Below are 43,877 nucleotides of genomic sequence, written 5' to 3' on the forward strand. Positions count from 1 at the left end.
GGGGAGGGGTTCCCACGGGCCTTTCGCTGACGGCTGATGGCTGACAGCTGACCGCTAACCGCCCATCTAAACGCTTAAGCCAGCGCGGTGAACGAGGCCCGGAGCAATTCCGGGCCTCGGCCGGTCTCGAGCCTCTGCTCAGCGCGTCTCGATGCGGACGGTGGTGGTCCGGTTGGGCCGCACCTGCACGGCCTGGCGGTAGACGACCCGGCCACCGGAGCGCACCTCGAGGGTGTAGCGGCCGGGCCTTAGCTGCAGGTTGATGGGGGTGCGGCCCGCCAGGCGCCCGTCGATGTACACGTCGGCGCCGGGGACGTCGGTCACGACGCTGAGCACCCCGGTGCTCCCGGTGGGCGGGGCGGGCAGGGCGAGGGTGGCGTTGACGGTGGTGGTGCGGCCCGCCTGGACCGTGACGGTGGTGCGGTAGTCCTGGTAGCCCGCGCGCCGGACCTCCACGGTGTAGGTGCCGCTGTTGAGGCGGGCGCTGTAGGGCGTGCGGCCTACCAGCCGGCCGTTGACGTAGACGTCGGCGTTGGAGGGGTTGGAGGTGACGGTGAGCACGCCCTGGCTGACGGCCGGGCTCAGGTTGACGTTGACGCGGCTGTTGGCGCCGGGGGCGATGGCGACGGTGGTGCGGTAGGTCTGGTAGCCCTGGCGGCGCAGCTCGAGGGTGTAGCTGCCCGGGTTGAGGCTGAGGTTGACCGGGGTGTTGCCCACCAACTGGCCGTTGACGAAGACCTGCGCCCCGGGCGGGTTGGAAGTGACGGCGAGGGTGCCGCTGAGGTTGATGCGCCGCAGGTTGGCGCTGATGCGGGTCGAGGTCCCGCCCTCCACCGAGAGGGTGGTGCGGTAGGGCTCGTAGCCGGGGTAGGTGAGCTGCACGCTGTACTGGCCGCTGTCGAGGGTGAGGGTGGCGGGGGTGGTGCCCGCGCGCTGGCCGTTGATGTAGACGGTGGCCCCGGCGGGGTTGGAGTCGATCACCAGGGTGCCGGTGGGAGGGGGCGGCGGGGTGTACTGGCCGACGTAGTAGAAGGCCACGTCGCTGACCCAGTCCTGGTCGGGCAGCGGCTCGACCACGATGGCCATGGCCTGGCCGAGCTCCTGGCGCCCGTTGACCAGGGCGCGGTTGTTGGCGATGTCGTAGACGCGGGAAAGGTCGAGCGGGGTGCGGCTGGCGACGGCCAGGACCACGCTCTCCCCGAAGGGCGGGGTGACGTCGAAGGTGTAGCGGGCCCCCACGGGCGGGAAGGTGGCGACCTCGTTGGCCCGGATGAAGTTGTCCTGGTCGTAGGGGTTGGGCAGGATGAGGTCGATGTCGCCGCTGGGCAACACCCCGAAGAGGTAGACGTAGGCGTCCTGGTTGGTCTGCACCGAGACGCGGATGTTCTCGCCCACCTGGTAGACCGGCGCACCGCTCTTGCTGGGGTCCTTGTCCACCCACACCCGCACCTGGAGGTCGGTGGGGACGGGGTTGACGATGATGCGCTGCGGGTCGATGCGCTGGCCCAGGGCCAGGCTGCCGAGGGCAATGAGGAGAAGGCAATGGAGCCAATGGATGCTTCGTATCATAGGGAACCCCTCGAGCAGTATAGGCTCAGCAGGTAAACAGGACTTTAGAGCACAATCCACAAGAGAAAGGGGGTTCATGGCTATGGACTCACTCGAGCAACTCAACCAGCGCCTGCGGGAGGGCGTGCGGTGCGACGGCGACTACCCGCCCGTGCCGGGGGAGGGCAACCCGAACAGCCCGGTGGTGCTCATCGGGCACAGCCCCTCCGGCACCGACGCCCAGACCGGCCGGCCCTACAGCGGCCCCGCCGGGGAACTGCTCGACGAACTGCTGGCCGAGGCCGGGGTCAAGCGCGAGGAGCTCTACATCACCAACCTGGTCAAGTGCTGGACCTGGCGGGAGGAGAACGGCCTGCGGGTCAACCGCACCCCCAGCGCCAAGGAGATCAAGGAGTGGGTGCCGGCCTGGCTCAAGCCCGAGCTCGAGCTCATCAGGCCCAAGGCCATCGTCTGCATGGGGGGCCCCACCGCCCAGCACTTCCTGGGCAAGGACTTCAAGATCACGCTGCAGGGGGGGCAGTGGCTCGAGCTGCCCGAGGACTCCCCCTACCTCAAGCTCACCGGCCACCGCCTCGACCCCAAGCCCTTCGTGATGGGGGTGGTGCAGCCGAACTACCTCACCCACCTGCAGGAGCACGCCCCCGAGACCTACCCGGCCGCCCGCGCCAACCTCGTCGCCGACCTGCTCAAGATCAAGCGGGTGCTCGAGGGCAAGCTGCCCAAGCCCAAAGCCCCCAAGCAGGAAGAGCTGGACATCCCCTTCTGATACCCGATTCGGTCGGTCCGGCGCCGGACGGCGGCGGGCTGCCAGGGCCGGAGTTATCCGCGTGGCGGAGGGAGCGCTCTGCGGTCCGAAAAGATAGCCTCTGGGGGTCTTTGGTTCGGTTTTGAACCCGGTATGAAGGGGCCGGGGTACGGCGACGGGCCGCCCGCCGGCGGTATTTTATTGCTCGTGCGTCCTGACCCTCTCCAAATCCTGCGCCGGGCCGGGCTGAGTGCTCAGGGCCTCGAGCGCCTCGCCGGGGGCGACGTGAGCGAGGTGTGGCGGGCCGGGCCCTACGTGCTCAAACTGCGCCGCGACCCGCCGCCCGGCATGTTCGAGGCCGAGGCCCGCGGCCTCTACGCCCTGATGCAGGCCGGGGCGCGGGTGCCCGGGATCGTGTGGGCGGGGGAGGAGGGGCTGGTGCTGGAGTACCTGCCCCCCACCGCGCCCGACTGGGAGACCTTCGCCCGCACCCTCGCCGCGCTGCACAGGCTGCGCCCGCCGGCCTACGGCTGGGACACCCCGGTGTTTTTGGGCAGCTTCCGGCTGCCGGAGGGCACCCTCGAGGACTGGAGCCTGTTCTGGACCGAGTACCGCGTGCGGCCGCTGCTCGAGGCCGCCTGGGGCCGGCTGGGGGAGCTCGGGCCCAAGGTCGAGCGCTCGTTGCAAGACCCCCTGCCCGCCGAAGGCCCCGCCCTGCTGCACGGGGACCTGTGGCACGGCAACGTGCACTTCTCGAGCGGCCCCGTGCTGCTCGACCCCTCGGCGTGGTGGGGCGAGCGGGCGGTGGACCTGGCGATGATGCGGCTGTTCGGCGGCTTCCCGCCCGAATTCTGGCGCTACTACCGCGCCCTCTACCCCGTCCCCGCCGAGGTCGAGGGGGCCATCCCCCGTTACCAGCTTTACTACCTGCTCGCGCACGTGCATTTCTTCGGCCAGGCCTACCTCCCGGCGCTCGAGCGCACCCTCCTTGAGCTTGGCTTTAGGTAACTGGCGTAACCGTTCGGATTCCAGGCCTTCCCCGCCCGGCCTGGGCTACCCTAAAGCCTCGGGTATGGACGGAGACTTCAGCCTCTTAGGGCCCATCGACTTGCTGCAAATGCTCGCCCAGGCCCGGCAGACCGGGGTCTTCCAGGTGCCGGGGGGCAAGGTCTTCATCGACGAGGGCAACCCCATCCATGCCGAGTACCGCGGGCGCAGCGGCCCCGACGGGCTCTACCAGATCCTCGCGCTCAGGGAAGGGCAATTCCGCTTCTTCAAGGGGGAGGTCGCCACCAAGGAGACCCTGGCGGGCACCCTCGACAACTACCTCCTGCAGGCCCTGCGCTACCTCGACAGCCGCGTCGAGATCGGCCCCTTCGACCAGCTGGTGGTCGCCGACAGCCAGCGCACCCACAGCCTCACGCTCTCGCCCGACGAGCACAGGCTGATCATGCTGCTGGGCAAGCCCGTCTCGGTCATTGACCTCATGGGCCAGACCGGCATGACCTTCGAGGCCATCGTCTCGCTGGTGGGCCACCTCGCCCGGCTGGGCCTGGTGCGGGTGATCCACCGCACCCCCCACACCGTGCGGATGCGGGTGGAGATGCTGCTGCAAGAGGGCATCAGCCGCATCGACGCCATGCTCCACAAGGCCTGGAAGCGCCAGTTCGGCGCCTTCGACGCCGTCGAGGTCAGCGTCGAGGGCCGCACCCTCCGCGTCCCCGTCGAGCCCGCCAGCGGCCTGGGCGCCCAGCTCCTCGTCTCCCCCGAGGGCCTGATGTTCTACAACCTGCGCGTGGGGATGGAAGTGCTGGTGTGGCCGGCGATTTGAGGGGCGGGAAGCGGTCAGCCGTCAGCGGGAGGCTAGCAGCTCATGGCGTGTGGGGTATCCCCCCAGCCCCCCTTGCTAAGGGGGGAACATAGCGTCTTGCGTTTGGCTTTTTGCGTACGACGTAGGACGTACGACCCGCGCTCAGCGTCCGGCGTTTAGCGTTTGGCTATCGGCTATCGGCTATCGACCATCGACTAATTCCTCAACAACAAATACACCACCGCCACCACCACGACCAACACCAGCCACCGGCTGTCGAGGTTGCCCGGCAGGGTGCGGCCGGGGCGCGGGAGGCCCGCGTCGCCGAGGCGGCGGGCGGGGCTGCGGTAGAGCAGCCGCTGTTCGCGCTTGAGGTGGTGCACCGATTTGCCGATCTGGCCCAGCTTGCGGTAGGCGGCGGCCAGGTTGTGGTGGGCGTGGGGGTAGTCGGGGTTCGACTGCAGCGCCTTCTCGTACATCACCACCGCCTCGGCGGTGCGGCCGGCCTCGAGCTCGAGGTTGCCCAGGTTGGTGATGGCGCGGTAGTGGCCGGGGTCGAGCCGCAAGGAGCGGTCGAAGGCCAGGCGGGCCCCCTCGCGGTCGCCCTCGCGCACCCGGATCACGCCCAGCACGCAGTTGGCCTCGGCTCCCAGGTGGGGGTCGTCGAGGAAGGGCTCGAGGGCGGCCGGGTCCTCGGCCTCGAAGGCCTTGATCGCCTCGCGGGCGGCGCCCAGGTTGAGGTAGGGGGTGAGGAACTTGGCGTCTTTCTCGAGGCCGGCGCGGGCCATCTCGTAGCGCTTGTCCCGCAGCCAGGCCCGCAGCTCCAGCAGCGCGGCCAACCCGGCCTGGTCGCCCGCGGGCGTCAGGAGGCTCTGCTGCTTGGCTTCGTCGTAGCGGCCCTGCCGCAACAGCTCTTCCATCATCGCGCCCAGCCTATCAGGTCGGCGGGGCCGGGGCACCCGCCGAGGTGCCAATTGCCCCCTCAGCGGCCGTAGGGGTCGAAGAGCTTGGCGTACTCGTCGAGGGCGTAGCGGTCGGTCATGCCGGCGAGGTAGTCGCACACCGCGCGGTAGAGGCCCTGGCTCTCGATGGCCCGCTGGACCCCCGGCGGCAGCATGTCGGGCTGGCGGGTGTAGGTCTCGAAGAGCCGCTCGAGCACCAGCTTCGACTTGCTCACCTGCCGCACGACGTAGTAGTGGCGGTAGAGGTTGGCGAAGAGGAAACGGCGCAGCTCGACGAGGCGGGGCTTGAGGTGGTCGGAGTAGCACGCCAGCAGCGAGGGGTGGGCCCGCACGGCCTCGAGGCTGGCGACGCCGTGCTTCTCCAGCGCCTCGTGGGTGGCCTTCACGCAGTCGGTGATGATCAGGCCCAGCAGCTCGCGGATGAAGGTGCGGCGCTGGAACTCGCTCAGGGCGTCGAGGGCGAAGTCCAGCTCTGCGGCGAGCTCGGCCAGCAGGCGGACCTCCCCGAGCTGCCCCGGGCGCAGCAGCCCCGAGCGCAGCCCGTCGTCGAGGTCGTGGGCGTTGTAGGCGATCTCGTCGGCCAGGTTGACGATCTGGGCCTCCAGGCTCGGCCGCCGCTCGACCTCGAGGCCGTCGTCGGGGGTGTCGTAGAGGGTCTCGTGCTTCATGATCCCCTCGCGGGTCTCCCAGGTGAGGTTGAGCCCGCGGAAGCCGGGGTAGCGCTCCTCGAGGTGGGTCACGATGCGCAACGACTGCCGGTTGTGGTCGAAGCCGCCGTGGCCGGCCATGAGCTCGTTGAGCACCCGCTCGCCCGCGTGGCCGAAGGGCGGGTGCCCGAGGTCGTGGGCGAGGGCGATGGTCTCGGCGAGGTCCTCGTTGAGCCCCAGGGCCCGGGCGATGGAGCGCGCGACCTGGGCGACCTCGAGGGTGTGGGTGAGGCGGGTGCGGTAGTAGTCGCCCTCGTAGTTGACGAAGACCTGGGTCTTGTACTCCAGCCTGCGGAAGGCGGTGGTGTGGATCACCCGGTCGCGGTCCTTCTGGAAGGGGGTGCGGAAGGCCGACTCCCCCTCGGCGAACTCGCGCCCCCGGCTGTTCGCCGCGGTGCAGGCGTAGGGGGCGAGGGCGGCAGCCTCGAGCTGCTGGAGCTTCTCACGGCCGTAGAGCATGCCTGTAGTGTACGGGCCCGGGGCGCGCTCACGGGGTAAATCCCCGTGACCCACGTGCGGGCCGGGGCCGGCCGTGGCCGCGCTTCCCCCGTGACCAATGTGAACCGGCCGGGCCGGGGAGCGCTTGTATAGTGCAAGGGAAGGGTGACGGTGGGTACGGCAAGCGGGCGGCATCACTACGCAAATCACCTCTGGCTGAACTTGCCGTTGAGCGGGAAGGCCGCCCTGGTGGTCATCCTGCCGGTGGTGATGCTGTGCCTGAGCGTGCTGGCCTCCTTCGCCACCCAGCAGGCCGAGGAGCGCACCCTGCACCTGGTGAACCAGGCCTACGAGGTCAACCGCGCCCTCGACGGCTTCCAGCTGGGCCTCGAGCAGACCGCCGCCATGCTGCGCGGCTACTGGCTCAGCCAGGACCCTTCCTTCCTCGAGCGCTACGCCGAGGCGTGGGATCAGGCCCAGCGGCACCTGCGGCGCTTGGCCGCGCTGCAGGGTGAGCCGGCCGGCCGGGCGAACATCGCCCGCCTGGAGGCGCAGAGCGCCCGGCTGCACGAGCTCGTGGGCCCCTACACCCGCGAGCTGCGCCCCGACGCGCCGGGGGTGCGGCAGCGGCTCGCCGCCCTCACCCGGCGCCAGCGGGACTTGCTCGAGGCCCTGCGCGGCGAGATCGCCGCTTACCGCCAGCTCAAGGAGCAGGAGATCGCGCGCAGCCGGGACCGGGCCGAGCGCGAGCACCAGACCAGCCGCATGGTGCTGGTGGCCTCGCTGCTGCTGGGGCTGCTCTCGGGGGTATGGGCGGCGCAGCTCCTGAGCCGGGGCATCGTGCAGCGGGTGCGGGTGCTGCGGCAGAACGCCCTGCGCATCGCCCGCGACCAGGAACTCCTGCCCCACCAGCCCAGCCGCGACGAGCTGGGCCAGCTCGCCGAAGCCCTGCGCCAGGCCAAGGAGCTCATCCGCTCCGAGCAGGAGCGGCTCGCAGTGGCCCTGCGCGCCGGGAAGCTCTCGCTGTTCGAGGTCGAGGTCCCCGATCAGCAGGACAGGCTCGAGGCCCACGCCGACCTGCTCTTCCGCCGGGGCACCATCGCCGACGAGCGCCCCTCGAGCCTCATGGACATCCTCGAGCGCGCCCACCCCGACGACCGCGACAAGGTGATGGCCGCCTGGAACCGCGCGCTCGCCACCAAGGAACCCACCGACCTCGAGTACCGCGTGCTCGACTTCGCCGGGCAGCCGGGCTGGCGCTCGGTGCGCGCCCAGGTCATCCGCAACCGGCTGGTGGGGGTGAGCATCGACATCGACGACCGCAAGAGGGCCGAGGAGGCCCTGCGGCGCGAGCGGGCCCTGCTGCAGGACATCCTCGAGTACGCCCCGGCCATGATCTTCATCAAGGACGCCCAGGGGCGCTACCTGATGGTCAACCGCGCCTACGAGCTCATCGACGGGCGCCCGCGCCACGAGATCGTGGGCAAGACCGACTTCGAGCTCTTCCCGCGCGAGATGGCCCGCGCCTTCCGGGCCCACGACCACGAGGTCATGCACCTCGGCCAGCCCGTCGAGTTCGAAGAGGCCGACCCCCACCGCATCTTCGCCTCCATCAAGTTCCCTCTGCGCACCGCCTCCGGCGAGATCTACGGGCTGTGCGGCATCTCCACCGACGTCACCCACCGCAAGCACATCGAGGCCGCGCTGCGCGACAGCGAGACCCGCTTCCGCCTGCTGGCCGAGGCCAACGTGGCGGGGGTGGTGATGAGCGACGCCGAGGGCGGGCTGAGCTACGCCAACCAGGCCTACCTCGACATGCTCGGCTACACCCGCGAGGAGTTCGAGCAAGGCCGCATCCGCTGGACCGAGATCACCCCCCCCGAGTGGCTCCCCGCCGACGAGCGCGGCATCGCCGAGGCGCGCAGGGGCAAGGCCTCGGTCATCTACGAGAAGGAGTACCTCCACAAGGACGGCCGCCGGGTGCCGGTGCTGCTGGCGCTCGCGCGCGCGGAGATCGCGGGGCAGGAGCGCTTCATCGTGACCGTGCTCGACCTCTCCGAGCGCAAGGAGGCCGAGCGGGCCCGCGAGGAGGCCATGGCCCTGCTGCGCACGACCCTGGAGTCGGTGGAGGAGGGCCTGATCGTCACCGACCTCGACGGCCGCGCCAAGGTCTACAACCGGCGCTTCCTGGAGATGTGGGGCATCGGAGAGGAGGCGCTGGAGAGCGGCCTGCTCCGGCGCCACGAGTTCTTCAGCTCCCGCCTCGCGCAACCGGCCGGCTTCCGCCTCGAGCCCACCGGCCTGCTCGCCGACCCCCTCGTCGAGCTGCGCGACACGCTGCGCCTGAAGGACGGGCGGGTGCTCGAGCTGCTCAGCCGCTCGCAGCAGGCGGGGGGCGAGGTGCTGGGGCGGCTGTGGGCGCTGCGCGACATCACCGCGCAGGTGCAGGCCGCCGCCAGCCTGCAGGCCGCCAAGGAGGAGGCCGAGCGGGCCAACCGGGCCAAGAGCGAGTTCCTCTCGCGCATGAGCCACGAGCTGCGCACCCCCATGAACGCCATCCTGGGCTTCGGGCAACTGCTGCGCATGGAGGAGCTCACGCGCGAGCAGTCCGAGAGCGTCGAGCAGATCCTGCGCGCCGGCCGCCACCTGCTCGACCTCATCAACGAGGTGCTCGACATCGCCCGCATCGAGGCCGGGCGGATGACGCTGTCCATCGAGGGCGTGGCGATGGACGAGGTGGTGCGCGAGTGCCTCGACCTGTTGCGCCCCCTCGCCCACGCCCGCCGGCTCGCCCTCGACACCTCCGCCCTCGAGGCCGGGGCCGCCTCGCGCTGCGTCCTCGCCGACCGCCAGCGCCTCAAGCAGGTCCTGCTCAACCTCTTCTCCAACGCCATCAAGTACAACCGCGAGGGCGGGCGGGTGAGCCTGTCGTGCCAGCGGCGCCCCGCGGGGCGGCTGCGGCTGAGCGTGCGCGACACGGGGGCGGGCATCCCGCCGGAGAAGCTCGAGCGCCTGTTCCAGCCCTTCGACCGCCTCGACGCCGAGGGCAGCGGGATCGAGGGCACCGGGCTGGGGCTGGCCCTCTCGCAGCGCCTGGTGGAGGCCATGGGCGGCAGCCTGGGGGTCGAGAGCGTGGTCGGGGTGGGCAGCACCTTCTGGCTCGAGCTCCCCCTCGCCCAGGCGGAGCCCGCCGGGCAGGAGCTCCCGTCCGAGGCCACGCCCCGGCCCCCGGCCCCCCTCCCCGGCGAGGGCCGGACCCTGCTGTACATCGAGGACAACCTCTCCAACCTGAGCCTGCTCGAGCGCCTGCTGGCCTACCGGCCGGGGCTGCAACTGATCTCGGCGATGCAGGGGCGGCTGGGCCTCGAGCTCGCCCGCTCCCGCAAGCCCGACCTCATCCTCCTCGACCTCCACCTCCCCGACCTCGCCGGTCAGGAGGTGCTCGCCCGGCTCAAGGCCGACGCGCACACCGCGGAGATCCCCGTGGTGGTGCTCAGCGCCGACGCCTCCCCCCAGCAGATGCACAGCGCCCTGGCCCGGGGCGCGGTAGAATTCCTGCCGAAGCCCCTGGACCTCGAGCGATTCGACCTCGTATTGAGCCAAGTGTTGGGGGGTGTGCGTGAAGCCTGAACCCATGACCATTCTGCTCATCGACGATGAACCGGCCAACGTCGTCTTCCTCGAGCGCCTGCTGCGCAAGGACGAGGGCCTGCACCTCATCAGCACCCAGGACCCCCGCGAGGTGACCGGGCTCTACCTCCGCCACCACCCCGACCTCGTCCTCCTCGACCTGCACATGCCCCACCTCGACGGCTTCGAGGTGCTCGAGCAGCTCCAGCGCCTCGACCGCGGCAACGACCTCGTGCCCAAGGTGGTGCTCACCGCCGACGCCACCCCCGAGGCCCGCCACCGCGCCCTCTCGCTGGGGGCCAAGGACTTCCTCACCAAGCCCCTCGACGCGCTCGAGGTGCTGCTGCGGGTGAAGAACCACCTCGAGACCCGCCGCCTGCACCGGGCGTTGCAGGGCGAGAACTCCCTGCTCTCCGAGATCGTGCGCGACCGCACCCAGGAGCTCGAGGCCGCCCGGCTCGAGGTGCTCGACCGCCTGGCCCGCGCCGCCGAGTACCGCGACGACGAGACCGGCGAGCACGTCAAGCGCGTCGCCGCCAACGCCGCCCGCTTGGCCGAGGCCTTAGGCCTCGACTTCAACACCGTCGATGTCATCCGCCACACCGCCCCGCTGCACGACGTGGGCAAGATCGGCATCTCCGACCTGATCCTCAAGAAGCCGGGCAAGCTCACGCCCGAGGAGTTCGAGGTCGTCAAGACCCACACCGTCATCGGGGCGGGGCTGCTGGCCGGGGGCCGCACCGAGATGCTGCAGGTCGCCGAGCGCATCGCCCGCTCGCACCACGAGCGCTGGGACGGCAGCGGCTACCCCGACGGCCTGGCCGGGGAGGCGATCCCGCTCGAGGCCCGCATCGTCTCGGTCGTTGACGTCTTCGACGCCCTCACCAGCAAGCGCCCCTACAAGCGGGCCTGGACCGTCGAGGAGGCCCTGGCCGAGATCGCCGCCCAGGCCGGGCGGCAGTTCGACCCCCGCATCGTCGAGGCGCTGCTGCGCATCCAAACGACCCTCCAGGTCGAGTGAGGCCTGCTATAGTCTGAACGGCTTATGAAGAGATCCCTGTTGCTCCTAGGTCTGCTCAGCCTGTTGGTCGCCTGCGTGCCGAGGACGGGGGTGCTCGGGCGCTACTACACCCTGGTCGTCCAGAACAAGTGCTTCGGCAACTACTCGACCGTCTACGTCTACATGGACGGCGCCCAGTTGCTCGGGGCGGTGTCCAGCGGCGAAACCCGGACCTTCATCAGCATCCCCGAGGGCAGCCGCGAGTTCAAGGCGGTGCCCTCCACCGGCAAGGGCGACCCCTACTTCGTGGCGTACCGGATGGACGCGGACAAGACGTGGGTGTTGTGCGGGAGGTAGGGGTGAGGGGGTTGGGGGTCGGTAGCCGGGCGCCGGGCGCAAGACGCAATAGGTTATACCGGGTTCAAAAAGATAATCATCCAGCCCAGGACCCTGGAGGCTGTCTTTTTGGACCCTAGAGCCCACCCCTCCCTGACGGTCGGCGAAGCAAGCGTCTCCCTTCCAAGGGGCGGTATCGCCCTCCGCTACGCGGATAACTTCGGCCGGCCGCCCCGCCAAGGCGGGGCCGCGTCACCGTTCGGTGACGAACGGACCGAATCGGGTATTAGACGCAGGTCGTACGTCCTACGCGAAATGCCCAGGCCTCGGCCCTAGACCCTCGACGCCCTACCTCTGCCCTGGGGGTGCATCCCCGAAGCCTGGGGGAGCACCCCCGAGGCTATCTGCCGCACCCCCGAAGCCTGGGGCACCATCCCCCGGGTCTGGGGACGCATCCCCGAAGCGTGGGGCACCATCCCCAAAGCCCGGGGATCCTCCCCCAAGGCCAGGGGATGGACCCCCAAGGCTTGCTGCCGCATCCCCAAAGCCCGGGGATGCACCCCCAAAGGCCGGGGCGGCATCCCCCGGCCCCTCGAGCCCGTACCCCCTCACGGGCGGGCTCGAGGGCCCGGTGAAGCGCCGGGAGGAGCGCCGGGGACATCTGTCTGGCGGGACTTCCCGAACATGGGGGCGTGCGACCCGACTTCAACCGCTACCCCTTGCTGGTGGCCTGGGAGATGACCCACGCCTGCCTGCTGGCCTGCAAGCACTGCCGCGCCTGCGCCGAGCCCGACCCGCTGCCGGGCGAGCTCAGCACCGAGGAGGGCCTGCGCCTGCTGGAAGAGCTCGCCACCTACACCCCCAAGCCCATCCTGCTCCCCACCGGGGGCGACCCCCTGCGCCGCCCCGACCTCTTCGTGCTGCTGGCGAAGGCACGGGAGCTGGGGCTCACCGTGGGGATCACCCCGGCGGTCACCCCGCTGCTGACCCGGGAGGTCGTCGGGCGCTTCAAGGAGCTGGGGGTCCACCAGATGGCCCTCTCGCTCGACGGGGCCAGCCCCGAGGCCCACGACGGCTTCAGGGGCGTGCCCGGGACCTTCCAGCGGGCCATGGAGGCGCTCGAGTGGGCCCGGGAGGTGGGCCTGCCCACCCAGGTCAACACCACCGTCACCCGCCTCACCCTCGCCGAGCTCCCCGGGATCGCCCGGGTCATCGTGGAGAAGGGCGTCGCCACCTGGGAGGTGTTCTTCCTGGTCCCCGTCGGGCGCGGGGCGGTGCTCAGCCAGCTATCGCCCGAGGAGTACGAGCAGGTGATGCACTGGCTCTACGAGACCAGCCGCGACCAGGGCATCAAGATCCGCACCACCGAGGGGCCGCACTTCCGGCGGGTGGTGACGCAGCGGCGCCGGGCCGAGGGCGCGGAGGACCAGGCCCTGGTGGGGCACGGGCGCGGGGTCCACCTCTCCGACGGCAACGGCTTCGTGTTCGTCTCGGCCACCGGCGAGGTCTACCCCTCGGGCTTCCTGGCCGAGCCGGGCGGGAACATCCGGCAGCGCCCCCTGCGCGAGATCTACCAGCACAGCCCGCTGTTCACCGAGTTGCGCGACAAGAGCCTGCTGCGCGGCAAGTGCGGGGTCTGCGAGTACAAGCAGCTTTGCGGGGGGAGCCGCGCGAGGGCCTGGGCCGAGACCGGCGACCACCTGGGCTCCGACCCGCGCTGTGCGTACCGGCCTCGAGCCTGGCAGGGCTGATCCGAAGGACTTCTCGCGGAAGTCGTCGATAGTCGATAGCTACCCCAGGAATTCCACGGCCCGGGCCGCTTTCTCCTGGCCCATCCGCACCACCTCGGGCAGGCCCACCCCGAAGTAGGCGGCCCCGGCGAGGAAGAGCCCGGGCAGGCTCTCGGCCTCCATCGCCGCCGCCACGCGCTGCTGGTGCCCCAGGGTGTAGTGCGGCAGGCCCTCCTGCCAGCGGAAGACCCAGGTGCGCCCGGGCGGGGGCACCCGGCCCCACAGCCGTTGCAGGTCGGCCAGGGCCAGCCGGACCAGCTCGGCCTCGTCGGCCCTCACCCCCGAGAAGTAGGCCCGCACCAGCCCGTAGCCCTCGGGGGCGCGGCCTTTCCACTTCTGGTCGGTCCAGGTGAAGCCCCGCACCGCGAAGCCCCGGCCCGCCGCCATCAGCATCCCGTGGCCTGTCCGCGGGGGCAGGCTTTCGAGGGGGAAGGCCAGCGAGACCGTGGCCGAGTCGCCGTAGGGGATCTGCCGCAGGGCCTCGGCGGCCGAGGGGTGGAGGGGCTCGAGCAGGCGGGCGCTCACGCCCGCCGGGGTCGCCAGGATCACGGCGTCGGCCTCGAGCCAGCCCTCCGGGGTGTGGACGCGCCAGCCCTCGCCCCGGCGCTCGAGCGCGCTCGCGGCGGCGCCCAGCCGCAGCGTCACGCCGCCGAGGCCCTGCTCCAGCGCCCGGACCCACTGCCCCAGGCCGCCCTCCAGCGAGGCGAAGAGCTGGCCCGCCTCCCGGCTGCCCCGCTGGCCGCGCTGCCTGAGCGCCCCGCGCACCAGGCTGCCGTGCTCCTGCTCGAGGGCCTTGAGCTGGGGGAAGGCCGCCAGGGTGGAGAGGGAGTAGGGGTCGCCGCCGTAGATGCCGCCCGAGAGGGGCGCGGCCAGCCGCTCCCAGACCTGCCGCCCCAGGCGCCGCCGGATGAAGGCCCCGAAGGGCTCGTCGCCCGGGGGGCCCTTGGGCAGCAGCAGGTCGAGCACCGCCCGGGCCTTGCCGAAGGGGGAGAGCAGGGGCGTGAGGGCGAGGGCCCGCAGGTCGCCCGGCACCACCATCTGCAGCCCGGCGGGGATGGGCAGCGCCCGCTCCCCGTCGTGGATCAGGGCCGAGGGGCGGGCGGGGAGGGTGCCCACGACCTGCCCCTCCAGCCCCAGCTCCTTCATCAGGGCCAGGGCCCAGGGCTTGTAGCGCACCACCGCGTCGGGGCCGCCCTCGAGCACGAAGCCCTCCTCGGCCACGGTGCTGACCTTGCCCCCCAGCCGCCCGGCGGCCTCGAGCAGGCCGATCTCCAGGCCGGGGGCGGCGCGGCGGGCGTGGTAGGCCGCGGCCAGCCCGGCCATCCCGCCCCCCACGATCACCAGGCGGCTCATCGGAACTCCGCCCACCGCCGGCTCACCACGTCGCGCAGCACCTCGACGTAGTCGGGGTCGGCGTTGAGGCTGCGGGTGCGCAGCAGGCGTAGCCCCAGGCGCTGGGCGGTGGCCTGGGCCTCGTGGTCGAGGTCGTAGTAGACCTCGAGGTGGTCGCTGGGGAAGCCCACCGCCGTCACCACCACCTCCTCGTAGCCCTGCCCGGCGGCCTGCTCGAGCCGCTCGTTGACGTCGGGCCCGATCCAGGGCTCGGGGGTGCGCCCCGCCGACTGCCAGGCGGTGTCCCAGTGCTGCAGGCCCAGCCGCCGGGCCACCAGCTCGGCGGTGGCCCGCACCTGCTGCTGGTAGCGCCCGTCCTGCGCGGCCCGCTCGGGGATGGAGTGCGCGGTGAAGAGGAAGAGGGCCCGCCGGGGGTCCACCAGCCGCCACACCTGCTCGCCCACCCGCGCGGCGACGGCCTGCACGTAGCCGGGGTGGTCGTAGTAGTGCTCGACGTAGCGCACCTCGAAGGGCCGCCCGAGCTCCTCAAGCGCCTGCTCCACCTTCTCCTGGTACTCCGCGATGCTGCGGGCCGAGTAGTGCGGCGCGGCCACCACCCCCACCGCCCGCTCCACCCCGTCCTCGGCCATGGCCTGCACCGCCTCCTTGATGAAGGGGTGCCAGTGCTTGGTGCCGTGGTAGACCCGCGCCGGGCCCCGCACCCGCGCCCCCGGCGAAGCGCCGAGCGGCTCGGGGTAGAGCGGCAGCGTGGCGTTGAGGGCGGCCTCGAGCCGCACCGCCTGGGCGTAGGTGATCTCGTTGAGCGGGCTGCGCCCGATGAGGCGGTAGCGCTCCTCGAGCTCCTCCAGCAATTCCTTCGTCGGGGGGCGCCCCCGGCGGATGTCGGTGTAGTAGGCTTCGATCTCGCCGCGCCGGTAGGGCGTTCCGTAGGCCATCAGGAGTACGTTCATGGTTGGGTCCTTTTAGGGTCGTACGTCATACGCAAAACGCAAAACGCCGGAAACCGCGACCCACCAGCGTCTTGCGTTTTGCCTCCAGCCGCTATCGACTATCGCCACGTGCTCAGGCTAAGTCGTCCAGCGCCTCCCGGATGCCCTTCTTCACACAGGTGAACATCGGCGTGTCGCGCAGGGTGTAGAGGCTGGCCTCGGTGAAGCGCAGGCGCTGCACGAGGTCAACGAACTCCTGGGGGTAGTTGGAGTCGAAGGCCACCACGAACTCCTGGTCGTCGATGCCGTAGGAGTAGCTGGTGTTGAGCGTGACCCCGGTGAAGGGCGCGGAGACGTAGATGTGCTCGTCCATCATGCCCTGACGGGCCTGGGGGGAGAGGTTGTACCAGGCTCGAGTCTTTACGAAGGGGTAGACGAAGAGGTAGCTGCCCTCGCCCGGCCGCAGGTGCACCCCCTCGCCCTCGGGGTTGAAGCGGTCTACGTAGATCGAGCGCTTCTGCATGGAGAGGAAGGAGTAGGGCTGGGTGAGGTAGCCCGCGAGCGCGGTGCGGTTGATCTCGCGCTGCATGGCCTGGAAGTCTTGCACGTCGAAGGAGGCGCGCCAGAGCATGAAGTCCACGTCGGCGCGCAGCCCTACTAAGCTGTAGGTGCGCAGGATGAAGCCTTCCCCGCGCTCGGCCCAGCGCTCGCACACCTGGGCGAACTCGGCCTTGGCGGCCTCGAGCTCCTCCTTGGGCAGGCGGCGGAAGGCGGGGTCGAGCTTATAAAAACTGTAGTTGAGGAACTGGCGCTTGGCCTGGTCGGGGGCCTTGCGGCTGATGAGCCCGGCGGGGTCTAGGTCCACCATGCGCCGGGTGGGCTTCTCCTCGTACTGGCGTTGGGGCTTCGGGTCGGTCTCGTCTGCCATAACCGGGTTAACGTAGCACGTCCGAACTCCCGACATTTGCCCCCCCAATCCCAATTCCGGCGATAGACTCTTGGGAGCTTATGAGCGAAGTGCAGCGTGGACTCTTGGCCGGGGTGCTGGCGTCGGCGATCTGGGGCGGGATGTACGTGGTGTCGAAGGTGGTGCTCGAGGTCGTCCCGCCCGTCACCCTGGTGGCGGTTCGCATGGGGATCGCCTTCGTGGCGATGCTGTTGTACCTGCGCCTGCTGGGCCGGGGCTGGCGCCTGCCGCGCGAGCTATGGGGACGGGTGCTGGCGATGGGGCTGGTGGGCTACGCCCTCTCCATCACCGCGCAGTTCATCGGCACCGACCTGGCGGGCGCGGCGCTCGGCTCGCTGATCACCACGGCCTCGCCCTTGGTCACGGTGGCCCTGGCCTCGCTGCTGGGCCTCGAGCGGGTCACGGCCCGGGCCTGGCTGGGCCTGGGGGTCGCGCTGCTGGGGGTCTGGGTGCTCTCCGGCAGCGGCGAGGCCAACCTGCCCGGCGTCCTCTGGCTGCTCCTGGCCGCCCTCACTTGGGGCGTGCTGGGCCTCATCGGCGGCCAGGCCGTGCGCCGCCACGACCCGGCTTTGGTCTCGGCCTGGGCCAGCGCGGTGGGCGGCGCGGCGCTGCTGCCCCTGGTGCCGGGCGAGCTCGCCCGGCAGCCGGTGGGGGAGATCACCGCGGGGATCGTGGCCGGGGTGCTCTACCTGGGCATCGTCTCCACGGCGGTGGCCTTCACCTTCTGGGTGTACGCGGTGGCTCGAGCGGGCTCAGTGCTCAGCGGCATCGCCTTCTTCGCCCAGCCCGCGGTGGGGGCGCTGCTCGGGTGGGCGCTGCTGGGCGAGTCGCTGGGGCTGGGGTTCGCGCTGGGGGCGGCGCTGCTGGTGGCGGGGGCGCTGGTGGCGCGGCCAAAGTGACCCCGATGGTACTGGTCGGTGGATTATAGCGGATATCTGCGTCGGGGACGATAGTCCAGGGCTATTCGCGGGTGTGCTCGCCGGTTTTCTTGAACCAGGAGGCCCACTTAGCTAAACTGGCTAAGTAGGAGGCCGTCATGCGGACTGTTAACATGCACGAAGCGAAAACCCAGCTCTCCAGGCTCGTCGAGGCAGTAGAGCGGGGGGAGACCGTCGTCATTGCCCGGAAAGGGAAGCCCGCCGCGCAGCTCGTGCCCTACGAGGAAAGAAGGAGACGAAGCTGGCCGCAGGTGATCCTCGAGCTCTCCGGTCCCTATGACCCCGAGGCCTTCGAGCTGAGCCGGGCCGACCTCAAGGCCCCCGAAGCGCAGGAGCTGTTCTGATGCGCTATCTCCTCGACGCGGACACGATCAGCTTCTTCGTCCGCCGCCACCCGACGGTGTTGGACCGGCTCAAGGCCACGCCTCCTGAATTGGTGGCCGTCTCGAGCATCACCGCGATGGAGATCGAGTTCGGGCTTCAGCGCAAGCCCGAACGCAGGGCGAGCGTGGAGCCGATCGTAGCCGCCCTTTTCGAGGCGGTCGAGGTCTTGCCCTACGGCCTCGCGGAGGCACGGGCCACCGCCGCGGTCCGGGCCGCGCTCGAGCGGCAGGGCCAGCCTATCGGGGCTTATGACGTGCTGGTGGCGGGAACTGCGCTGGCGAATGGGCTAATCGTGGTTTCGGGGAACGTGCGGGAGTATCGGCGGGTCGCCGGGCTGGCGGCGGAAGACTGGCGGGAGCCGGAGGTCTGAGACAGCGAGGCCGGGAAGGTACCTGCTATACTCGGGAAGTTGCCGGTTCGCCCTGGCGGACCCAAAGGAGCGTATGGCAGGCAAGGTTGGCTTCGTGAGCTTGGGCTGTCCCAAGGCGCTGGTTGATTCCGAACAGATCCTCTCGCGGCTGCGCGCGGAGGGCTACGAGACCTCCCCCACCTACGACGGGGCCGACGTGGTGGTGGTCAACACCTGCGGCTTCATCACCCCGGCCGTCGAGGAGTCGCTCTCGGCCATCGGGGAGGCCCTGGCCGAGAACGGCAAGGTCATCGTCACGGGCTGCCTGGGGGCCAAGCCCGAGGTCGTCAAGGCGGCGCACCCGCAGGTGCTCGAGGTCACCGGCCCCGGCGAGGTGGACCGGGTGCTCGCCGCCGTGCACCAGGTCGCCCCGCCCGACGCCAACCCCTTCACCGCGCTCGTCCCGCCCGCCGTCAAGCTCACCCCGCGCCACTACGCCTACCTCAAGATCGCCGAGGGCTGCAACCACAAGTGCAGCTTCTGCATCATCCCCAAGCTGCGCGGCCTGCAGGCCTCGCGCGACGCCGCCGACGTGCTCTTCGAGGCCACCCGGCTGGTGGGCACGGGCACCAAGGAGCTCCTCGTCATCGCCCAGGACTCCTCGGCCTACGGCGTGGACCTCCGCCACCGCGAGTCCGACTACGCGGGCAAGAAGGTGCGGGCCCACCTCGTGGACCTCGTGCGCGAGCTCTCGGGGCTGGGGGCCTGGGTGCGCCTGCACTACGTCTACCCCTACCCCCACGTGCGCGACCTGATCCCGCTGATGGCCGAGGGCAAGCTGCTGCCCTACCTCGACGTCCCCCTCCAGCACGCCAGCCCCCGCGTCCTGCGGGCCATGCGCCGCCCCGGCGGCGCCGAGAGCCACCTCAAGACCATCCAGGAGTGGCGCTCCGTCGCCCCCGACCTCGCCATCCGCTCGACCTTCATCGTGGGCTTCCCCGGCGAGAGCGAGGAGGACTTCCAGCTCCTCCTCGACTTCATCGCCGAGGCCAAGCTCGACCGGGTGGGCTGCTTCACCTACTCCGAGGTGGAGGGCGCCGACGCCAACGCCTTAGGGGGCCACGTCCCCGAGGAGGTTAAGGAGGAGCGCAGGGCCCGCTTCATGGAGCTGCAGAGCCGGGTGAGCCTCGAGAAGAACCGCTCACGCGTGGGGCAGGTGCTCGAGGTCATCGTGGACGAGTACGGCGAACTGCCGGGCCAGGTGGTGGGCCGCAGCAAGCACGACGCGCCGGGCATCGACGGGCTGGTCTATGCCGACACCGACGGCACGGTGAAGATCGGCGACATCATCCGGGTGCGCGTCACCCACGCCGAGACCTACGACCTGCACGCCGAGATGGTGGGCGCGGTCGCCTGGAAGCCCAACGTTCCGGTGATGGGCGTGTCGGACGGGCTGATCCGGTTGTAAGCTAAGGTCGTTTTGATGAAGCGTCCGAGGTCTTGCGTCCTACGTCGTACGCCCTTTGTTCTGGCGTTGGGCGTTGGACGTTGGGCCTTCGGCGCTCAGCGGAGCTGAGCTATGCACATCGTCATTGCTGGGGCAGGGGAGATCGGCGGCCAGATCGCCAAGGCCCTCCACACCGTCCACGACGTCGTCGTCATCGACCGCGAGGCCGAGACCCGCGAGAAGCTCGCGCAGCTCGACGTGCAGGTGCTGGTGGGCTCGGCCACCGACGTCGAGATCCTGCGCGAGGCCAAAGTGGACATGGCCGACGTCTTCGTGGCCGCGACCAACTGGGACGAGGTCAACCTGCTGGCCTGCATGCTCGCCAAGGGCTTGGGCGCGAAGGAGACGCTGTGCTTCGTGGGCAAGGCCAGCTACATGGACATCCTCAACGACCCCCGCGCCATCGAGATCCTGGGCACGCGCATCGACAAGGTGCTATGGCCGCAGCGCTCGCTGGCGAAGGAGATCGTCGAGGTGATCCAGGTGCCCGGCGCCGTCGACGCCGAGGTGGTGGCTAATGGCCGCCTGCACTTCGTGGAGTACCGCGTGCAGGAGGGCGGACCCTACGCCAAGAAGGAGATGGCCCTGCTCGACTGGCCGGATGGGGTGTTCATGGCGGGGGTGCTGCGGGGCGACCAGTTCGTGGCCTCCACCGACCCCGGCTTCGGGGCGCTGGTCCTGGAGCCCGAGGACCGGCTGTTCTTCATGACCACCCACTCCGGCTTCGACGCCATCCAGGCCTGCTTCGTCTCCAAGCGCAACCGCGGGGTGCGCCGGGTGATGGTGGTGGGCGGGGGCAACGTGGGCTACATGACCGCCAAGGAGCTGCTGGCGCGCCGCCTCGAGGTCACCATCATCGACCACAACACCGAGCGCTGCGCCTGGCTGGCCGAGAACCTGCCCGGGGCGTGGGTGCTCGAGGGCGACGGCACCAACCTCGAGCTGCTGGAGTCGGAGGGCCTCGACCGCGCCGACGTGCTGGTGGCGGTCACCGAGAACGACGAGAAGAACCTCCTGGTCTCGCTCATCGCCAAGCAGCAGGGCGTGCCCAAGGTGATCACCCGGGTCAACCGCGCCGAGAACCGCCGCCTGTTCGAGCACGTGGGCATCGACATCCCCATGACCCCCCGCCAGGCGGCCGTGCGCGAGGTGCTCGACTGGCTGCTGCCCGAGAACATCGACCACCTGGCCCTCATCGAGGACCGCGTCGAGCTGATGGAGCTCGAGCTCCCCCCCGACTTCCGCTCCAAGCTCGTCACCGAGCTCGACATCCCCGAGGGCTCGGTGGTGGTGGCCGTGGAGCGCGAGCGCAAGGTGTTCCTGCCGGACGGCAACCTCCGGGCCAACCCGGGCGACAAGATCCTCATCCTCTCGGCCCGCGAGGTCACGGATGCGGTCCTGGCGAAGGTCAGTTGAGGCCCCCCTCTCCCCGATCCCGGTGGCGACCTACGTCACGGGGACGGTTTTCCTGGGCCTGGGCGGCATCATGGGCCTGCTGGGCGTGGTGGACGGGCTCTACGGCGAGGACGTGCTGGGCTTTCTGCTGGGCTCGGCGCTGGGGATCGGCCTGGGGCTGCTCTTCCGCCGGCTAGGGAGCGCCCGCAACGAGCCCAGCCGCGCCGAGGCGCTGTTCACGGTGGCCGCGCTGTGGCTGCTGGTGCCGGTGCTGGGCGCGGTGCCGTTCTGGGTGTCGGGGGGGATGCACTACCTCGACGCGCTGTTCGAGGCCATGTCCGGCTTCACCACCACCGGCGCCACCGCCTTGGCCGACTTCGGCTCGTGGGGCTACGGGCTGTTCCTGTGGCGCAGCCTCATCCAGTGGCTGGGCGGCATGGGCATCCTGGTGCTGTTCATCGTGGTCTTGCCGCACCTGGCGGTGGCCGGGCGGCAGATGTTCTTCGCCGAGATCACCGGGGTGCAGAAGGAACAGCTCACCCCCAAGCTCCGCCAGACCGCCGAGGCCATCCTGCGGGTCTACCTCACCCTCACCTTCGTGACCCTCGCGGCCTACCTGCTGTGCGGGATGCCGGTGTTCGAGGCGGTCGCCAACACCCTCTCCACCGTGCCCGCCGGCGGCTTCAGCCCCAACCCCCAGAGTTTCGCCGCCTACAACCCCCTCATCCAGTGGGTGGGGACGGTGGTGATGTTCCTCACCGGGGTCAACCTGCTGCTGCAGTACCGGGTGCTCTTCGGGCGCGAGCCGCGCGCGCCGCTGCGCGACCCCGAGTTCCGCGCCTACGGCCTGATCGTGCTTTCGGCGGGCCTGGCGCTGGCCCTCACGCTTTACCTGCGCCACGACTACCCCCTCGAGCCCGCCTTGCGCCACGCCTACTTCCAGACCGTCTCGCTCGTCACCGGCACCGGCTTCGCCAGCGCCGACTTCGTGCAGTGGGTGGTGCCCGCGCAGGTCATCCTGGTGTCTTTGATGTTCGTGGGGGGCAGTGCCGGGAGCGTGGGCGGGAGCATCAAGGTCATCCGCTGGCTGGTGGTGGGGGCCATCGTGCGGCGCGAGTTCATGCGGGTGCTGCACCCCCAGGCGGTGCTGCCGCTGCGGGTGGGCAAGAAGAGCCTCACCGACGACGCCATGCGCTCGGTGGCGGCCTTCATCACCCTCTACGTGATGCTCTTCGGCTTCGGCACGGTGGTGCTGGGGGTGCTCGAGGAGGACTTCGTGGTGGCCTTCACCGCCTCGGCGGCGGCGGTCGGCAACATCGGGCCGGGGCTGGGGGCGGTGGGGCCGATGGCCCACTACGGCGAGCTGCACCCGCTGTCCAAGCTGGTCATGATCTTCCAGATGTGGGCCGGGCGCATCGAGCTGATCGCGGTTTTCTCGCTGTTTACCCCCGAACTCTGGCGCAGGCTGCGGAGCTGACATGCGAAAGATCACGCCGAGGCGGGAGAACCTCGACTTCGCCTTCTACTTCCTGGGGGTGGTCTACCTGGCGCTGGGGCTGGTGATGCTGGGGCTCGAGGTGTTGTCGCTGCTTCTGGGGGAAACGCCCTGGGGCTTTTTGGTGGGTTCGGTGCTGGGCATCGGGTTGGGGCTGCTTTTTCGCCGCCTGGGCGATGCCCGCAGCGAGCCCAGCCGCGCCGAGGCGTTGTTCTCCCTCGCCTTGATCTGGCTCCTGGTCCCGCTCTTAGGCGCGGTGCCGTTCTGGGTGTCGGGGGGGATGCACTACCTCGACGCGCTGTTCGAGGCCATGTCCGGCTTCACCACCACCGGCGCCACCGCCTTGGCCGACTTCGGCTCGTGGGGCTACGGGCTGTTCCTGTGGCGCAGCCTCATCCAGTGGTTCGGCGGGGTGGGCATCCTGGTGCTGCTGGCGTCGGTGCTCTCGCACCTGGCGATCGCCGGGCGGCAACTGTTCATGGCCGAGAGCACAGGGGTGCAGAAGGAGCCCTTCACGCCCCGCCTGCGGGTGGCCGCGCAGAGCGTGCTCAAGGTCTACGTCGTCCTCACCGTGGCCTGCGCCGTCTGCTACGCCCTGGCCGGGATGCCCCTTTTCGAGGCCGTCTGCAACGCGCTCACCACCCTCCCGGCAGCGGGCTTCAGCCCCAACCCCCAGAGCTTCGCCGCCTACAGCCCGCTGGCGCAGTGGTTCGGCACGCTGTTCATGTTCCTGGCGGGCACCAACTTCGTGCTGCAATACCAGCTATTCCTGCGACGCGAGCCCCTGCCCATCGTGCGCAACATCGAGTTCCGGGTCTACACCCTGGTGGTGCTGGTCTTCAGCCTGGGCCTGGCGGCCTTCTTGATGACCCATCATCAGGAGGACATGAACTATAGCTGGTCGGAGGCGCTGCGCCACGCCTTCTTCAACGTCACCTCGCTGATCACCACCACCGGCTACGCCAGCGCCGACTTCGCGCTGTGGGCCCCGGCGGCCCAGGCCATCCTGGTGCTGGCGATGTTCGTGGGCGGCTGCTCGGGCTCGGGGGCGGGCGGCGTCAAGGTGATCCGCTGGCTGGTGATCGGGGCCTTAGCCCGGCGCGAGCTGCTGCGCGCGCTCCAGCCCCAAGCCGTGCTGACCTTGAGGGTGGGTTCGAAGGTGCTCAGCGAGGACGTGATGCGCTCGGTCGCGGGCTTCATCACCCTCTACGTGGTGCTCTTCGGGGCCTCGACCGTAGCCCTGACGCTGCTCGAGAACGATTACGTGCTGGGCCTCACCGCCTCCGCCCAGGCCATCGGCAACGTGGGCCCGGGCCTGGGCGAGATCGGCCCGATGGGCTCCTTCGCCAACCTCCAGCCCTTCTCCAAGCTCATCCTCATCTTCGAGATGTGGGCCGGCCGCATCGAGCTGATCCCGGTGTTCTTGCTGCTGACGCCGGAGCTGTGGCGCAGGCTGCGGAGCTAGAAGAAGCGGGAAGCCGTCGGCCGTCAGCTATCAGCCATCAGCAGTGAGGAGGAGACCCGTGGGAACCCCCCCGTCCCTCCCTGCCGGCGTCGAGGGTTGAGGGCCAGCGCGTCTTGCGTCTTGCGTTTTGCGTACGGCGTAGGACGTAGGGCGTACGACCCGCGCTCAGCGCTCAGACATCGGCGCCCCACGCACGACGTTACGCGATCTCCACCGTCTCCTGCACGATCACCCCGCGCTCGAGCACCTGCTTCGCCAGTTCGCGGGCGGTGGCAAGGTCGTGGTCGCGCCAGTTGCCGCACTCGAGCTCCGAGACGCCGGGGATCTCCGCGCCGTGGGCCGCCACGTCCTGCAGGGTGCGCTCGAAGGCTTCCTTCACGCGCTCGGGGCCGATCTCGCCCAGGGCCACCATGTAGAAGCCGGTGCGGCAGCCCATCGGGGAGATGTCCACCACGCCCTCGAGGTGGCCGCGCATGTACCCGGCGAGCAGGTGCTCGAGGGTGTGGATGGCCCCCGTGGGCATGGCCCCCTGGTTGGGCTGCACGAAGCGCAGGTCGTACTTCTCGATGCGGTCGCCTTTGGGCGTGAGCTTGACCCCGGCCAGCCGCACGTAGGGCGCGCGCACCTTGGTGTGGTCGAGGCGGAAGGATTCGACGGTCACGTATTCCGACATAGCCAAGAGTGTAGGGCCTCGAGGGGGGGAGGGGGAACCTCGAGGTCACGTTTCTGGGTCGTACGCCCTACGCAAAACGCAAGACGCAAGACGCCGCCCTCGACCTACGGGCCACGGGCTGAGGGCCGATAGCTGACGGCGGGCAGCCTCGAGGACATGGCCTCGAGCGCTCGGCGTTCGGCATTGGGCACTCCTCGCTCGGTGCCCGGCGTCTGCTGACCCGGTACACTGGAGGCACCCCACATCGGGATGCCAAGGAGGAAACCGTGGCCGTCAAGGATTACGACATTCGGGATTTGGATTTGGCCGAAACCGGGCGGGGCCGCATCGACTGGGCCGCCCAGGAGATGCCCGTATTGCGGCAGATCGCCGAGCGCTTCGCGCGGGAGAAGCCGCTGGAGGGCGTGCGCGTTGCGGCCTGCCTGCACGTGACCACCGAGACCGCCAACCTGATGCGGGCGCTGAAGGCGGGCGGCGCCGAGGTGGCCCTGTGCGCCTCCAACCCGCTCTCGACCCAGGACGACGTGGCGGCTTCGCTCGTCGCCCACGACGGGATCCCGGTCTACGCCATCAAGGGCGAGGACACCAAGACCTACTACGCCCACCTCGAGGCCACCCTGGCCCACGAGCCCCACTTCACCATGGACGACGGCTGCGACCTGGTGAGCCTCATCCACAAGGAGCGCCGCGACCTGCTGCCGAACATCTTCGGCGGGACCGAGGAGACCACCACCGGCGTGATCCGGCTGCGGGCCATGGCCGCCGACAAGGTGCTGGCCTACCCGGTGGTCGCCGTCAACGACGCCCACACCAAGCACATGTTCGACAACCGCTACGGCACGGGCCAGAGCACCCTCGACGCCATCATCCGCGCCACCAACATCCTGCTCGCGGGCAAGACCGTGGTGGTGGCGGGCTACGGCTGGTGCGGCCGGGGCGTGGCCTCGAGGGCGCGCGGCATGGGGGCGCACGTCGTGGTGACCGAGGTCAACCCGCTCAAGGCCCTCGAGGCCACCATGGACGGCTACGGGGTCATGCCCATGCTCGAGGCTGCCCGCGTCGGCGACATCTTCATCACCGTCACCGGCAACATCAACGTGCTCGACGCGCAGCACTTCGCGGTGATGAAGGACGGGGCCATCATCTGCAACTCCGGCCACTTCAACGTCGAGATCAACATCCCCGCGCTCGAGACCGCCGCCCGCGAGAAGCGGGTGGGCCGCCCCTTCATCGAGCAGTACACCGTGGAGGGCGGCCGCAGCATCAACCTGCTGGCCGAAGGCCGCCTGGTCAACCTCGCCGCCGCCGAAGGCCACCCCAGCGCCGTGATGGACATGTCCTTCGCCAACCAGGCCCTCTCGCTCGAGCACATGCTCAAGCACAAAGGCCAGATGGAGGCGGGCGTCTACCCCGTCCCTGAGGCCATCGACCAGGAGATCGCACGGCTGAAGCTCGAGGCCATGGGCGTGCACATCGACAAGCTCACCCCAGAGCAGGAGCGCTACCTGGCCTCGTGGCAGGAGGGAACTTGATCGGCGGAAAGGGATAAGCCGTCAGCGGTCAGCTTGTGGCTCGCGGTTCACCCCACCCCTTCCCTCCCCGCCGGCGGGGAGGGTTTATCCCCCCCGGCCCCCCTTGCTAAGGGGGGTAAAGAGCGTTTTGCGTCTTGCGTTTTGCGTCTCGCGTACGACGTAGGACGTACGACGTACGACCCACGCCCGGCGTCCGGCCACCGGCCTCCACCCACGGTGTATCCTGAAACTCTATGCCCTTGCAGCGGGTCGTCGTCTTCGGCACCACCGGCAGCGGCAAGAGCACGCTGGCGCGGCGGCTCGGCGAGCGCCTGGGCCTGCCCCACCTCGAGACCGACGCCCTGCACTGGAACCCGGGGTGGGTGCCCACCCCTGAGCCGGAGTTCCGGGCGAAGGTCGGGAAAGCGACCGGGGGGCCCCGCTGGGTCACGGAGGGCAACTACAGCGCCATCCGCGACGTCCTGCTCTCCCGGGCCGACACGGCCATCTGGCTCGACTACCCCTTCCCGACGTCGCCGGGCGAGCTCGAGGCCTGGCTGCGGGAATCGGGGGCGCGGGCGGCGGCCTCGAGGTGAGTCATGGTCAAGGTGTACGGGCTGACCGGCTGCGGCCCCTGCGAGGTCGCCAAGCTCTTCCTCGCGCAGAAGGGGGTGGAGTTCGAGTTCGTGGACGTCGGCGAAAACGCCGCGGGCCTGCGCAAGGTCAGGGAGCTGGTGGGCGGGCTGAGCGCGGGGGTGGTGCTCGAGGTGGACGGCAAGAGCGAGGCCATCCTGGGGGTCTCGATCCCCCGGCTCGAGCGCTGGTACCGCGAGCACGTGGGGCCCGGGGCAGGCTGAAAGGCGCTTTCCTCACTGTGAGGGTGGCGCACCCGCCCGGTAGACTTGGAGCCGTGCGCCGCGAACACCTGCTGGGGCTGCTCTACCTCAACATCGCCACGCTGCTGTGGGGCACCACCTTCGTGGTGATCAAGCAGTCGCTGGAGTCGCTCAGCGCCTCCCAGATCACGCTGGCCCGCTTCGCGGTGGCGGCGCTGTGCTTCGTGCCCTTCGTGTTGCGGCTGGAGCGCAAGGTGTGGCTGGCGGGGCTGGAGCTGGGCTTTTACCTGTGGCTGGGCTACGCCACGCAGGCGGTGGGGCTGGAGCACACCACGGCGAGCCGCAGCGCCTTCATCACCACGCTCTACGTGGTGCTGTTGCCGGTCTTCCTCGGGCTCATCGGGCACAAGCTGCGCCTGCCGGTGTGGGCGGCGGCGCTGATGGCGATCGTGGGGGTGGGCCTGTTGTCCTACGACGGCTCGCCGCCCAACGTGGGCGACCTCTGGACGCTGGGCACCGCGCTGGCCTACACCTTCTACATCTGGCGCCTCGAGCACTTCGTCGCGGTGCGCAGCTACCCCACGCTGCCCATCACCGGCGTGCAGATGTTCGGCGTGGCCCTGCTCTCGGGGGTGTGGGTGGCCTGGGAGCGCCCGGCCTGGGACTGGGCCACCCTCCCCTACGCCGAGATGCTCTACCTGGGCCTCATCGCCACCGCCATCTGCGTCTGGCTTCAGGCCCTGGGGCAGCGCACCGTCCCGGCGCCCGAAGCCGCCATCGCCTTCACCCTCGAGCCCGTCTACGCCGCCGTCTTCGCCTACTTCCTGCTGGGCGAACGCCTGGGCGTGCAGGGGCTGGCGGGAGGGGCCTTGATCCTGGGCGCCACGCTGGTGAGCCAGCTTCCCCAACTGCTGCGTCCGAGACGGGGGCTGAATAGGAAGAGAGGGGAGCGGGTTTAGGGCTAAGAGCTCGTGCCCTGTGGCGAGACCCTCCCCCCACGAGGGAACGGAGCGGGTAGGGCCGGGTCTGAGACCCGGCCCTACGGCGTTTAGCGTTTAGCTATCGGCTATCGACCACCGAAACCCCCTACTCCACCGCCTCCCCGTTGAGCGTGACCGTGAACTGCCCGCATCCGGTGAACTCCAGCCGCAGCGTGTCCTGCTCGCCGCTGGGGCGGGTGTAGACCCACTCCTTGGCGCCGGCGTCGTAGTTGAGCAGGCGGCTGGGGCTGGCGCAGTCGGCGCGGTTGTAGTGCAGGGTGGGGTCGGTGTACCAGACGAGGTTGCGGGTCTTGCCGCCGCGCACCCAGGTGAGGCTGCCGGGGTTGTCCTGGGCGACGGTGATGGTGCCCTTGGCCCAGGGGGTGTCGGGGAGCTCGGGGGCGTAGGTCTTCTCGACCTCGAACTCGGCGCTGCCGGTGTAGGTGTTGGCGCCCTTGGTGACGCTGACGGCCTGGCTGTAGTCCTTGGCGATGGCGTAGAGGCTGGCGTCGCGCTTGTCGAGGGTGAGGCTGCCGTCGAAGGTGTGGTCGATGACGGTGCCGTCGTCGCGGGTGAGCACGGTGCGGAAGCCGGTGAAGCCGGCGCTGTAGCCGCTCAGGGGCAGGGCGTCGTCGGTGTCGCTGAGGGTCACGCTGCCCTCGGTGGTGTAGCCGGTCCCGTTGGCGCGGGTCCCAGCGCAGTCGAAGGCGACGGTGACGTTGGCGGGCACGCCGTCGTCGTCGGCGTCGGCGTAGTCGGTGGGGCTCACCGTCACGCTGCACTCGCCCGAGCCGGCGGGGGGCAGGTAGGCGCCGGCAGCGTTGAGCAGGTGGACGAGGCGGCGGGGCAGGCGGTAGCCGATGGCGTTGCGCGCCCCCTCACCGAGGGCCGCCGCCTGCAGGCTCGAGCCCCCGCGGGCGTCGGCCAGCAGGCCGCCGTCGAGGGCGAGGTCGCCGGCCGCGGCCTCGGAGAGGGCCTGGGCGTCTTGTCCGCTGAGGCCCGGGCTCGAGCCCGGGTTCTGGGTCCCGCATGCGGCCAGCAGCAGGGTGAGGGCCAAACCGGTGAGATACTTGGCTTTCATCGCTCTTACCTCCGGCTCTAAGCATGCTCACGGAGCCTTAAGCCGGCACCGGGTCCGAGCTGAAGTCAACCTGAAATCCCAATTGCCCTCACCCCGGATGCGGTAGCTTGATGGGGTCTATGGGAAAGAGCGCACGGAAACAGGCCTTGAAGTACTCGTCCAAGCCCAAGCCCAGCCCCTGGCCCTGGGTCATCGGCGGCGCCCTCGTGCTGGCGGTGGCGGCCTGGGGCTTCCTGCGCTGGCAGGGCCAGCAGGGAGTGCCCAGCCTCGAGAGCCTCATCGAGGAGGGCAAGCCGGCCCTCACGCAGGTGCAAAACCACCCGGACTACGGGCGCAGCCACGCCAACATCGGCGCCTCGCTGAGCTACGCCACCGACCCGCCCACCTCGGGGACGCACTGGTACAACTGGAGCGAGCCGGGCTTCTACACCCGCGGCGAGCCCCGGGAAAAGCTGGTGCACGCGCTCGAGCACGGCAACGTCGTGATCTACTACGACCAGCCCTCGGAGGAAGTGCTCAAGACCCTGCGGGCCTGGGCCGGCCGCTACCGGGGCCAGTGGGACGGGCTGGTGGTGGTGCCCAAGGCCGGGCTGGGCCAGACCGTCGAGCTCACCGCCTGGACCAAGCTGCTGCGGCTGGAGCGCTGGGACGCCGCCGCGGCGGCCGCCTTCATCGACGCCTACCGGGGCCGGGGCCCGGAGAACCCGGTGCGCTAGGCCATGACGGCTCCCCGGCCCATCCCCCGCCGCCCCCTCGCCGTGCTGCTGGCCCTGGCGCTGCTGGCCTTGGGCGTCTGGGCCGCGTACGCCGGGCGCAGTGGCCCGGAGGCGGCCTTCGCGCGGCACATGATCCCCCACCACGCCCAGGCCGTCGAGATGGCCCGGCTGCTCGAGGCCCGCACCTCCGACCCCAACCTCCAGACCCTCGCCCGCGACATCTACCTCACCCAGGAGGCCCAGATCGGCCAGATGCGGGCTTGGCTGCCGCCGTGGGAGCGCCCTTTCAGCCGCTCGGCCCGCTTCGACCCGGCCGTGCTGGCGGCGATGGGCATGGCCCGCGAGGCCGAGGTCGCCGACCTGGCCTCGAAGAGGGGCCGGGAAGCCGAGGTGCGCTTCCTCCAGCTCATGATCCGCCACCACCAGGGCGCCGTCCCCATGATCACCCAGGCCCTGCCGGAGGTGCAGCGCGAGCTGCCGCGCAACCTCCTGCTGGCGATGGCTAAGAGCCAGACCCTCGAGATCGCCCTCATGGAACAACTCCTGGCCGAGCGCGGAGGGGTGCCGCTGCCGCCCCCGCCCTCGTCCGGGCATCGGCATTAGGGGACGTCGAACGTCTTACGTCGTACGCCGGACGCAAGGCGCACGTCCTACGTCGTGCGCCTTGGCCCTCGACCCCACGTCGTGCGTAAGCTGGGGGTGAAGATGGCTCGAGTGCTGCTGGTCGATGACGACCCTTCCATCCACGAGGTGCTGGGGGCCTACCTGCGCCAGGAGGGGCACGAGGTGGTGGAGGCGCGCGACGGCGCCGAGGCGTTGGCCCGGCTGGGCGCGGCCGACGTGCTGATCCTCGACCTCATGCTGCCGAAGGTGGGGGGCCTCGAGGTGGCCCGGGAGGTGCGGCGGGACTACCCCGACCTCCCCGTCCTGATGCTCACCGCCAAGGGCGAGGAGGAGGAGCGCATCGAGGGCCTCGATCTCGGCGCCGACGACTACGTGACCAAGCCCTTCAGCCCGCGCGAGGTGGTGGCGCGGGTGCGGGCCCTGCTGCGCCGGCGCGGCCTGCGCGACGAGCTCGCCTTCGGCGCCCTCACCCTCAAGCCCGCTGAGCGCGTGGCGCTGCTGAACGGGGCCCCCCTGCCCCTGTCGCGGCTGGAGTTCGACCTGCTGCTCACCCTGGCGCAGCACCCCGGGCTGGTGTGGAGCCGGGCGCGGCTGCTCGAGCGGGTGTGGGGCGGCGACTTCCCCGGCATCGACCGCGTGGTGGACGTGCACATCGCGGGCCTGCGCAAGAAGCTGGGCGAGGACGGCGACAACCCCCGCTACATCGAGACGGTGCGCGGGGTGGGCTACCGCTTCCGGGAGGAATGATGTTCGCGCGGCTGTTCCTGACCCACCTGCTGGCGGCGCTGGTGGCGGTGGTGGCGCTGCTGGGCTTCGCGGAGTGGCTGGCCCCGCGCTTCTACCAGAGCCACATCGAGCGGATGGTGGCGGCCATCGGCCCGCAGGGCCACGAGCTGCACGCCGACCTCGAGCGCGGCCTGCGCTCGACCCTCACCGCCGCCTGGCTGGCCTCGCTGCCGCTGGCCGGGCTGCTGGCGGCGGGCACGGCCTGGGTGGTCTCGAGGCGGGTGAGCCGGAGCGTGCGGCTGCTGGCCCACGGCAGCCGCAGCATCGCGCAGGGGCACTACCACGACCGCCTGCCGGTGCGCGGCCGCGACGAGCTGGCCTCGCTCGCCCAGGACTTCAACCGCATGGCCGAGGCGCTGGAGAAGGTCGAGCAGAGCCGCGTCGAGCTCATCGGCTCCGTCGCCCACGAGCTGCGCACGCCCCTGGCCGGGCTGCAGGGCTACGCCGAGGCCCTGGCCGACGGGGTGCTGCCGCCCGAGCAGGCCGCCCACCGCATCGCGCACGAGGTGCGGGCCATGCGCCGCCTGGTCGAGGATTTGTCGCTGGTCTCGAGGGTCGAGGCGGGGGCGGTGGAGATCCGCCCGCAGGCGCTCGACCCCGCCGAGGCGCTCGAGCAGGCCCTCGAGCGCTTCGAGCTGGTGTTTGCTGAACAGGGGGTGGCCCTGCGGCTCGAGCCCTCCGGGCCGCTGCCGGCGGTGTGGGCCGACCTCGAGCGCCTGCAGCAAGTACTCTCCAACCTGCTCGCCAACGCCCTGCGCCACACCCCGTCCGGCGGGGAGGTGGCGCTGAAGGCCGAGCCGGCGCGGGGCGGGGTGCGCTTCAGCGTGCGCGACACCGGCCCGGGCATCCCGCTCGAGCACCGGGCGCGGGTCTTCGAGCGCTTCTACCGCGTGGACTCGGCCCGCAGCCGCCAGGACGGCGGGAGCGGGGTGGGCCTGACGGTCGCGCGGGGCCTGGTCGAGGCCATGGGGGGGACGATGGGCCTGGAGAGCGAGGTCGGGCGCGGCAGCACCTTCTGGTTCACGCTGCCGCTGGCCCGGGGCTGAACCTTGCCGCGCTCACAGCCCTACTCTGGGGCTACCTAGAGCGTCACGAAGGGCTCGAGCCGCCCCTTGACGAGGGCCAGCACCCGGTAGGGCTCGGTCTTGGGGCCGGGCATCCCTGGCGTGCCCGAGGGCATGCCCGGCAGGGCGATGCCGTCGATCCTGGGCCGCTCGCGCAGGAGCTTCTGGAGGGCGGCCAGCGGGACGTGCCCCTCCACCGTGTAGCCCCCGACGCGCATGGTGTGGCAGCTCTGGGCCTGGGGCGGGATCCTGTAGCGGCGCTTGAGGGGGCTGAGGTCGTCCTGCAGCACCACTTTTACCTTGACACCCTGCGCCTGGAGGAACTTCACGTACTCCCCGCAGCAGCCGCAGGTGGGCGACTTGTAGAGGGTGGCCTCGAGGCCCTTCAGGGCACTCCCCTGCTGCGCCAGGGCTCCGCCGGCCAGGCCCAGGGCGAGGGCGCCGAGCATCCTCAGCGCTCGTCTTCGGTCGGGTTGATGGGTCATAAGCCTCCTCTGCGGTAGAGGCTACCGCGGGCGTGTTAAGCGTTTGTAAACCCGGTGGCTTCGGCCGGCACTCACGGCACCTCCAGGCATGGGGACTAAAGTTGAACCTCCTCCGACCCGCCGGCTCGAGCTTTAACTCTGCCGCTCATCGCCCGGAATTGCCTGCAGGATTAAGGCCGAAAGACCGAATTTCAGGAGGTCCAGCCATGCGGCACGGCCGCCAGCGCCACGCCCACGGCACCACCGGCATGAGCCCCGCCATGCAGGCTTGCGCCGAGGCCTGCGGGGAGTGTCACGACGTCTGCCTCACCGCCGTTCAACACTGCCTGCAGCACGGCGGCCAGCGCGTCGAGCCCACCCACATGACCGTTATAACGGATTGTGTCCAGATTTGTGAGGCGGCGATGGACTTCATGCTGCGGGGCTCGCGGGGGTTACCCTTTGCACGGGCTTAACACTCCGCGCGCAGGCTAAGGCCAGGAGGCGTTATGAACCGACGCGAACTGCTGAAGTACGGAGCCCTGGGCCTGGTGGGGGGCTACGGGCTCTCGAGGCTTCCCGCCCTTGCCCAGCCATCCTTTCCCCAGCCCCGCGCGCTCGAGGTGCTCCGGGCCGATGGCGTGGTGGAGGCTCAGATCACCGCCCGGCAGAGCAACCTGACCCTGAGCGGCAGGCCCGCCCGGCTGATGACCTACGGCGGCTTCCCCGGCCCCACCCTGCGCTTACGCGAGGGCGAGACGGTGCGGCTGAACTTCACCAACAACCTCCCCGAGGCCACCAACCTGCACCTGCACGGCCTGCACGTGCCCGCCAGCGTGGACGACCCGCTGGCCTTAGTCCAGCCCGGCGAGAGCCGCCTTTACGAGTTCACGGTCCCCAGGGGCTCGGCGGGGACCTACTGGTACCACCCCCACGTCCACGGCCGGGTGGCCCCACAGCTCTACGCGGGGCTGGCGGGCCTGCTGGTGGTGGAGGGGCCGCTCGACGCCCTGCCCGAGTTGAAGGGGGCCGAGGAGCACGTCCTGGTGCTCAAGGATTGGGCTTTCTCCGGCGACCGTATCCCGGCCTGGACACCCATGGACTGGATGAACGGCCGGGAGGGCAACCTGCTCACCGTCAACGCCGCCGTGCGCCCGACCCTGCGTGCTCAGAAAGCCACCCTGCGCCTGCGGCTCTTGAACGCCAGCAACGCCCGCTACTACCGGCTGGCGCTGGAAAACCATCCCTTGTACCTCATCGCCACCGACGGCGGCCTCCTCGAGAAGCCCGTCGAGCTCTCCGAGCTCCTGCTGGCCCCCGGCGAGCGGGCCGAGGTGCTCGTGCGCCTGAGCCGGCCCGGCAACCACCGGCTGCAGGCCCTCCCCTACGACCGCGGCGCGATGATGACGCACGGCGGCACGAACGGCATGATGGGCGACCAAGGCATGGGCCAGGGGATGGGCCAGGGGATGGGCCAAGGGATGGGGATGATGGACCACGGCGGCATGGGGGGCATGGGCGACACGGGGATGATGGGCCCCATGCCCGTCATGGGGCCCACCCGCCTCGAGACCCTGCTCACCGTCGTGGCCCCGGCCAGCCCCAAGCCCCTGCCCCTGCCCGCCTCGCTGGCCCCCGTCGAACGCCTCGAGCCCGCCCGGGCCGCCGCCACCCGCCGCCTGGTGCTGGGCGAGCGCATGGCGCAGGCCGAGTTCTTCATCAACGACCGGATGTTCGACCCCGGCCGGGTGGACATCCGGGCCAAGCTGGGGACGCTCGAGGTCTGGGAGCTCGTCAACAAGACCGACATGGACCACCCCTTCCACCTGCACACCTACCCCTTCCAGGTGCTCTCGCGGGGCGGCAAGCCGGCGCCCTACCGGGCCTGGAAGGACACCGTGAACCTGCGCAAGGACGAGACCGTGCGGATCGCGGTGCCCCTGCGCGACTTCGGCGGGGTCACGGTCTACCACTGCCACCTTGTCGAGCACGAGGACCGGGGGATGATGGGGGTGCTCGAGGTCCGGCCTTAGCCCAAGGTGGGAGCGAAGCGCCGTATGTGGGAGGGTTGCTGGTCTGAAACCAGGGTGTAGTGTAGCTTTATGGGAACCCAATCGCTAACTCTGGGCCAGTACGTCGCCAGCCTCAAGACCGGCAAGGACAAGGTGCGCGACCGCCCGGCCTTCCTCGAGCGCTGCGCGCGCAAGTACCAGACCCCCAGCCTCGCCGGCTTCCCGATGGTGGGGCTGGGCGGCAGTTGCGGCAAGCCCGCCTTCCTCCTGCCCTTCGTCGTCCGCTTCGACCTGGACAAGGTGCTGGCGCTCGAGGCGTGGTTTCGCCGAACGAAGTGAGGGGTGGCCGTGGCCGAGCGCTTCGGCACGTACGTGGAGTACGGGGCCTACCCCCACCTCAAGCTGCCCGACGACACCGAGATCGCCGCCGTGCAGGACTGGACCAACGCCACGCTGGTCTTCCTGCGGCCCTCCTACGAGGGGAAAGAAGCGCTGATCGAGGCCGTCGCCCAAGCCCTTAAGCCCTAGCCCGGGGGCCGCGCGGCCCGGGCCGCGGCCTCGAGCGGGCTCCCCCCGCCGGCCTCCGGTTGACTTTTGGCGTGGGCGGGTCTAAGGTTGGGCATGTCCCACCCCACCTGGGGTGGGATAGGAGGAAGGGTCATGAACGTTCGGACGGGGTCGTTGGCCGCGAAATTCTGGGTCGCCGGGGGCGGGCTAGCCCTCCTCCTGGCCGTGGCCCACCTGTTTAATGACGCCCTCTCGAGCATGCTGATGGGCCTCACGGTGGGCCTGGCGGGCCTGCTCTACGTGGGCGTGGGGCGCCTGCAAGAGGTCGTCGGGATGGCCCCGGCGATGGCCCTGAGCTACCTCGCCCTGCTGCCCGCCGCCTTGCTGGCCCGCGCGGCGGTGGACGGCCGCCGGGCGGGGCCGGGCGGAGCGAAGACCCCGTAGGGGGTACGGGGTACGCCGAAGGCGGCAACCCACCGCGGCGCTCACCCGGACGGACCGGGGTGCGACGGCCTCGAGCGGCAGATCACCCGGCGGGAGGACGTTCAGCAGGTCCGCCTCGCCCGGACCCGGGGCACAGCCCACCTCGGCTACGGGCCCGTAGCGGCGCTTTACACGGGCTTAACACAAGCCCCCCACCATCTTGCACGGAGGTAGGAGAGATGATTCGAAGGATCGTGGCACTCACACTCGCGCTCGGCCTGGCCCTGGCCCAGACCGACCACTCGCAGCACGGCGGCATGCCGATGAAGAGCATGGGGGCGCTCGAGCGCCTCTCCGGCAAGGACTTCGACATCGCCTACATGTCGATGATGATCGACCACCACAAGGGCGCGGTGGAGATGGCCCAGGCCATCCTCAAGGTCTCGAAGGACGCCCGCGTGCGTAAGGCGGCCCAGGACATCGTCGCCGTGCAGAACAAGGAGATCGGCCAGCTCACCGCCTGGCTCAAGGGCTGGTACGGCGTGGCCCCCTCCCGGATGTACATGGACATGATGCGCGGCGACATGAAGGCCATGATGGACGCCGCCATGGCCGGCATGAAGGGCAAGAGCCCCGACCGGGCCTTCCTCGAGGGCATGATCCCCCACCACCAGGACGCCATCGACATGTCCGAGCTCGCCCTGAAGAAGGCCAACAAGCCCGAGCTCAAGAAGTTCGCCCGGGAGGTCATCGCCGTGCAGAGCCGCGAGATCGGGCAGTACCGGGAGTGGCTCAAGACCCTGGCCGCGGCGCCCTCGCCCTACGTCGCCCAGCTCGAGAGCCCGGTGCGCGGGCTCAGCGCCCAGGAGGTCGAGGACCTGCTCGCCGGGCGCGGCGCGGGCTATGCCCGGACGGCCGAGCTCAACGGCCACCCGGGCCCGGCGCACGTGCTGGAGTTCAAGGAGCAACTGGGGCTCAGCCCCCAGCAGGTCGCCGAGATCGGCCGCATCCGCGAGCGCATGGCGCAGGGGGCCAAGGCGCTGGGCGCGCGCATCGTGGCCGAAGAGAAGGCCCTCAGCGAGGCCTTCGCCGGCGGGAAGATCACCCCCGAGGCGTTGCAGGAGCGCCTCCTCGCCCTGGGCGCGCTGTACGCCGAGCTTAGGATGGTCCACCTGAAGGCCCACCTCGAGGTCACCCTGCTCCTCAGCCGGCAGCAGATCCTGCGCTACAACCAGTTGAGGGGCTACGGCGCCAGCTAATCCTAGGCCGTCCCCCAACCTCCCCCACCCCACCTGGGGTGGAACTAGCTTTGCCCGGTACAGGGTCTGGGCTGGTCCCGTGCCCCTCCCCCGGGGGTGGCCGGAGGCAAACGATGGTCACGGGGCTCAAGGTCGAAGGCATGAGCTGCGGCCACCGCAAGATGGGCGTCGAGAAGGCCCTCGAGGGCGTTCTACGTCGTATGTAGAGCGCCCAAGGCCGAACGCCGAACGCGAGACGCGAGACGCCGGTCGTACGTCCTACGTCGTACGCCTTGGCCCTATGCCCTCGACCCTCGGCGAACCACTAGCCGCGAACTTCCCGCCCTTCGCTGACGGCTGAAAGCCCCGCACTCACCGCTACCCATGGGATATATTGCCCCTGTGAAGCTGGCGGGGCGTTACAAGCTCGAGGCCCCCCTGGGGGAGGGGGGGATGGCGGAGGTGTGGAGGGCCACCGACGAGCGGGTGGGGCGGCAGGTGGCGGTGAAGATGCTGCACGCCTACGTGCACCCCGCCGAGCGGCAGCGCTTCTTCCAGGAGGCCAAGGCGCTTTCCAAGCTGGCCCACCCGGGCGTGGTGCAGGTCTACGACCTGGGGCAGGAGGAGGGCCGCACCTTCTTCGTGATGGAGCTGGTGCAGGGGGGCACCTTCGACCTGTTGGGGCCCTTCGAGGACGGGCTCGAGGGGCTGCGGCTGCTCGAGACCGCCGAGCGCGTGCTCGAGGCCCTCGCCCACCTGCACGAGCGGGGGGTGATCCACCGCGACCTCACCCCGCGCAACATCCTGCTCACCGCCGAGGGCCACCCCAAGGTGATGGACTTCGGCCTCGCCTACCTCATCCAGGAGAGCCGCCACCTCACCCGCACCGGCTACACCCTGGGCACCCCGCAGTACATGGCCCCCGAGCAGGCCAAGGGGCTGCCGCTGAGCCCCAAGGCCGACCTCTACAGCTTCGGCGCGGTGCTCTACCGCACCCTCAGCGGCAAGCCGCCCTTCGAGGGCGAGAACGACCAGTCGGTGCTGTACCAGCACGTCTACGAGAACCCCAAGCCGCTGCTCGAGGCCAACCCGGCCGTGCCCCCCGCCGTCTCGGGGCTCACCCAGGGCCTGCTGCACAAGGAGGCGGGCTCCCGCCCCTCGGCGGCGGCGGCGGCGCACACGCTGGGGGAGCTGCTGCGCGACTACCGCGAGCACCTCAGCGCCACGCCCCGGGGCGGCAACAGCCGCAGCGGCTGCTACCCGGGCGGCCCGGCGGAGCCGGCGCGGCTCGAGATCGCCGGGACCTGTGACCTGGGCGGCGAGGTGGCCTGGCCGGGCGAACTGGTGGCCTGGGAGGGGCGGCTGTGGGTGGGCTCCGGGCGCGGGGTCGCCCGCTTCGAACTGGCCGACGAGCGCGTGCAGCGCTTCCCTTTGGGCGACGAGGTGAGCGCCCCCCCGGCCTTCGGCAACGGGCGGCTCTACGCCGGGGCCTGGGACGGCAAGCTGAGCGCCCTCGAGCTCTCCGGCCGCGTGGCCTGGACCTTCCCCACCCGCGCCGAGATCACCGCCGCCCCCCTGCTGCTGGGCGAGCGGATCTACCTGGCCGGCCGCGACGGCTTCTTGCACTGCATCGACGAGAAGGGCAGCCTGGTGTGGGCCTTCCAGGCCGGGGGGCACCTCTCGGCCTCGCCCACCCTCTACCGCGGGCTGCTCTTCGCCGCCGCCGAGGACGGCTGGCTCTACGCCCTCGACCCCCTCAGCGGCCACCTGCGCTACAAGGTCGAGACCGGCCCGGTCCACGCCAGCCTGGCCGCCGGTCACGGGGTGCTGCTGATCCCCACCTGGGCCGGCGAGGTCCACGCCTTCGACCCCTTAGCCCGCGAGGTGCTGTGGAGCTTCGAGCTCGAGGGCGAGATCTGGGGCCCACCCGCCCTCGACGCCCAGCGGGCCTACCTCAGCAGTTGGGGCGGCAGGCTCATCGCCGTGGACCTCAAAAGCGGCGACGAACGCTGGAGCTACCCCGCCGGCAAGATCACCGGCGGCCTCTCGCTGGCCGGGCGCCACGTCTTCGCCGCCACCGAAGAGGGCCGGGTGCTCGCCCTCGAGGCCGCCACCGGCCGCCTCGTCTTCGAGGTCAGCGGCCTGGGCCCCGTACAAGCCCCTCCCCTCCCCTACCGGCGCTCACTGTTCGTGGCGAACCTGGCGGGGAAGCTGTACCGGTTCACAGAGAACTGGTGAGAGCAGAGCAGGCAGCTATCAGCCGTCAGCCCGTGGTTGCCCCGCCCCGTCCCTCACCCGCGGGCGGGGAGGGTTTATCCCCCCGGCCCCCCTTGTTAAGGGGGGTAAACAAAGGGCGTCTGGCGTTTGGCGTCTGGCGTTTGGCGTCTGGCGTACGGCGCAGGACGTACGACGTAGGACCGCGTTCAGCTATCGGCCATCAGCTATTGGCTATCGACCCTCGACCACCGACAATCGGACCATGAACCTCTTCCTGGTGCGCCACGCCATCGCCGCCGACGCGCTGCCCGGCCAGGACGACGACGCCCGGCCCCTCACGCCCGAGGGTGTCGAGCGCTTCGGGCGCATGGTCAGGGCCCTGGAAAAGCTGGGCGTCGGCTTCGACCGTATCTACTTCAGCCCCAAGCTGCGGGCGGTGCAGACCGCCGACCTGCTGATGCCGCTGCTCGAGGGCGAGGCCGAGGGGACGCCCTACCTGGCCGAGCCGCCCTCGAGCGCCCTGCTCGAGCAACTGCGGGGCGAGTCGGTGGCGCTGGTGGGGCACGAGCCGTGGATGGGTGAGCTGTGCGCGTGGCTGCTGACGGGCGGGCGGCGGGGGGAGCGCTTCCCCTTCAAGAAGGGCGGCGTGGCCCACCTCGAGGGCCGCCCCGAGCCCGGCGGGATGCGCCTGCTGGCCTTCTTGCCCCCGGCCATCGGGAGGAAATTGTGATCGCACCAGAGCGCTGGCTCGAGCCCCTGCGCCGGGGCCTGCTCGTCGCCTGCGAGAGCTCGGACACTGGAGCCGATAGCCGGGCGCTGGGCGCGGGTCGTACTGCGCGTCCTACGTCGTACGTCGTACGCAAAACGCCTGGTTCCCCCCTTAGCAAGGGGGGCTAGGGGGGGATAAACCCTCCCCGCGCGCGGGTGAGGGACGGGGTGGGGCAACCACGGGCCACGGGCTACGAGCCTTTAGCTGACGGCTGATGGCTGACCGCTAAGGGCTCTCAACGCACCCACTCCACCACCAGTTCCCGCCCGAAAGCCTGCTTGAAGAGCTTTCCCTGCTTGCTGGCCTCGGCGATCTCGACCCAGGGCTCGCTATCGGCGCGTAGGCCCAGGCGCACGTGGCGGTCGTCGAGGGTCACCTCGAGCGCCTCCACCCGGCCCGCGCGGGAGCGCTCGAGGTATTCGCTCAGGCGCAGCATGGCGGCCAGGCGCAGCAGGCGGCGGGGGTCGCCGTCCTCGAGCACGCCCTTGTAGGCCCCCACCTTGGGCTCGCCCTTGCGGTGGTAGCGCACCAGCAGGCCCAGCAGCACCTGCTCGCGGTGGGTCAGGCCGGGGATGGCGGCCCCCATGACCAGGTACTCGCCGTGCTTGTGGTGGTCGTAGTAGGCCACGCTCATGCCGATGTCGTGGAGGATGGCGGCCTCGTCGAGGAGGCGCTCGTCCTCGGGGCCGTAGCCGTGGAGGGGCGCCAGGGCGCGGAAGAGCTGGCGGCAGAGGTGGCGCACCCGCGCGGTGTGGGCGAAGTCCTGGGGGTGGCGGGCGAAGAGGTTGCGCACGCTGAAGCCGCGCACGTCGCTCAGAAGGTGGGGGGCGGGCAGGAATTCCTCGTAGAACACCCCCTCGCGCACCCCCTGCCCCGAGACCCACAGCCCCCTGAGCCCGCCCTCGCGCAGCACCGTGCGGTAGACCAGCCCCCCGGCGGCGATGATGTCGGCGCGGTCGCTCTGCAGGCCCTCGAGGTCGCGCCGCTCGGGCAGCGGCATCTTCAAAAGGCGCTCCAACGCCTCCTCCAGGGCGTTCCGCTCGAGCCAGTAGCCGTGCACCAGGTCCAGCGGGTAGCCCTGCTGCTTCTGCACGAGCTTAGCCAGGTTGCGGATGGTGCCGCCCATCGCCACCAGCGGCAGCGGCTCCTCGCGCACCCGCGCCAGCACCTCGCGCATCTCCTTCTTCACGAAGCGCTCGAGCTCCTCGAGCTCGCCCTTCCTGGGCGGGTCGGACTTCAGGAACATCTCGGTCAGCCGCACCGCCCCCAGCGGGTAGGCCCGCCCGAAGCTGTAGCGGCGCTGCGCCATGCGCGAGAGCTGCGCGCTGCCCCCGCCCAGGTCCATCACCCACGCGTCCTCGAGGGCGAAGCTGTTGGCGACGGCCATCACCCCGTAACGCGCCTCGTCCTCGCCGGAGAGGATGCGGATGTTGAGCCCGAGCTCGCGCACCCGGCGCAGGAATTCGGGCCCGTTCTCGGCGTCGCGGGCGGCGCTGGTGGCGACCACGCGCACCTCCTCGAGCTCGGTGGCCGCGGCGAAGTCGGCGTAGAGCTTGAGCGCCGAGAAAGCCCGCTCCATGCCCCCGGCGGTCAGGCGGTTGCCGCTGGCGAGCCCCTCACCCAGCCGCACCGGCTCACGGATCTCGTCGACGAGCCGGAAGTGCTTGCCGGGCTCGAAGAGGTAGACCACCAGCCGGCTGGTGCCTGAGCCCAGGTCCACGATGCCGATGCGCTGCATAGGCCAAATCATAAGCAAAACGCCGGACGCCGATGGCCGGACGCGGGGCGCGGGTCGTACGGCGTACGTCCTACGTCGTACGTCGTACGCAAAACGCCAAACGCAAGACGCAAGACGCCTGGTTCCCCCTTGGCAAGGGGGGTTAGGGGGGATGCCCCGCCCGGCCGGCAAGATGCTTTCCCCACACGCCACGTTCCGCCCTCCGCCGACGGCGGAGGGCTTATCGCTTACAAGCTACGAGCCACAGGCCATACAGGCTGACGGGTTGCCTTTGGGTACACTCGAGGCAGCGTGGGCAAGCGTAAGGGTAAGGACGGCTTACAGTCTCCTGACAAAGGGGCGAAAGACTCCGGGGCGATGAAGCGCGGGGGGAAGGACCGCCTCGAGATCCGGGGGGTGCAGGTCAGCCAGGAGGCCTCCTGGCTCGCCTTCAACCGCCGGGTGCTGCTTCAGACCCTGCGGCCCGACTTCCCGCTGCTCGAGCGGCTGCGCTTCCTGGGCATCTGGGCCAGCAACATGGACGAGTTCTTCGCCGCGCGGCTCTCGCGGGCCTTCCTCCAGGAGCGCGGCTCGGCGCGCTACGTGGCCCTGATGGAGGAGGCCCGCGACCAGGCCGACGAGGCCAGCCGCCTCTACCGCGAGTTCCTGCGCGAGCTGGCGGGGCTGGGCATCCACGTGCTCGAGCCCGCCCAGCTCACCAAGGCCGAGCAGCAGTACTTCGGGGCCTACCTGGCCGAGGAGGTGGCCCCCCTCACCGACCTGATCCGGCCCGAGGCCATGGCCGACCTGGCCCCCCAGGCGCTGTACTTCGCCGCCGGGAACGGCCTGATGCACCACCTCATCCGCCTGCCCGAAAGCCTGCCCCGCCTGCTGCCCATCCCTGGGCGCGAGGGGAGCTACGTGCGGCTGGGGGCGCTCGTGCGCATGCGCTCCGACCTCTTCGTGCCCGGCAAGAGCCAGCTCTACGAGTTCCGCCTGATCCGCCTCGCCGAGCTCGCCCGCTCCCGCGCCGACTGGGACGAGTTGCCCGAGGCCCTGGAGGCCCGGCTGGACGGGCGGGTGAGCCACCTCGAGCTCGAGGACGACTTCCCCCCGCTCTGGGCCGAGACCCTGCGGGTGGCGCTGGAGCTCGAGCCCCACGAGGTCTTCCGGCTGCCCCCGCCCCTCGACCTGCGCTTCGTGAGCACGGCGGCGGAGGACGGCCCCGCGAGCGCCCGCTTCGCCCCCGCCAAGCCCGAGCGCGCCAAGGGCTTCCTCAAGGACCCCTGGGGCTACCTCGACCGGCGCGACCTGGTGCTCTACCACCCCTTCGAGGACTACGGCCAGGTCGAGGCCTTCGCGCTGGCCGCCGCCCAGGACCCCAAGGTCGAGGCCATCCGCGCCACCCTCTACCGCATCGGCGCGCGCAACGGCATCGCCGAGGCCCTGATCCAGGCCGCCCGCGCCGGCAAGGACGTGGCGGTGCTGCTGGAGGGCCGCGCCCGCTTCGACGAGCTCGCCAACCTCGAGTGGAGCCTGCGCTTCCAGGGCGCCGGGGTGCGGGTGCTCCCCCTGCCCGCCAAGAAGGTCCACGCTAAGGCCCTCTACGTGCGGCGCCACGGCCAGGCCTACGCCCACCTGGGCACCGGCAACTACAACCCCGTCAACGGGCGGCTCTACACCGACCTCTCCCTCTTCACCGCCGAGCCGCGCATCACCCACGACGTCGCCGCCTTCTTCGAGGCGCTCGAGCACCGGCAAGCCCCCGCACCCGCCGTGATCCGCACCGCCCAGGGCATCCGCGAGGCGCTGCTGGAGGCCATCGCGGGCGAGGCCCACAAGAAGGGCGAGATCATCCTCAAGTTCAACCACCTCACCGACCCCGCCATCCTGCTCGCGCTCGAGGAAGCCCTGCGCCAGGGCGCCAAGCTGCACCTCATCGTGCGCTCGACCCTCACCGCGCTGTGGCGCGAGGCCCAGGCCCGCAGCCTGGTGGGCCGCTACCTCGAGCACGCCCGCGTCGCCGCCTTCAAAAACAAGGGCAAGTGGCGCGTCTGGGCCGGCAGCGCCGACCTCATGCCCCGCAACCTCGACCGCCGCTACGAGCTCTTCTTCCCCATCCTCAACAGCCGCGCCAAGGGCAAGGTGCTCGAGCTGCTCCGGGCCCAGCTCCGCGACGACCGCAACGCCTTCATCCTCACACCCGAGGGCCAGGAGCCGCGCTGGGGCGGCAAGCACGACGGGCAGAGGATGGCTAATAGCCGGTAGCTGAACGCCGGGCGAGGGTCGTACGGCGTACGTCGTACGTCCTACGTCGTACGCAAAACGCTAAACGCTAAACGCAAGACGCAAGACGCCCCATCGGGGTTAATCGTCCACTGGGGTTGTGCCCGCCCCCCAGGCCAACTACAGCCCCACTTCCCCGTGGACGGGCGCTCGGTGGTCGCTGCCGTGCCCCGGCCGGGGTGTGCGGCCCGCGCGGGAGGGGGT

General features: G+C 70.5%; 41 protein-coding genes. 31 read left to right on the forward strand and 10 right to left on the reverse strand.

Annotation, left to right across the window (positions count from 1 at the left end; translation table 11 throughout):
* Window positions 1-138: 138 nt before the first annotated feature.
* Window positions 139-1,569: a PEGA domain-containing protein gene (locus tag Mterra_RS01645; protein WP_170159516.1), complete on the reverse strand. Its 1,431-nt coding sequence runs from the start codon at window positions 1,567-1,569 to the stop codon at window positions 139-141.
* An 82-nt stretch (window positions 1,570-1,651) separates the two neighbouring features.
* On the opposite strand from Mterra_RS01645, the gene Mterra_RS01650 reads away from it, so the two are divergent.
* From Mterra_RS01650 to Mterra_RS01660, 3 genes are all read left to right on the forward strand, one after another.
* The gene (locus Mterra_RS01650; RefSeq protein WP_051304058.1) at window positions 1,652-2,335 is read left to right on the forward strand and encodes a uracil-DNA glycosylase; all 684 of its coding nucleotides are present in this window, start codon (window positions 1,652-1,654) and stop codon (window positions 2,333-2,335) included.
* A 186-nt stretch (window positions 2,336-2,521) separates the two neighbouring features.
* Entirely contained in the window at window positions 2,522-3,322 is an 801-nt protein-coding gene (locus Mterra_RS01655) for a fructosamine kinase family protein (RefSeq protein ID WP_245971464.1), read from the forward strand.
* A 64-nt stretch (window positions 3,323-3,386) separates the two neighbouring features.
* A complete protein-coding gene (locus Mterra_RS01660) occupies window positions 3,387-4,145 on the forward strand; it encodes a DUF4388 domain-containing protein (RefSeq protein WP_119313576.1) in 759 nt (252 codons plus the stop codon).
* Window positions 4,146-4,339: 194 nt separating this feature from the next.
* Here Mterra_RS01660 and Mterra_RS01665 read toward each other — a convergent pair whose 3' ends face one another.
* Both Mterra_RS01665 and Mterra_RS01670 read right to left on the reverse strand, forming a co-directional pair.
* Window positions 4,340-5,044 carry a tetratricopeptide repeat protein gene (locus tag Mterra_RS01665; protein ID WP_119313611.1) on the reverse strand — a complete coding sequence of 235 codons (705 nt, stop codon included), beginning with the start codon at window positions 5,042-5,044 and terminating at the stop codon, window positions 4,340-4,342.
* Window positions 5,045-5,106: 62 nt separating this feature from the next.
* Window positions 5,107-6,252, reverse strand: coding sequence for a deoxyguanosinetriphosphate triphosphohydrolase (locus Mterra_RS01670; RefSeq protein WP_119313577.1), 1,146 nt, complete (start codon window positions 6,250-6,252; stop codon window positions 5,107-5,109).
* Between the two features lie 207 nt (window positions 6,253-6,459).
* On the opposite strand from Mterra_RS01670, the gene Mterra_RS01675 reads away from it, so the two are divergent.
* The 4 genes from Mterra_RS01675 to Mterra_RS01695 all read left to right on the forward strand — a co-directional run bounded on the left by Mterra_RS01675 (window position 6,460) and on the right by Mterra_RS01695 (window position 12,948).
* A complete protein-coding gene (locus tag Mterra_RS01675) occupies window positions 6,460-9,861 on the forward strand; it encodes a PAS domain S-box protein (protein WP_119313578.1) in 3,402 nt (1,133 codons plus the stop codon).
* Window positions 9,851-10,882: an HD domain-containing phosphohydrolase gene (locus Mterra_RS01680; RefSeq protein ID WP_245971466.1), complete on the forward strand. Its 1,032-nt coding sequence runs from the start codon at window positions 9,851-9,853 to the stop codon at window positions 10,880-10,882. The genes Mterra_RS01675 and Mterra_RS01680 overlap by 11 nt, the downstream gene beginning before the upstream one ends.
* Before the next feature lie 24 nt (window positions 10,883-10,906).
* The gene (locus Mterra_RS01685; RefSeq protein ID WP_119313580.1) at window positions 10,907-11,218 is read left to right on the forward strand and encodes a hypothetical protein; all 312 of its coding nucleotides are present in this window, start codon (window positions 10,907-10,909) and stop codon (window positions 11,216-11,218) included.
* Between the two features lie 671 nt (window positions 11,219-11,889).
* Entirely contained in the window at window positions 11,890-12,948 is a 1,059-nt protein-coding gene (locus Mterra_RS01695) for a TIGR04053 family radical SAM/SPASM domain-containing protein (RefSeq protein ID WP_119313582.1), read from the forward strand.
* Between the two features lie 39 nt (window positions 12,949-12,987).
* Here Mterra_RS01695 and hemG read toward each other — a convergent pair whose 3' ends face one another.
* The 3 genes from hemG to Mterra_RS01710 form a co-directional block, all read right to left on the reverse strand.
* On the reverse strand, window positions 12,988-14,340 hold the full coding sequence (gene hemG, locus Mterra_RS01700; RefSeq protein ID WP_119313583.1) for a protoporphyrinogen oxidase: 1,353 nt from the start codon (window positions 14,338-14,340) through the stop codon (window positions 12,988-12,990).
* Window positions 14,337-15,290, reverse strand: a complete 954-nt coding sequence (gene hemH / locus Mterra_RS01705; RefSeq protein WP_119313584.1) for a ferrochelatase — start codon at window positions 15,288-15,290, stop codon at window positions 14,337-14,339. The genes hemG and hemH overlap by 4 nt, the downstream gene beginning before the upstream one ends.
* 112 nt (window positions 15,291-15,402) lie before the next feature.
* A complete protein-coding gene (locus tag Mterra_RS01710; RefSeq protein WP_119313585.1) occupies window positions 15,403-16,197 on the reverse strand; it encodes a chlorite dismutase family protein in 795 nt (264 codons plus the stop codon).
* A gap of 80 nt (window positions 16,198-16,277) precedes the next feature.
* Between Mterra_RS01710 and Mterra_RS01715 the strand changes: the two genes are divergently transcribed.
* The 7 genes from Mterra_RS01715 to Mterra_RS01745 all read left to right on the forward strand — a co-directional run bounded on the left by Mterra_RS01715 (window position 16,278) and on the right by Mterra_RS01745 (window position 23,769).
* Window positions 16,278-17,135 (forward strand): DMT family transporter, encoded by an 858-nt coding sequence (locus Mterra_RS01715; RefSeq protein WP_119313586.1) that lies wholly within the window; start codon window positions 16,278-16,280, stop codon window positions 17,133-17,135.
* 137 nt (window positions 17,136-17,272) lie between these two features.
* Window positions 17,273-17,518, forward strand: a complete 246-nt coding sequence (locus Mterra_RS01720; RefSeq protein WP_119313587.1) for a type II toxin-antitoxin system Phd/YefM family antitoxin — start codon at window positions 17,273-17,275, stop codon at window positions 17,516-17,518.
* The gene (locus Mterra_RS01725; protein ID WP_119313588.1) at window positions 17,518-17,928 is read left to right on the forward strand and encodes a PIN domain-containing protein; all 411 of its coding nucleotides are present in this window, start codon (window positions 17,518-17,520) and stop codon (window positions 17,926-17,928) included. The genes Mterra_RS01720 and Mterra_RS01725 overlap by 1 nt, the downstream gene beginning before the upstream one ends.
* 73 nt (window positions 17,929-18,001) lie before the next feature.
* Window positions 18,002-19,375, forward strand: coding sequence for a 30S ribosomal protein S12 methylthiotransferase RimO (rimO, locus tag Mterra_RS01730; protein ID WP_119313589.1), 1,374 nt, complete (start codon window positions 18,002-18,004; stop codon window positions 19,373-19,375).
* A 111-nt stretch (window positions 19,376-19,486) separates the two neighbouring features.
* Complete coding sequence (gene trkA / locus Mterra_RS01735; protein ID WP_119313590.1) at window positions 19,487-20,830, forward strand: Trk system potassium transporter TrkA; 1,344 nt, start codon at window positions 19,487-19,489, stop codon at window positions 20,828-20,830.
* Window positions 20,805-22,286, forward strand: a complete 1,482-nt coding sequence (locus Mterra_RS01740; protein ID WP_119313591.1) for a TrkH family potassium uptake protein — start codon at window positions 20,805-20,807, stop codon at window positions 22,284-22,286. Before trkA ends, Mterra_RS01740 begins: the two co-directional genes overlap by 26 nt.
* Window position 22,287: 1 nt before the next feature.
* A complete protein-coding gene (locus Mterra_RS01745) occupies window positions 22,288-23,769 on the forward strand; it encodes a TrkH family potassium uptake protein (RefSeq protein ID WP_119313592.1) in 1,482 nt (493 codons plus the stop codon).
* Between the two features lie 199 nt (window positions 23,770-23,968).
* Here Mterra_RS01745 and Mterra_RS01750 read toward each other — a convergent pair whose 3' ends face one another.
* Window positions 23,969-24,442, reverse strand: a complete 474-nt coding sequence (locus tag Mterra_RS01750) for an S-ribosylhomocysteine lyase (protein ID WP_119313593.1) — start codon at window positions 24,440-24,442, stop codon at window positions 23,969-23,971.
* A 266-nt stretch (window positions 24,443-24,708) separates the two neighbouring features.
* On the opposite strand from Mterra_RS01750, the gene ahcY reads away from it, so the two are divergent.
* From ahcY to Mterra_RS01770, 4 genes are all read left to right on the forward strand, one after another.
* Window positions 24,709-25,974, forward strand: coding sequence for an adenosylhomocysteinase (gene ahcY / locus Mterra_RS01755; protein WP_119313594.1), 1,266 nt, complete (start codon window positions 24,709-24,711; stop codon window positions 25,972-25,974).
* Window positions 25,975-26,207: 233 nt separating this feature from the next.
* Complete coding sequence (locus Mterra_RS01760) at window positions 26,208-26,549, forward strand: P-loop NTPase family protein (RefSeq protein ID WP_119313595.1); 342 nt, start codon at window positions 26,208-26,210, stop codon at window positions 26,547-26,549.
* A 3-nt stretch (window positions 26,550-26,552) separates the two neighbouring features.
* On the forward strand, window positions 26,553-26,810 hold the full coding sequence (locus Mterra_RS01765) for a glutaredoxin family protein (RefSeq protein WP_119313596.1): 258 nt from the start codon (window positions 26,553-26,555) through the stop codon (window positions 26,808-26,810).
* Window positions 26,811-26,863: 53 nt separating this feature from the next.
* Complete coding sequence (locus tag Mterra_RS01770) at window positions 26,864-27,748, forward strand: DMT family transporter (protein ID WP_119313597.1); 885 nt, start codon at window positions 26,864-26,866, stop codon at window positions 27,746-27,748.
* Between the two features lie 127 nt (window positions 27,749-27,875).
* On the opposite strand, the gene Mterra_RS01775 is transcribed toward Mterra_RS01770, so the two are convergent.
* The gene (locus Mterra_RS01775; RefSeq protein WP_119313598.1) at window positions 27,876-28,850 is read right to left on the reverse strand and encodes a hypothetical protein; all 975 of its coding nucleotides are present in this window, start codon (window positions 28,848-28,850) and stop codon (window positions 27,876-27,878) included.
* 119 nt (window positions 28,851-28,969) lie between these two features.
* Here Mterra_RS01775 and Mterra_RS01780 point away from each other — a divergent pair, with 119 nt between their 5' ends.
* The 4 genes from Mterra_RS01780 to Mterra_RS01795 all read left to right on the forward strand — a co-directional run bounded on the left by Mterra_RS01780 (window position 28,970) and on the right by Mterra_RS01795 (window position 32,022).
* On the forward strand, window positions 28,970-29,566 hold the full coding sequence (locus tag Mterra_RS01780; protein ID WP_176582499.1) for a DUF3105 domain-containing protein: 597 nt from the start codon (window positions 28,970-28,972) through the stop codon (window positions 29,564-29,566).
* 3 nt (window positions 29,567-29,569) lie between these two features.
* Window positions 29,570-30,169, forward strand: a complete 600-nt coding sequence (locus Mterra_RS01785) for a DUF305 domain-containing protein (protein WP_119313600.1) — start codon at window positions 29,570-29,572, stop codon at window positions 30,167-30,169.
* 102 nt (window positions 30,170-30,271) lie between these two features.
* Window positions 30,272-30,937, forward strand: coding sequence for a response regulator transcription factor (locus Mterra_RS01790; protein ID WP_119313612.1), 666 nt, complete (start codon window positions 30,272-30,274; stop codon window positions 30,935-30,937).
* Window positions 30,937-32,022, forward strand: a complete 1,086-nt coding sequence (locus Mterra_RS01795) for a sensor histidine kinase (RefSeq protein WP_119313601.1) — start codon at window positions 30,937-30,939, stop codon at window positions 32,020-32,022. Before Mterra_RS01790 ends, Mterra_RS01795 begins: the two co-directional genes overlap by 1 nt.
* Before the next feature lie 35 nt (window positions 32,023-32,057).
* Here the strand turns inward: Mterra_RS01795 and Mterra_RS01800 are convergent, their stop codons facing one another.
* Complete coding sequence (locus Mterra_RS01800; RefSeq protein WP_119313602.1) at window positions 32,058-32,525, reverse strand: DUF411 domain-containing protein; 468 nt, start codon at window positions 32,523-32,525, stop codon at window positions 32,058-32,060.
* 206 nt (window positions 32,526-32,731) lie between these two features.
* Between Mterra_RS01800 and Mterra_RS01805 the strand changes: the two genes are divergently transcribed.
* From Mterra_RS01805 to sixA, 8 genes are all read left to right on the forward strand, one after another.
* A complete protein-coding gene (locus tag Mterra_RS01805; protein ID WP_119313603.1) occupies window positions 32,732-32,980 on the forward strand; it encodes a four-helix bundle copper-binding protein in 249 nt (82 codons plus the stop codon).
* Window positions 32,981-33,013: 33 nt separating this feature from the next.
* Window positions 33,014-34,537, forward strand: coding sequence for a multicopper oxidase family protein (locus Mterra_RS01810; protein ID WP_119313604.1), 1,524 nt, complete (start codon window positions 33,014-33,016; stop codon window positions 34,535-34,537).
* 69 nt (window positions 34,538-34,606) lie between these two features.
* Window positions 34,607-34,855: a hypothetical protein gene (locus Mterra_RS01815; protein WP_119313605.1), complete on the forward strand. Its 249-nt coding sequence runs from the start codon at window positions 34,607-34,609 to the stop codon at window positions 34,853-34,855.
* A 9-nt stretch (window positions 34,856-34,864) separates the two neighbouring features.
* Window positions 34,865-35,044 carry a hypothetical protein gene (locus tag Mterra_RS01820; protein ID WP_147372498.1) on the forward strand — a complete coding sequence of 60 codons (180 nt, stop codon included), beginning with the start codon at window positions 34,865-34,867 and terminating at the stop codon, window positions 35,042-35,044.
* A 132-nt stretch (window positions 35,045-35,176) separates the two neighbouring features.
* Window positions 35,177-35,467 carry a hypothetical protein gene (locus tag Mterra_RS01825; RefSeq protein ID WP_119313607.1) on the forward strand — a complete coding sequence of 97 codons (291 nt, stop codon included), beginning with the start codon at window positions 35,177-35,179 and terminating at the stop codon, window positions 35,465-35,467.
* Between the two features lie 233 nt (window positions 35,468-35,700).
* A complete protein-coding gene (locus tag Mterra_RS22975) occupies window positions 35,701-36,705 on the forward strand; it encodes a DUF305 domain-containing protein (RefSeq protein ID WP_245971477.1) in 1,005 nt (334 codons plus the stop codon).
* A 363-nt stretch (window positions 36,706-37,068) separates the two neighbouring features.
* Window positions 37,069-38,922 carry a serine/threonine-protein kinase gene (locus Mterra_RS01840; protein ID WP_420836687.1) on the forward strand — a complete coding sequence of 618 codons (1,854 nt, stop codon included), beginning with the start codon at window positions 37,069-37,071 and terminating at the stop codon, window positions 38,920-38,922.
* Between the two features lie 241 nt (window positions 38,923-39,163).
* Complete coding sequence (sixA, locus tag Mterra_RS01845) at window positions 39,164-39,631, forward strand: phosphohistidine phosphatase SixA (RefSeq protein ID WP_119313609.1); 468 nt, start codon at window positions 39,164-39,166, stop codon at window positions 39,629-39,631.
* A 274-nt stretch (window positions 39,632-39,905) separates the two neighbouring features.
* Here the strand turns inward: sixA and Mterra_RS01850 are convergent, their stop codons facing one another.
* Window positions 39,906-41,408: a Ppx/GppA phosphatase family protein gene (locus tag Mterra_RS01850; protein WP_119313610.1), complete on the reverse strand. Its 1,503-nt coding sequence runs from the start codon at window positions 41,406-41,408 to the stop codon at window positions 39,906-39,908.
* Between the two features lie 357 nt (window positions 41,409-41,765).
* On the opposite strand from Mterra_RS01850, the gene Mterra_RS01855 reads away from it, so the two are divergent.
* On the forward strand, window positions 41,766-43,655 hold the full coding sequence (locus tag Mterra_RS01855; RefSeq protein ID WP_176582500.1) for a polyphosphate kinase: 1,890 nt from the start codon (window positions 41,766-41,768) through the stop codon (window positions 43,653-43,655).
* The last annotated feature ends 222 nt before the right edge of the window (window positions 43,656-43,877 follow it).

The organism is Calidithermus terrae (assembly GCF_003574345.1).
Classification (GTDB): Bacteria; Deinococcota; Deinococci; order Deinococcales; family Thermaceae; genus Calidithermus; species Calidithermus chliarophilus.

Bases quoted from the DNA above. Each gene is read 5' to 3' on its own strand.
- Mterra_RS01645 (WP_170159516.1), bottom strand. From the start codon at position 1,569: ATGATACGAAGCATCCATTGGCTCCATTGCCTTCTCCTCATTGCCCTC.
- Mterra_RS01650 (WP_051304058.1), top strand. From the start codon at position 1,652: ATGGACTCACTCGAGCAACTCAACCAGCGCCTGCGGGAGGGCGTGCGG.
- Mterra_RS01660 (WP_119313576.1), top strand. From the start codon at position 3,387: ATGGACGGAGACTTCAGCCTCTTAGGGCCCATCGACTTGCTGCAAATG.
- Mterra_RS01665 (WP_119313611.1), bottom strand. From the start codon at position 5,044: ATGGAAGAGCTGTTGCGGCAGGGCCGCTACGACGAAGCCAAGCAGCAG.
- Mterra_RS01670 (WP_119313577.1), bottom strand. From the start codon at position 6,252: ATGCTCTACGGCCGTGAGAAGCTCCAGCAGCTCGAGGCTGCCGCCCTC.
- Mterra_RS01685 (WP_119313580.1), top strand. From the start codon at position 10,907: ATGAAGAGATCCCTGTTGCTCCTAGGTCTGCTCAGCCTGTTGGTCGCC.
- hemG (WP_119313583.1), bottom strand. From the start codon at position 14,340: ATGAGCCGCCTGGTGATCGTGGGGGGCGGGATGGCCGGGCTGGCCGCG.
- hemH (WP_119313584.1), bottom strand. From the start codon at position 15,290: ATGAACGTACTCCTGATGGCCTACGGAACGCCCTACCGGCGCGGCGAG.
- Mterra_RS01710 (WP_119313585.1), bottom strand. From the start codon at position 16,197: ATGGCAGACGAGACCGACCCGAAGCCCCAACGCCAGTACGAGGAGAAG.
- Mterra_RS01715 (WP_119313586.1), top strand. From the start codon at position 16,278: ATGAGCGAAGTGCAGCGTGGACTCTTGGCCGGGGTGCTGGCGTCGGCG.
- Mterra_RS01720 (WP_119313587.1), top strand. From the start codon at position 17,273: ATGCGGACTGTTAACATGCACGAAGCGAAAACCCAGCTCTCCAGGCTC.
- Mterra_RS01725 (WP_119313588.1), top strand. From the start codon at position 17,518: ATGCGCTATCTCCTCGACGCGGACACGATCAGCTTCTTCGTCCGCCGC.
- rimO (WP_119313589.1), top strand. From the start codon at position 18,002: ATGGCAGGCAAGGTTGGCTTCGTGAGCTTGGGCTGTCCCAAGGCGCTG.
- trkA (WP_119313590.1), top strand. From the start codon at position 19,487: ATGCACATCGTCATTGCTGGGGCAGGGGAGATCGGCGGCCAGATCGCC.
- Mterra_RS01740 (WP_119313591.1), top strand. From the start codon at position 20,805: ATGCGGTCCTGGCGAAGGTCAGTTGAGGCCCCCCTCTCCCCGATCCCG.
- Mterra_RS01745 (WP_119313592.1), top strand. From the start codon at position 22,288: ATGCGAAAGATCACGCCGAGGCGGGAGAACCTCGACTTCGCCTTCTAC.
- Mterra_RS01750 (WP_119313593.1), bottom strand. From the start codon at position 24,442: ATGTCGGAATACGTGACCGTCGAATCCTTCCGCCTCGACCACACCAAG.
- Mterra_RS01760 (WP_119313595.1), top strand. From the start codon at position 26,208: ATGCCCTTGCAGCGGGTCGTCGTCTTCGGCACCACCGGCAGCGGCAAG.
- Mterra_RS01765 (WP_119313596.1), top strand. From the start codon at position 26,553: ATGGTCAAGGTGTACGGGCTGACCGGCTGCGGCCCCTGCGAGGTCGCC.
- Mterra_RS01775 (WP_119313598.1), bottom strand. From the start codon at position 28,850: ATGAAAGCCAAGTATCTCACCGGTTTGGCCCTCACCCTGCTGCTGGCC.
- Mterra_RS01780 (WP_176582499.1), top strand. From the start codon at position 28,970: ATGGGAAAGAGCGCACGGAAACAGGCCTTGAAGTACTCGTCCAAGCCC.
- Mterra_RS01785 (WP_119313600.1), top strand. From the start codon at position 29,570: ATGACGGCTCCCCGGCCCATCCCCCGCCGCCCCCTCGCCGTGCTGCTG.
- Mterra_RS01790 (WP_119313612.1), top strand. From the start codon at position 30,272: ATGGCTCGAGTGCTGCTGGTCGATGACGACCCTTCCATCCACGAGGTG.
- Mterra_RS01795 (WP_119313601.1), top strand. From the start codon at position 30,937: ATGTTCGCGCGGCTGTTCCTGACCCACCTGCTGGCGGCGCTGGTGGCG.
- Mterra_RS01800 (WP_119313602.1), bottom strand. From the start codon at position 32,525: ATGACCCATCAACCCGACCGAAGACGAGCGCTGAGGATGCTCGGCGCC.
- Mterra_RS01805 (WP_119313603.1), top strand. From the start codon at position 32,732: ATGCGGCACGGCCGCCAGCGCCACGCCCACGGCACCACCGGCATGAGC.
- Mterra_RS01810 (WP_119313604.1), top strand. From the start codon at position 33,014: ATGAACCGACGCGAACTGCTGAAGTACGGAGCCCTGGGCCTGGTGGGG.
- Mterra_RS01815 (WP_119313605.1), top strand. From the start codon at position 34,607: ATGGGAACCCAATCGCTAACTCTGGGCCAGTACGTCGCCAGCCTCAAG.
- Mterra_RS01825 (WP_119313607.1), top strand. From the start codon at position 35,177: ATGAACGTTCGGACGGGGTCGTTGGCCGCGAAATTCTGGGTCGCCGGG.
- Mterra_RS01840 (WP_420836687.1), top strand. From the start codon at position 37,069: ATGGGATATATTGCCCCTGTGAAGCTGGCGGGGCGTTACAAGCTCGAG.
- sixA (WP_119313609.1), top strand. From the start codon at position 39,164: ATGAACCTCTTCCTGGTGCGCCACGCCATCGCCGCCGACGCGCTGCCC.
- Mterra_RS01850 (WP_119313610.1), bottom strand. From the start codon at position 41,408: ATGCAGCGCATCGGCATCGTGGACCTGGGCTCAGGCACCAGCCGGCTG.
- Mterra_RS01855 (WP_176582500.1), top strand. From the start codon at position 41,766: ATGAAGCGCGGGGGGAAGGACCGCCTCGAGATCCGGGGGGTGCAGGTC.